The 47,094-nt window shown below is 66.3% G+C and carries 39 protein-coding genes and 2 riboswitches; of the genes, 20 read left to right on the top strand and 19 right to left on the bottom strand.

Annotated features, from left to right (window positions below):
* Window positions 1-249: 249 nt before the first annotated feature.
* The 3 genes from ribH to msrP form a co-directional block, all read right to left on the bottom strand.
* Window positions 250-735, bottom strand: a complete 486-nt coding sequence (ribH, locus tag G372_RS0102740; protein ID WP_018137920.1) for a 6,7-dimethyl-8-ribityllumazine synthase — start codon at window positions 733-735, stop codon at window positions 250-252.
* A 374-nt stretch (window positions 736-1,109) separates the two neighbouring features.
* Window positions 1,110-1,703 (bottom strand): protein-methionine-sulfoxide reductase heme-binding subunit MsrQ, encoded by a 594-nt coding sequence (locus G372_RS0102735; protein WP_019624821.1) that lies wholly within the window; start codon window positions 1,701-1,703, stop codon window positions 1,110-1,112.
* A gap of 64 nt (window positions 1,704-1,767) precedes the next feature.
* On the bottom strand, window positions 1,768-2,742 hold the full coding sequence (gene msrP / locus G372_RS0102730; RefSeq protein ID WP_019624820.1) for a protein-methionine-sulfoxide reductase catalytic subunit MsrP: 975 nt from the start codon (window positions 2,740-2,742) through the stop codon (window positions 1,768-1,770).
* 286 nt (window positions 2,743-3,028) lie between these two features.
* Between msrP and G372_RS0102725 the strand changes: the two genes are divergently transcribed.
* Entirely contained in the window at window positions 3,029-3,229 is a 201-nt protein-coding gene (locus tag G372_RS0102725; RefSeq protein ID WP_019624819.1) for a PA3496 family putative envelope integrity protein, read from the top strand.
* A gap of 98 nt (window positions 3,230-3,327) precedes the next feature.
* Here the strand turns inward: G372_RS0102725 and G372_RS0102720 are convergent, their stop codons facing one another.
* The 3 genes from G372_RS0102720 to G372_RS0102710 all read right to left on the bottom strand — a co-directional run bounded on the left by G372_RS0102720 (window position 3,328) and on the right by G372_RS0102710 (window position 7,879).
* Window positions 3,328-4,473 (bottom strand): lipocalin-like domain-containing protein, encoded by a 1,146-nt coding sequence (locus G372_RS0102720; RefSeq protein WP_019624818.1) that lies wholly within the window; start codon window positions 4,471-4,473, stop codon window positions 3,328-3,330.
* A 155-nt stretch (window positions 4,474-4,628) separates the two neighbouring features.
* Complete coding sequence (locus tag G372_RS0102715) at window positions 4,629-7,169, bottom strand: ABC transporter permease (protein WP_019624817.1); 2,541 nt, start codon at window positions 7,167-7,169, stop codon at window positions 4,629-4,631.
* Window positions 7,166-7,879 carry an ABC transporter ATP-binding protein gene (locus G372_RS0102710; RefSeq protein ID WP_019624816.1) on the bottom strand — a complete coding sequence of 238 codons (714 nt, stop codon included), beginning with the start codon at window positions 7,877-7,879 and terminating at the stop codon, window positions 7,166-7,168. The genes G372_RS0102715 and G372_RS0102710 overlap by 4 nt, the downstream gene beginning before the upstream one ends.
* A gap of 417 nt (window positions 7,880-8,296) precedes the next feature.
* Between G372_RS0102710 and mgtE (G372_RS0102705) the strand changes: the two genes are divergently transcribed.
* The 6 genes from mgtE (G372_RS0102705) to G372_RS0102685 all read left to right on the top strand — a co-directional run bounded on the left by mgtE (G372_RS0102705) (window position 8,297) and on the right by G372_RS0102685 (window position 14,481).
* Window positions 8,297-9,655, top strand: a complete 1,359-nt coding sequence (gene mgtE / locus G372_RS0102705; protein WP_018863855.1) for a magnesium transporter — start codon at window positions 8,297-8,299, stop codon at window positions 9,653-9,655.
* Between the two features lie 11 nt (window positions 9,656-9,666).
* Window positions 9,667-11,025 (top strand): magnesium transporter, encoded by a 1,359-nt coding sequence (gene mgtE, locus G372_RS0102700; RefSeq protein ID WP_018863854.1) that lies wholly within the window; start codon window positions 9,667-9,669, stop codon window positions 11,023-11,025.
* A gap of 415 nt (window positions 11,026-11,440) precedes the next feature.
* Window positions 11,441-11,893, top strand: a complete 453-nt coding sequence (locus G372_RS0102695) for a pilin (RefSeq protein WP_019624815.1) — start codon at window positions 11,441-11,443, stop codon at window positions 11,891-11,893.
* A gap of 409 nt (window positions 11,894-12,302) precedes the next feature.
* Window positions 12,303-12,581: a BrnT family toxin gene (locus G372_RS0102690; protein ID WP_019624814.1), complete on the top strand. Its 279-nt coding sequence runs from the start codon at window positions 12,303-12,305 to the stop codon at window positions 12,579-12,581.
* Entirely contained in the window at window positions 12,556-12,861 is a 306-nt protein-coding gene (locus G372_RS13755) for a BrnA antitoxin family protein (protein ID WP_081621291.1), read from the top strand. Before G372_RS0102690 ends, G372_RS13755 begins: the two co-directional genes overlap by 26 nt.
* A 543-nt stretch (window positions 12,862-13,404) precedes the next feature.
* Window positions 13,405-14,481, top strand: a complete 1,077-nt coding sequence (locus tag G372_RS0102685) for a transposase (RefSeq protein ID WP_019624813.1) — start codon at window positions 13,405-13,407, stop codon at window positions 14,479-14,481.
* Window positions 14,482-14,857: 376 nt separating this feature from the next.
* Here the strand turns inward: G372_RS0102685 and G372_RS0102680 are convergent, their stop codons facing one another.
* Window positions 14,858-15,448, bottom strand: a complete 591-nt coding sequence (locus tag G372_RS0102680; protein ID WP_019624812.1) for an SAM-dependent methyltransferase — start codon at window positions 15,446-15,448, stop codon at window positions 14,858-14,860.
* Window positions 15,449-15,991: 543 nt separating this feature from the next.
* On the opposite strand from G372_RS0102680, the gene G372_RS0102675 reads away from it, so the two are divergent.
* A complete protein-coding gene (locus G372_RS0102675; RefSeq protein ID WP_019624811.1) occupies window positions 15,992-16,834 on the top strand; it encodes an ion transporter in 843 nt (280 codons plus the stop codon).
* An 82-nt stretch (window positions 16,835-16,916) separates the two neighbouring features.
* Here the strand turns inward: G372_RS0102675 and G372_RS0102670 are convergent, their stop codons facing one another.
* On the bottom strand, window positions 16,917-18,602 hold the full coding sequence (locus tag G372_RS0102670) for a 2-isopropylmalate synthase (protein ID WP_018863849.1): 1,686 nt from the start codon (window positions 18,600-18,602) through the stop codon (window positions 16,917-16,919).
* A 162-nt stretch (window positions 18,603-18,764) separates the two neighbouring features.
* Here G372_RS0102670 and G372_RS0102665 point away from each other — a divergent pair, with 162 nt between their 5' ends.
* The gene (locus G372_RS0102665; RefSeq protein ID WP_018863848.1) at window positions 18,765-19,256 is read left to right on the top strand and encodes an Lrp/AsnC family transcriptional regulator; all 492 of its coding nucleotides are present in this window, start codon (window positions 18,765-18,767) and stop codon (window positions 19,254-19,256) included.
* Window positions 19,257-19,284: 28 nt separating this feature from the next.
* Here the strand turns inward: G372_RS0102665 and znuB are convergent, their stop codons facing one another.
* Both znuB and znuC read right to left on the bottom strand, forming a co-directional pair.
* Entirely contained in the window at window positions 19,285-20,106 is an 822-nt protein-coding gene (gene znuB, locus G372_RS0102660; protein ID WP_019624810.1) for a zinc ABC transporter permease subunit ZnuB, read from the bottom strand.
* Window positions 20,103-20,933 (bottom strand): zinc ABC transporter ATP-binding protein ZnuC, encoded by an 831-nt coding sequence (gene znuC, locus G372_RS0102655; protein WP_026278949.1) that lies wholly within the window; start codon window positions 20,931-20,933, stop codon window positions 20,103-20,105. Before znuC ends, znuB begins: the two co-directional genes overlap by 4 nt.
* A 568-nt stretch (window positions 20,934-21,501) precedes the next feature.
* On the opposite strand from znuC, the gene G372_RS0102650 reads away from it, so the two are divergent.
* Window positions 21,502-21,948 (top strand): CopD family protein, encoded by a 447-nt coding sequence (locus G372_RS0102650; protein ID WP_019624809.1) that lies wholly within the window; start codon window positions 21,502-21,504, stop codon window positions 21,946-21,948.
* Window positions 21,949-21,968: 20 nt separating this feature from the next.
* On the opposite strand, the gene G372_RS0102645 is transcribed toward G372_RS0102650, so the two are convergent.
* Complete coding sequence (locus G372_RS0102645) at window positions 21,969-22,448, bottom strand: DUF2231 domain-containing protein (RefSeq protein ID WP_038070695.1); 480 nt, start codon at window positions 22,446-22,448, stop codon at window positions 21,969-21,971.
* A gap of 51 nt (window positions 22,449-22,499) precedes the next feature.
* Between G372_RS0102645 and coxB the strand changes: the two genes are divergently transcribed.
* The 8 genes from coxB to znuA all read left to right on the top strand — a co-directional run bounded on the left by coxB (window position 22,500) and on the right by znuA (window position 31,467).
* Complete coding sequence (gene coxB, locus G372_RS0102640; RefSeq protein WP_244263181.1) at window positions 22,500-23,207, top strand: cytochrome c oxidase subunit II; 708 nt, start codon at window positions 22,500-22,502, stop codon at window positions 23,205-23,207.
* Window positions 23,200-25,710: a cytochrome c oxidase subunit I gene (gene ctaD / locus G372_RS0102635; protein ID WP_019624806.1), complete on the top strand. Its 2,511-nt coding sequence runs from the start codon at window positions 23,200-23,202 to the stop codon at window positions 25,708-25,710. The genes coxB and ctaD overlap by 8 nt, the downstream gene beginning before the upstream one ends.
* 44 nt (window positions 25,711-25,754) lie before the next feature.
* Window positions 25,755-26,063: a hypothetical protein gene (locus G372_RS0102630; protein WP_244263180.1), complete on the top strand. Its 309-nt coding sequence runs from the start codon at window positions 25,755-25,757 to the stop codon at window positions 26,061-26,063.
* Window positions 26,054-26,869, top strand: a complete 816-nt coding sequence (locus G372_RS0102625; protein WP_019624804.1) for a cytochrome c oxidase assembly protein — start codon at window positions 26,054-26,056, stop codon at window positions 26,867-26,869. Before G372_RS0102630 ends, G372_RS0102625 begins: the two co-directional genes overlap by 10 nt.
* A 501-nt stretch (window positions 26,870-27,370) precedes the next feature.
* Window positions 27,371-27,985 carry a cytochrome c oxidase subunit II transmembrane domain-containing protein gene (locus G372_RS0102620; protein ID WP_019624803.1) on the top strand — a complete coding sequence of 205 codons (615 nt, stop codon included), beginning with the start codon at window positions 27,371-27,373 and terminating at the stop codon, window positions 27,983-27,985.
* A 142-nt stretch (window positions 27,986-28,127) separates the two neighbouring features.
* Window positions 28,128-29,300, top strand: a complete 1,173-nt coding sequence (locus G372_RS0102610) for a COX15/CtaA family protein (RefSeq protein ID WP_019624801.1) — start codon at window positions 28,128-28,130, stop codon at window positions 29,298-29,300.
* Window positions 29,297-30,220, top strand: coding sequence for a heme o synthase (gene cyoE, locus G372_RS0102605; RefSeq protein WP_019624800.1), 924 nt, complete (start codon window positions 29,297-29,299; stop codon window positions 30,218-30,220). Before G372_RS0102610 ends, cyoE begins: the two co-directional genes overlap by 4 nt.
* Before the next feature lie 182 nt (window positions 30,221-30,402).
* Window positions 30,403-31,467, top strand: coding sequence for a zinc ABC transporter substrate-binding protein ZnuA (znuA, locus tag G372_RS0102600; protein ID WP_019624799.1), 1,065 nt, complete (start codon window positions 30,403-30,405; stop codon window positions 31,465-31,467).
* 73 nt (window positions 31,468-31,540) lie between these two features.
* Here znuA and G372_RS0102595 read toward each other — a convergent pair whose 3' ends face one another.
* The 8 genes from G372_RS0102595 to G372_RS0102560 form a co-directional block, all read right to left on the bottom strand.
* Window positions 31,541-35,086 carry a PAS domain S-box protein gene (locus G372_RS0102595; protein ID WP_019624798.1) on the bottom strand — a complete coding sequence of 1,182 codons (3,546 nt, stop codon included), beginning with the start codon at window positions 35,084-35,086 and terminating at the stop codon, window positions 31,541-31,543.
* 40 nt (window positions 35,087-35,126) lie between these two features.
* Window positions 35,127-37,502: a sensor domain-containing diguanylate cyclase gene (locus G372_RS0102590; RefSeq protein WP_019624797.1), complete on the bottom strand. Its 2,376-nt coding sequence runs from the start codon at window positions 37,500-37,502 to the stop codon at window positions 35,127-35,129.
* 223 nt (window positions 37,503-37,725) lie between these two features.
* A complete protein-coding gene (gene gcvPB / locus G372_RS0102585; protein WP_019624796.1) occupies window positions 37,726-39,237 on the bottom strand; it encodes an aminomethyl-transferring glycine dehydrogenase subunit GcvPB in 1,512 nt (503 codons plus the stop codon).
* 78 nt (window positions 39,238-39,315) lie between these two features.
* Window positions 39,316-39,843 carry a thiol peroxidase gene (gene tpx, locus G372_RS0102580; protein WP_018863832.1) on the bottom strand — a complete coding sequence of 176 codons (528 nt, stop codon included), beginning with the start codon at window positions 39,841-39,843 and terminating at the stop codon, window positions 39,316-39,318.
* Window positions 39,844-39,893: 50 nt separating this feature from the next.
* Window positions 39,894-41,252, bottom strand: coding sequence for an aminomethyl-transferring glycine dehydrogenase subunit GcvPA (gcvPA, locus tag G372_RS0102575; protein ID WP_019624795.1), 1,359 nt, complete (start codon window positions 41,250-41,252; stop codon window positions 39,894-39,896).
* A 118-nt stretch (window positions 41,253-41,370) separates the two neighbouring features.
* Window positions 41,371-41,763 carry a glycine cleavage system protein GcvH gene (gene gcvH, locus G372_RS0102570; protein WP_018137941.1) on the bottom strand — a complete coding sequence of 131 codons (393 nt, stop codon included), beginning with the start codon at window positions 41,761-41,763 and terminating at the stop codon, window positions 41,371-41,373.
* Between the two features lie 74 nt (window positions 41,764-41,837).
* Window positions 41,838-42,938 carry a glycine cleavage system aminomethyltransferase GcvT gene (gene gcvT, locus G372_RS0102565; RefSeq protein ID WP_019624794.1) on the bottom strand — a complete coding sequence of 367 codons (1,101 nt, stop codon included), beginning with the start codon at window positions 42,936-42,938 and terminating at the stop codon, window positions 41,838-41,840.
* Window positions 42,939-43,060: 122 nt separating this feature from the next.
* Window positions 43,061-43,170, bottom strand: a riboswitch (glycine riboswitch).
* Window positions 43,171-43,172: 2 nt separating this feature from the next.
* Window positions 43,173-43,274: riboswitch (glycine riboswitch) on the bottom strand.
* A 228-nt stretch (window positions 43,275-43,502) separates the two neighbouring features.
* A complete protein-coding gene (locus tag G372_RS0102560) occupies window positions 43,503-44,426 on the bottom strand; it encodes a ZIP family metal transporter (protein ID WP_018863829.1) in 924 nt (307 codons plus the stop codon).
* A 177-nt stretch (window positions 44,427-44,603) separates the two neighbouring features.
* Here G372_RS0102560 and G372_RS0102555 point away from each other — a divergent pair, with 177 nt between their 5' ends.
* Window positions 44,604-45,995: an alanine/glycine:cation symporter family protein gene (locus G372_RS0102555; protein ID WP_018863828.1), complete on the top strand. Its 1,392-nt coding sequence runs from the start codon at window positions 44,604-44,606 to the stop codon at window positions 45,993-45,995.
* Entirely contained in the window at window positions 45,985-46,899 is a 915-nt protein-coding gene (nadC, locus tag G372_RS0102550; protein ID WP_019624793.1) for a carboxylating nicotinate-nucleotide diphosphorylase, read from the top strand. Before G372_RS0102555 ends, nadC begins: the two co-directional genes overlap by 11 nt.
* Window positions 46,900-47,094 lie beyond the last annotated feature (195 nt).

The raw sequence follows: 47,094 nt of genomic DNA, 5'->3' as shown, positions 1-47,094 counted from the left end.
ACACGCTCGCGCTCGAGTCGCTTTTGCGTGCGAACAAGGCGCGGTGACTGCCGTGCAGTCATTCTGCACAAGGGAGCCGCAACGCCGTGCGCGCGCAAAAGCGGCCGAGCCCCTTCGGGGTTGGCACCCCAGGTTCCCCGATCTTGCGTTGCGCCGCTTGCGGGTAGAAACACTACCCGCTGCACGACGCGCCTTGTCTCGGAAAACCTGGGGTGTCAACGCGAGTGTGTCCATGGATCAGTGTTTCCCTTAGGAGTCGGCGCGCAGCTTGCGCATCAAGCTGACCATCTCGATCGCGCCCATCGCGGCATCTGCACCCTTGTTGCCGGCCTTGGTGCCGGCGCGTTCGATCGCCTGCTCGATGGAGTCGGTCGTCAGCACGCCAAAGCTGATCGGCAGGTCCTCGGCCATCTGCACCTGGGCCAGGCCCTTGGCGGCCTCACCCGCTACATAGTCGAAATGCGGCGTCGAGCCCCGGATCACACAGCCCAGCGCGATCACCGCGTCATAACGGCCGGAACGCGCCATCGCCTGGGCCGCCAGCGGCAGCTCGTAGGCGCCGGGCACGCGCGCGATGGTCAGGTTCTTCTCCGCCACGCCGTGGCGCTTCAGGGTGTCGACCGCGCCTTCCAGCAGGCGCTCGACGATCAGGCTGTTGAAGCGCGCCAGCAGCAGGCCGTAGCGATGGTTGGCAGCATCCGTGAACTCGCCTTCCAGGGTCTCGATCTCGTGCATGATGTGGTTCCGGTCGGAATGGGACGGGCCATGCGGCCCGCAAACTGCGTAGTGTAGCATCGCGGCGCGCCTAGGGAGACGCTGATCCAATTGCACGTTCGCGCTCGAGTCGCTTTTGCGTGCGAACAAGGCGCGGTGACTGCCGTGCAGTCATTCTGCACAAAGGAGCCGCAACGCCGTTCCCACGCAAAAGCGGCCGAGCCCCTTTGGGGTTGGTACCCCCTGTTCCCCGATCCTGCGTTGCGCCGCTTGCGGGTAGAACCACTACCCGCTGCACGACGCGCCTTGTCTCGGAAAACAGGGGGTACCAACGCGGATGTGCTATTGGATCAGCGTCTCCCTAATGGCCCCGCAGCAGACTTGAGGATAGCGATTCAGGAGGCAGTGGCCGCCCTGCGTGCCCGCACCCTTCGCGCCGAGATCCAGGAATAGACCACCCGCCAGCCGAGCAGGAAGGCCAGGATCGCGGCATACAGCGCGACCTCGCCGTAGTCCGCCCGCGCCAGCCAGAGGAAATGCAGGATCGCCAGCACCCCGGCCACGTATACCCCGCGGTGCAGCCAGACCCATTTCTTCCGGAGCCAGCGCTGCGCCCCGTCGGTGGAGGTCACCGCCAGGGCGAGCAGGATCACCCAGGCGGCAAAGCCGACCATCACGAACGGGCGCTCGGTCAGGTCGTAGAACACCAGTTCCCAGTCGAAGAACAGATCCAGCCCCAGCCAGGTCAGGGCATGCGCGGTCACGTAGCCAAAGGCCACCAGCCCCAGCATCCGGCGCAGCCGAGTGATCCAGGCAAGCCCCGTCATCTGCCGCAGCGGGGTCACGGCGAGTGCGATCAGCAGGGCGATCATCGCGTGCGTGCCGGAGAGCTCCAGCAGCTTCTCGATCGGGTTCGCCCCCAGCCCGCCGAACCATCCGAGCGTACGCAGACCGATCCAGACCGCGGGCACGAGCGAGAGCAGCAGCACGCCCGTCCAGACGCCTCGCGGGGGCTGCCCTCTGCGGCGTTGAGTCGTCGCCACGCCGAACCCGTCAGAAGTACTCGGTCAGGTCCATCCCCTCGTACATCGAGGCGACTTCATCCCCATACCCGTTGAACATCTCCGTACGCCGACGGCGAAACTCGCCAATGCGCCGCTCGGTGCGCTGCGACCAGCGCGGGTGATCCACGTCCGGGTTCACGTTGCTGTAGAAGCCGTATTCATCGGGCTGCGCCTGATTCCACAGGGTCGGCGGCTCGTCCTCGACGAAGCGGATGTGTTTAATGGATTTGATGCTCTTGAAGCCGTACTTCCAGGGCACGACCAGGCGAATCGGCGCCCCGTTCTGGTTCGGCAGCACCTCGTCGTACAGCCCCACGGCAAGGATCGTCAGCGGGTGCATCGCCTCGTCCATGCGCAGGCCCTCGGTATAGGGCCACTGCAGCCCGCCGGAGGTGGCCGGCCGACGCCGCTGGCCGCGCAGGTTGTCCGGGTCGTAAATGCTCTCAAAGGCCACATAGCGGGCATCGCCCCGGGGCTCGGCCTTGTCGATGATGCGGTTCAGCTCGAAGCCGATCCACGGGATCACCATCGACCAGCCCTCGACGCAGCGCATGCGGTAGATCCGCTCCTCTAGCGACCAGGGGCTGATGAAGTCCTCCACCGCGTACTCGCCCGGGTTGTCGCACAGCCCGTCCACCTTGATGGTCCACGGGTCGGTCTTCAGCTGGTCGGCGTAGGTCTTGGGATCGCTCTTGCCCGGGCCCATCTCGAAGAAGTTGTTGTAGCTGGTGATCTCCTCGTACGGCGTCTTCGACTCGTCGGTGGAGAAATCGCTGGGCTCGAAGTCGAGCTCATAGCCGCGCAAGGCGGCCGACGCCGGGACCGCCATACCCAGCCCGCCCAGGGCCAGACCGGCACCCAGTCCAACACCCGCGCGCAGGAATTCCCGCCGTCGCTGGTAGATCGCCTTTGGGGTGATTTCGCTGCGGGCGGGCTCGGAACGACGCCGCGTACGAATCAGCATGGAATACCTCGCCTCTCGTTGTGGCAACCGGGGCTACCCGTCCATCGCGTGCCAGGCAGCCCCGAACCCTTCTCTGTTGGGTGGACCCGGACGCCGCTCCCAAGTTCGATATTCCTCGCACTCTTGCCCCGCGCTCTTACCCCGCGGTCCCGCCCTTCGCCAACGATAAGGAAACCACTATCAGGCATAAGAATTTTCTGCTTGCGTACAGGCCTCGCCGCTATATAAGGCTTTCCTGATGCCGCAGTTACCGGGGTGGCCCGGCCGGCATCCCTGGAGACCCCACATGGACCTCAACCTCGATACCGGTTTTGACAACACCGAAGACCTCGCCGGCCTGTTCGAGAACCCGCTCGTCAACGACCGAAGCCCGAACAAACACGCCGCCCGCCGCACACTCGAACGCATGATGGAAGAACGCGCCCTGCGCGCCCGCCTGCAGGACGACTTCGACCTCGGCCACGCCAGCGACCCGCTGGACTGGTAGCCGAAAGAGGGGTGGCCGATATGGGCCACCCGGCGTTTGTCAACGATGCGATGAGCCCCGCGAATCGCATCAATGCACGACGCCGCCCAAGCCCCCGCCTACTCGTCGTCGTAGCCCGTCAGCTCCACGAACCCGCGCCCGACGGGCTGTCCGTCAGCATCCAGGATATCCACCGCGCCTTCCCAGTAGCGGATCACGGTGTCCATCTCCTGTTCGTCGCGGATGGCGCGCACGGTGAATTCGCGTGGCGCCGAGCCGTCCGGCGGCTCGATGCGCATGGCCCATTCCACCGGATAGCGGTTGCCGGAGGGCTGCGTGGCCCAGCGCCGGGGCTCCAGTTCGACCTGATCCGGCTCCAGCAGACGGTCGTCGGCATCCGGCGGCATCCAGCGGCCCTTGGACAGCGGGTGCGGCTCCCCGCCCTCCGTGCGCAGCTGGTAGTACATCACGTCCAGCCCGTCGTCGAACTGCAACGCGAACCAGTCCCAACCCACCTGATCCTCGGACAGCGCACTGGTGCTCCACTCGCGGTCCATCCAGGCCTGACCGGTCACCGCCAGGCGCCCGTGCTCCGCGCGCTCGACCTCACCGCTCACTTTGAGGCGGGGCATGGAGTAGTAATAGGAGGCATTGCCCGGCTCCGGACCCTTCTGGCTGAGCCCCGCCTCACCCTGGAGGACCGGGCCGCGCAGGGGCTCCAGTTCCAGCGCCAGCCGGTAGTCGTCCACGCTGAAGTCCAGCGTCCAGCGATCCTGGTCCAGATCCGCCAGCTGCCAGTCCTCGGCCCAGACCCGGCCGACCGGCTCCGTGGCGCCCGCCAGCCCCGCCCCGTCGCGCACGAAGCGCTCCTCGGAGGCATGGTGCCCGGCCTCGCGATCGATCACTGCCGTATGTGCCATCCAGATATCCGGGCTGGCCCAGGCCGAATCGTGCCAGCGCGCATCCCCCGCCAATTCCGGCGCCAGCCCGACGCGGAAGAAGGTGATGTGGAAGCCCAGCCGCTCGCCCTCCGGCCCGTCGAGATTGCCGGTCACATACCACCACTCGTTGCGAAACCCCGGGTGCGGCCCGTGGTCACGCGGAAACTCGAACACCCGCGGCGCATCCGCACGCCGGAACCCTTCCGTCTCCTCGCCGCCCAGGGCCTCGCCCACCCGCAGCCCGGACACTTCAGCGTCGCGCGCATCCGGCGGCTCCGCTCCATCACAGGCCGCCAGGAGCACCACGAGCACAACCAGCACCAACAGGCGCAGGACCTGGCATAAGAGTGCCTGTGGGAGCGGGCTTGCCCGCGAAGGGGCCTTGCCAGGGCCTGGCGCAGGCAGGGGCTTCGCGGGCAAGCCCGCTCCCACAGAGCCCGCTCCCACAAAACCCATTCCCACATGCTGCAACCTAACCATCACGGCACCTCTCGCAACGCCGGCACCAGCCGCATGCGCGCCATGCGCCAGGCCGGGATCAGCGCCGCCAGCAGCGCCGCCCCCACGCCCAGGGCGACGGTCTCGGCAATCTCGCGGCCTGCCCAACGCAGGTCCATGCCCCAGCCGAAGGCCTCGCGGTTGATCACCTCGATCAGCAGCCAGCCCATGCCCAGCCCCAGCGGGATCGCGGCCAGCGCGGCGAAGGCACCCAGTACCGCGCCCTGACACACCACCAGCCCGCGCACCCCGCCGGGCAGCAGGCCAAGGCTGCGCAGCGTGGCGAACTCGCGCGCCCGTTCCATCTGCAGGGCCATCAGCGCCCCGAGGATCGCGATGAACGCGACCAGCAGTGTGATCACCCGCAGCAGGTGCGTGATCGCAAAGGTGCGGTCGAAGATCGCCATCGACTCCTGCTCGATATCGCCGGGGCGCGTGACCATGGCCGCCGTCTCGCGCTCGGCCAGCCACGTCTCCAGGCGCTCGACCACCGCGTCGGCATCTGTGCCCTCGGGCAGACGCAGTCCAAACGACCCCACCTCCTCGGCGCCGGCCGTGCCCGTGTAGAACCGCTCGCCCAGCATCAGAACCGTGCCCTGCGGGCTGCCGTAGTCGCGATACACGCCCGCCACCTCGAACACCCGCCGGCCGTCCTCCACGCGGATCTCCAGCCGGTCGCCCACACCCACGTCGTGATGCGCCGCAAAGGGCTCGGTGACCAGTACCGCATCGGTCTCGCGCAGGCGCCGGTCGAGTGCTTCGCCCGTCGCTTCGGCCCGCAGCAGCGGCAGGTAGTCCAGCCAGACCGGATGTGGCTCGACCACGTAGAGATCGATCATCCCGACATCGCTCGGCGTGTCCTGGCTGGAGCCGGTGCTGACCGACTCCGCCTCCGCGATCCGGGCGAGCGTCTCCCCCCAGTCCGCGGGCAGGCGCGCCCCGCTGCGCGCCGCGGCCGGGGCCGCCGGCACCACGTACAGATCCGATGTCAGCGCCTGGCCCAGCCACTGCTCCACGCTGTCGCGAAAACTCCCGACCATCACCGACACGCTGATCGCGGCCGCCAGGGCCAGCGTCAGCGCCGAGGTCGCCGGCGCGCTGCGCGAAAGACTCCGTTCCAGACTGCGCACCCCGATGCGCGGGAGCGTCTGCCCGCGACCGAGCCGCGCCAGACCACGCAGCACTCCGGCCAGCACCAGCGGAAGCAGCAGCACAAAGCCAGTAATCAGCAGGAACAGCGCGACGAAGCTGCCCACCAGCCCCCCGGCCCCAAGCAGCAGCATCACGCCACCCGCCGCCAGCAGCACGATCGCCGCCAAGGCCAGACCGCGCAGGCCCCGGCGCGCCCGGCGCTCCAGCCGCCCGCGCCCAAGGCTGCCGGGGCTGGCCGCCCGCGCCGCCTCCCAGGCCGGGGCCAGCGCCGCCAGCAGCGACAGCCCCACCCCCAGCGCGATCACCGCCAGCAGCGCCAGCGGACGCGGCGTCACCTCCGTCACCGCCACCACAAAGAAATGATCCGTCACCGTCTGCGCGACCTGGCCGACCAGCACCTGCGCGAGGCCGATCCCGACCAGCACACCCAGCAACGTGCCGATCACACCGACCACAAAGGCCTCCAGCATCACCACGCCGAACAGCGCCCGCCGACCGGCCCCTACCAGGCGCAGGCTCGCCAGCACCTCGCGCCTGCGCAGTACCGCGAAGGTCTGCGTGTTGTAGATCAGGAAGGCCGCAATCAGCAGCGCCAGCAGGCTCATCGCCGTCAGGTTGATGCGAAAGGCCTGCGCCAGCTCGCGCGAGGCCTGGTCGCGCGCCGCGACCGGCACGAGTTCCAGGCCATCCGGTAACCGTTCCGCGAAGGCGTCGACTGCGGCATCATCGAGGCGTACGTCGATACGATCGAGCCGCCCCGGCCGACCGAGCAGCGTCTGTGCAGTCGCGATGTCCGTGACCCACAGTGAACCGCCCTCGTCGTCTGCCTCGACCGCCGGTTCGTCACGCTCCGCCTCGCGTTCGAGCAGCGTGACATCGAAGCGCCCGGCGGCGGTCTCGAGTTCCAGGCGGTCCTCGTGCGTCATTCCGGCATCCGCCCACCAGCCACTCGGCGGCAGGATCGTGCCCGGCTCGGTGACCAGCCGCTGAACCGGGGCATCCCCGATATCCGAGGCCGCCCCACGGAACGGGCCCTCGGCCAGCGGATCGACGCCCAGTACATAGATCGTGCGCCCGTCCGGCAACCGCGCAGGCCCCTCCACGATCGGCGCGGCATCGCGCCAGCCGGACAGCCGCAGATCGCGATAATGCGCCTCGTCGAAACCGCGGGCCGGGCCCAGGATCTGGTGGGTGGCCGTTCCCGCCACCTCGTCCATGGAACGGTCGAACGCGCGCTGCGCCGACTGGTTGGCCAGATCCACCGCCAGCACGACGGCCACGGCGATCACCACCCCCACCAGCGTCAGCAACCGCTGCAGCGGACGCCTGCGCCAGTCGCGCAGCCAGGCCTTTACCAGCAGCGAGCTCACGTCGCCGAGGCTTCCGCGGCGCGATCCTGCAAATGACCGTCCTGCATACGCAGCACTCGGTCCAGACGCCCGGCCAGGTCATCGCTATGCGTAACCAGCAACAGCGCGCAGCCGGTCGCGCGCACCTGCTCCAGCAGCAGGCCGAACACCGCCTCGCCGGTGCGCGAGTCGAGGTTGCCGGTCGGCTCGTCGGCCAGGATCAGCGCCGGCCGGTGCACCAGCGCCCGCGCGATCGCCACGCGCTGCTGCTCGCCACCGGAGAGCTGCTCCGGCTCGCGCCCGCCCTTGTCCCCCAGGCCCACAGCCACCAGTTGCGCCGCGGCCCGCTCACGACGCTGCGCGGCATCCAGATCCGTCGCCAGCTCCAGCGGCAGCATTACGTTCTCCTGCGCCGTGAGTGTCGGGATCAGATGAAACGACTGGAACACGATCCCAACCTGCGCTCGGCGCAGCCGCGTACGCGCCGCCTCGTCCAGCCCCGCCAGCGCCTGACCGGCCAATTCCACCGTGCCGGCGTCGACCGGCTCCAGCCCGGCGGCCAGATGCAGCAGCGTGGACTTGCCGGAGCCACTCTCGCCGACGATCGCCACGCGTTCACCGGGCGCCAGCGCCAGATCCACGTCATGCAGCACGCGCCCCTCGCCGGGATAGCCGAAGGCCACCCCGCGCATGCCCAGCACCGGCGCCCCGGGATTGTCTCGTTCTGTCATCGCATAGCCCCTGCCTGGCCGGTCGAACCGTGTCGGAACGGCTGCTCCATGTGCCCCTTCATATCGCTGCAACGCGAAAGCCGCATCCTGTCGAAACAGACCCCTGACGGGAGAGGAATGTTTCAAAACAGCCCCCAAGCGGTTGATTGCGGCCCGACATCCGTTAGAATAAGTCGCATATCCACACACGGGAACGCGCCTTGAAACGCCGATCACGCAGTCGATCTATCTGCGCCTCGCGGTAAGCGCCTCCTTCCCGAACCGGACGCTTCCCGCTGGGCCTCTAAGTACTAGAGCGCCGGGAGCGGCCGGGCCCCAGCCCGATCCCGACCGGACCAAGACACCGCATCCGTGCGGCGCCTTGTGAGGCTGTGTATCCAGCCCCCCTGGCCCGCGGATGACAGCCGGGAGTAGGGCATGGATTTGCATCTGGAACAATCCATCATCGAGCTGAAGGAGCTGCTGCGTCTGGATGACCGCGAAGGCATCCAGGAACTGCTCGACTACACGCGCGTGCAGGATATCGCGCATGCGCTGATGGAGCTGGGCGACGACGACCTGTGCGCGGTGTTCAACCTGCTGGAGCCCGGGCGCAAGGCGGATGTCTTCTCCTACCTCGACACCCCGCACCAGATCCGGCTGCTCGAGGCCTCGCCGAAGGACGACGCCCGTTTCATCCTCTCCGAGATGGAGGCCGACGACCTCACCGGCCTGCTCCAGACCCTGGACCCGGAGACACTGCGCGGCTACCTGCGGCTGCTGCCGTTTCGTGCCATCCGCCGCGCCCTCAAGCAGCTGAACTACCCGGAGGACTCCGCCGGTCGCGTGATGTCCCCGGATGTCGTCGCGGTGGACCCCGACTGGACGCTCAAGCGCGCGCTGGCCTTCATCCGTCGCAACGCGGACGAACACTCGAACAACGTGATCTTCGTGGTCGATCAGGACCGCGTGCTGCTCGCCGCCGTGCCGATCCGGCACTTCCTGCGCGCCTCGGCGGACAGCCCGGTGCGCGAGCTGCTGGGCGAATCCGATCCGATCACCATCCCGGTCTCCGCCACCGCCGTCGAGGCCGCGCGCAAGATCCAGCACTACGACCTGGAAACCCTGCCTGTGGTCGGCGAGACCGGCGAGCTGCTGGGGGTGATCACGGTCGACGACGTAATGGACGTGCTGGAGGCCGAATCCACCGAGGACTTCCACAAGATCGGGGCGGTCGGAACGCTCCCGCTCTCGCCACAGGATGCGAGCCCCTTTCTCCTGTATCGCAAGCGCGTGGGCTGGCTGATCGGTCTGGTCGCGTTCAACACCATCGGCGCGCTGATGATCTCGCAGTACGAGGAGGCCATCGAGGCGCTGGTGGTGCTGGTGTTCTTCCTGCCGCTGATCATCGACTCGGGCGGCAACGCTGGCGCCCAGAGCGCCACGCTGATGGTGCGCGCCCTGGCCACCGGCGAGGTCACGTCCAAGGACTGGCTGCGGCTGTGGGGCAAGGAACTCGGCGTGGCCGTCGGGATCGGCGTGACCATGGGCCTGGCCGTATCGGTCCTCGGCCTGTGGCGCGGCGGGGCCGATATCGCCCTGCTGGTGGCGATCGCGATGACGCTAATCGTCGCGTTCGCCAGCATGGTCGGCATGCTGCTGCCGTTCATCCTCAGCCGTCTGAAGCTGGACCCGGCGACCGCCAGCGTGCCGCTGATCACCGCCATCGCGGACCTCGGTGGCATCATGATCTATTTCTCCCTGGCCGTGGCGATGCTCGGCCTGGCGACTCCGTAGGGGACTGACCGATGAGCCCGACCGACGACGACATCCAGACCCTGCCGCAGACGCTCAAGACCGCGCTGGACCAGCCCACGGAAGACGCGCTCCAGGGGCTTTGCGACGCCCACGCGGGCGCCGACCTGTCGGACGCGCTGGAGGCGCTGCCGGAGGACCGGATGCTGGACTTCTTCCGGCGTCTCGACGTGTCCTGCACCGCCGATGTCTACGCGCACCTGGAGCCCGACCACCAGACGCGCGTGCTGCACGCGCTCGACGAGGACCATGCCAGCCAGCTGATGTCGGCGCTGTCCTACGACGACGCCGCCTCGGTCCTGGAAGGCCTGCACGACGACCACGCCGAATCCCTGCTCGAAACCATGCCGGACGACGACCAGGAGGCGCTGGAGACCCTGCTCGGCTACCCGGAGGAAAGCGCCGGGCGCCTGATGACGCCCGAGTACGCCACCGTGCAGCCGGACTGGTCGGTCGGCGAGGCGATGGACCACCTGCGCGAACACCACGAACTGGCGGAGACGGTAAACACCATCTTCGTGACCACACCGGAGGGCGAACTGCTGGGCTGGGTTCGCCTGAAGGAACTGCTGCTGTCGCGCCCCACCACCAGCGTGCGCGAACGCATGCATACCGATGTCGTCAGCATCGCGGCCGAGGAAGATCGCGAAGAGGCCGCACACCGCATCGGTCATTACGACCTGGACGTCCTCCCCGTGGTCGACGACAGCGGCCACCTGCTCGGCATCATCACCGTCGACGACGTGATGGACGTCCTGCGCGCGGAGACCACCGAGGACTTCCACCGCATGGCGGCGGTCGGCGACATGGTGCTCTCGCTGCGCGACGCCAGCATGAGCCTGCTGTACCGCAAGCGCATCGGCTGGCTGCTGATCCTGGTCGCGGTCAACATCTTCGCCGGCATCGCCATCGGCTACTACGAGGCCGCGATCGAGGCCGTGGTCGCGCTGGTCTTCTTCCTGCCCATGGTCATCGCCTCCGGCGGCAACGCCGGGGCCCAGGCCGCCACACTGGTCGTGCGATCACTCGCGGTGAACGACATACAGCTACGCGACTGGTGGCGCCTCGGCGGCAAGGAAGTCCTGGTCGCCACCGCACTGGGCGTCACCCTCGCCGCCGCCATCTGGGTCTCCGGCAACTGGCTGGGCACCGTCGAGGTCGCCAACGCGATCGCCCTGGGCATGTTCTTCGTGATCATCTTCGGCTCGCTGTTCGGCATGCTCCTGCCATTCGCCCTGACCCGCTTCGGCTTCGACCCGGCCGTGGCCAGCGCCCCGCTGATCACCTCCGTGATCGACATCGTCGGCATCCTGATCTACTTCGGCGTCGCCGTCGCCGTCCTCGGCCTCTGACCCCACCGCCGACCCACTGTAGAAGCAGCCCCTGTGGGAGCAAGCCTTGCGGGAGAGGCCCCTTGTGGGAGCGGGCTTGCCCGCGAAGCCCCCCGCCAAAGTGTGATCCCGACACAGCGCAGCGAAGAGCCGGGATATCCGCCCCCAGCCGAAGCCCCTGGCGCAACCCACCCCGCACAACACCACACAAGCCCCCGAAACTGACAATGTGCGTCAGCTCACATGACAAAAATGGTCACATGAACCCTGTCACAAAGTGACCAAAGCCGTCATGCACCGAGCATCAGGCGAGCTAAATCCGCCTGACTACGGGGCTTTTCACGCAATCGGACGAGTTGGCACCCGCCTTGCATCGGCTAGGACGGATGCCGCTGGGCGGCGCTCCGTCTTCCGTCACACACCAGGGAGTAACAAGATGCATAAAGTTATGCGTGCAGGAATCAACAAACCGAAGGCCCAGCAGGGCTTCACCCTTATCGAACTGATGATCGTTGTGGCGATCATTGGGATTTTGGCGGCGATTGCGCTGCCGGCTTATCAGAACTACACCGTACGCGCTCAAGTGTCCGAAATCATCCTAGCGGCTTCGGCCGGCCGGACAGATATCGCGGAGTACGTGTCCTCGAACGGCGATCTCCCAGCAGATGGATACGGCATTGAAGAACAGGAATCCGACCTCGTAGCCGACTCGGCGTGGACCAACCAGGAAATTCAAGTCACAGCCGGCACTGGTATCCATCCTGATGTGGATGGTGAAACGATCATCCTTCGGCCCGCGGGCTATTCGCCTGGTGATGGAACGGTCAACTGGGAATGCGGCGGCTCCATCCCCGAGCGTTTCCGGCCTGGTACCTGCCGCGACTTCTAACGGAAAAAGTAGGGTAAGGACACCCACTTAGTACTGAGCCCCGGCCTTGTGCCGGGGCTTTTTCTTTCAGGGTGCATCTGTGAGACACCCACTTTCCTCCCAGTTGTCATTAAGGACACCGGACCTGCAGGACACCCACTTTCCTCCCAGTTGGTGGCATCTGCCATCTGTGGGACACCCACTTTCCTCCCAGTTGTCATAAGCCCGATTCGCCGACACCAGCGACACAACTCACTGGCGGTAGGCTCCACACTCCCACTCCGCCCCCTCCCCCCAGGGCCACTAGCCTTCCGCCGGTGTGTTCGCCGTGGCGTGTTATGCCTTGCCAGACGACCGGGATGGCCCGAGGGTCCGCGGCTAATCCACCTCGCCAACTGCACTCACCAGTTAATGTACATACAATAATTGGATGGGGATCGAGTTTGACGCAGACAAGGACGCTGCGAACCTGGCGAAACGCGGGGTCTCACTCGGCGATGCCCTCGGGCTCGAATGGGATACGCTCCTGGCCATGGAAGACCGACGGAAAAGCTACGGCGAACGGCGAATGCTCGGGGACGCCTTGATGGGCGAACGCTTGTATTGCGTCGCATTCACCGATCGATCATCCGTGCGGCGGATCATCAGCCTACGCAAAGCCAACAACCGGGAGATTGTGCGTTATGTCGAAATCACTAACGCTACGTAGCGGTCGTCGGGTCGTCTTGAACGACGCCGACGAAGAGTCGTCCATTCAGGCCGGAATCGATGCGGACCCAGAGACCCGGGAACCTTCCGAAGACGAGACGAAAGCCCTGCGACGCGTGGGTCGCCCGCCTCTACCTGTGACTAAAGAGCGCATCACGATCCGTCTGTCGCCCGACGTCGTGGAGGCATTCCGCGCTACAGGAAAGGGCTGGCAAACGCGAATGGACTCGGCTTTGAAGGACTGGCTCAAGGAACATAGCCCGACGTCTAATAGTCGTTAGTGCCCGGCTGCGGCTCCGGCCGCGGTATGGTGTGCCCAACTGACATCGCGGTGGCATCTGCGGCACACCCACTTTCCTCCCCACCGCTACACGGCCCCTCGCTCAGGCCCCGGATAACCGCTGCGCGCTTTCCGGCATGGCTACTGGATGCAACGCCTTCATGAAATGATCAGAGACGATCGCTCGCGGGGCACCGAGACTACGACGACACCGCTCCCAGGGGCTCCAGGCTTGTGACCAGATATTGCCGGGGCACAGAACGCAAAAGGGCCGCCCGCGGATTCCCTTCCCGGACGACCCTTTAGGGGCTTCCTTGCCCCAGGGCACAATCTAGCACGAGCCTCGTGGATTTCCAGCTGCACACCGAAGAGGCCACTGAACGGTCGTTTTTGCTCCATAGACGGTACTTTTGGATGGAATAAACTGCGGCATCGTAGAACACCGGCGGCATCGTAGGACACCCACTTTCTGAGGGAATCCCTTGCGGTCGCGCCCAAGAGCATCTAGCTTCCGAAATGTCTGATTCCATGGAAGGAGTCCACGATGACCCAACCCCGCTCGTCCCTCGTGTCCATTGAGGACACGCCCTGGTACCACGTCGTCTCCCGCTGCGTTCGGCGCGCCTTTCTCTGCGGCGAGGATCGCGTGTCCGGACACAACTTCGAACATCGCCGCCAATGGATCGAGACGCGGATCCTGGAGCTGGCGGCGATCTTCACGATCGATGTGGCTGCCTATGCCGTGATGAGCAATCACTACCATGTGGTGGTACGGCTGGATCCTGAACGCGCAGCCTCGCTGGATACCGAGTCCGTCCTGCGCCGCTGGACGCGTCTGTTCTCCGGCCCGGAACTGGTTCGCCAATATCTGTCCACTCGGCGGAAGTTGATGTGCGCTGCACAGGTACGGCGAGTCGAGGAATATGCCCAAACCTATCGGGCGCGACTGGCCGATCTATCGTGGTTCATGCGTGTGCTGAATGAATCCATCGCCCGGCAAGCCAACGAGGAGGATGGCGTCAGAGGAAGGTTCTGGGAGGGGCGCTTCAAGAGCCAGGCCCTGCTGGATGACGCGGCCGTCCTGGCGGCGATGAGCTACGTGGACTTGAACCCGGTCCGGGCCGGCATGGTCGAGACACTGGAGCAGAGTGACCACACCTCGCTACAACGGCGCATCCGCCCGGAGGCCAAGGAGGAAAACGGGAACGCGCCGATCGAATCCGCATGCCAAAACCACTCCAGCGTAACCCCGAACGAACTTCGCCCTGAGTGTGAGCTGCGCTCGCTTCCCCGCGCGCCACTGATGCCATTCGATGCGACCGGCCAGTTCGAGCCGGCGATTCCGTTTGCGTTCGAGGATTATCTGGAGCTGACCGATGCGCTGGGGCGTTGCGTACATCCAGCGAAGCGGGGGTCGATCCCTGCGCACCGCCTCCGCCTGCTGGACCAGCTGGGTATGGATGCAGAGACCTTCATCCAGCAATCCAGCCATCTATTGCGGGCGTTCGGCTCGGCCATTGGCGCACCCGAGCATTTGGTGGACCTGGCCGCGCAGCGACAGTGCCGCTACTTGCGGGGAATATCCATGGCCCGGGCGCTGTTCACCCGGCCCGCTGCCTAAGGGGCTGCCCAGCGGGTCGAAACGCCGCCCGGCAGCGCCGGACGCCCATCTTGCTTGCGCTTTGCTTCTTCCGAGCATTGCCGGGGTAACTGGCGAGCGACGCTCGTCCTGGCGGGCGGTGCCGGGCGATCAGTCAGCAGGGTAGCTTGTTGGCGAGGATGCAAAAAGGAAGAGCCCCCCGGGCTTCCATTCCTGGGCGGCTCTAGTGAAGGCGTCCCTGCCTTCGCGCTAAAAAGTAGCACATCGTTTAAGGATTTGTGGATCTATTCCTCATTTTTCACCGAACGGTCTCATCTGCCCCACGAGCGGTATTTCCTCCAATAAACTGACGATTATTCTGCCCTTCGAGGACACCCAGGTTGTCTTGTCACCAGCCCTACCGGGGTTTGTGCGCCAGGATCTGCACGACTGCCCCGCGCCCGGTATGGAAGCGGCCCTCGATAACGTCGCGTTCGCACTCCACGGCCTCTTGAAACTCGAGCCCGTCCAGTTCCTCGATCAGCGCGCTTCGCGTCATCATCAAGTCCGCCACCGGCGGTCCACCAGTCCCCCGCTCCAGCTGCGCCGGGGTATAGGCCTCCAGAATGAACGTCCCACCGGGTCGCAGGGCCGCGACCGTCTCGGCATGCAGGCGGCGCCGAATCTCCGGAGGAACATGGCAGAAGATCGAGACGATCAGATCCCACGAGTCCGGTTCGATCGCATAGTCCGCGAGATCGACCACCAGGGTCTCGATCCGAACACCGCGGTCCTCGGCCAGGCGCTGGGCCTTTCTCAGCCCGACCGCGGAGCTGTCCACCGCCAGCACATCGAACCCCTGCTGCGCCAGAAATACCGCGTTCCGCCCCTCCCCCTCGCCCAGACACAGGGCGCGGCCGCACGGCACGCTGGCCACCGCCATACGCAAGAAATCATTCGGTTTAGTGCCGTAGACATACTCTTCCGCGGCATAGCGCTCGTCCCACATCCGTCATCTCCTTCCATTCACGGGCTTACGTCGATTCATGCCTTCTACCACGCACCTCGAAGTGATACCCGCGGCCGTAGACATCTGCCTTCCGCGTTCCTTACACAGGACACCCACTTTGTGGATGCCCCCCACTTTCCTTGTGCAGGACACCCACTTTGTGGATGCCCACCCACTGTGTAGGACACCCACTTTGCACCCACTGTGTAGGACACCCACTTTGTACGGTGCTCGATAACGTCGCACTTCCTTGTGTAGGGCATCCACTTTGTAGATGCCGGTAGATGTGAGACACCCATATTATGGACGGGTCTTCTGACAGGAACGCATGCCGGCTCGTGTTGCGTGTTGTGGGACACCCACCTTGTGGAGGCGTGGCACGCGTTGTGGGACACCCACATTGTGGAGGGGCTGGGAGCAGGTTGCCGATTGCCGGGGAGCGGAGTTTCGCCTACTCTTGCACGCCTTTCCGGACCGGTTCCGGCGCACGCTGCGCCGCCGAAGCACCGGGTTACCCGCGAACCACCAGACTCCTGAACTGCCATGAGCGCACCGACCTCGATACGCCATCGCCTCGAACACTTTATCGAGGCGCGACTGACCCAGCGCACGATCATCGCAATCATCCTGCTGAATGCCGTCACCCTGGGTCTGGAGACCTCGGAAACGGTGATGGGCTGGATGGGACCGGTGATCATCGCCGCGGACGTGACCATTCTGTCGATCTTCACCGCCGAGGTGCTGATCAAGCTGTTCGTCTATCGCTTCAGCTTCTGGCGCAACCCGTGGAACGTCTTTGATTTCTTCGTGGTGGCGATCGCCCTGATACCGGCCACCGGACCGTTCCAGGTGTTGCGCGTGCTGCGACTGCTGCGCCTGGTGTCGATGGTGCCCAAACTGCGCTTTATCGTGGAGGCACTGTTGCGGGCCATTCCCGGGATCCTGTCCATCATGGGCCTGCTGATTCTGATCTTCTACGTGTTCGCGATCATCGCGACAGGCCTGTTCAGCGACTCGTTTCCGCAAAAATTCGGGACGCTCGGGGCCTCGATGTACAGCCTGTTCCAAGTGATGACCCTGGAAGGATGGTCCGAAGACATCGCACGCCCGGTGATGGGGATCTACCCCTGGGCCTGGGCGTTCTTCGTGCCATTCATCCTGATTGCCACGTTCACCGTACTGAACCTGTTCATCGCGATCATCGTGGATGCGATGCAGCGCATGCACGACCGCGCGATGGAGATCGAGCAGCAGATGATCCACGACAGCGTGCACGAGGAGAACAAGGCGCTGCATTCGGAGATTCACGAGCTGCAGCAGGAAACGGTCAAGCTCCAGGAACGCCTCATCCGCATGCAGAACATGCTGGAGAAGCGGGTGAAGTAGCGGCCTGACGGCCGACGGGCGCACCGTTCGCGTGCGAGCACGCTCCCACAGGGGCCGGGAGGCCCCCCGGGGCTCAATGAGATCAGGCGCTGGCGGCGGCCTGCTCGGCGGCGGGTTCACCCAGGCGCCGGCCGGTGGCATTCAGCACGGCCTGCAGCGTGGCTGCGGTCGTGTCCTCGCCCAGCGCGACACCGACGGAGCGTTCACCGTCGACCTGCACATCCACCGCGGCCATGGCGCGCGCCTCGGTGCCGGATTCCATCGCGTGCTCGTCAAAGTGGCTAACCTTGACCTCCACACCCCGCTCGGCCTTCATCGCGGCGGCCAGTGCCTCGACCGCACCGTGACCCTCTCCCTGCAGGCGCGACTCGCGCCCCGGCGGGCCCATGGTCGCATCCAGCCGTACCACCGGGCCTTCCTTCTCGATCTCGTAGCGCACCAGATCCCAGCCGGCGACCGGCGTCAGGTAGTGCTGCTCGAACAGCTCGTGGATGCGCTGCGAGGAGACCTCGACCTGCGTGGCCTCGGCGTCCTTCTGCACGATGCGGGCGAACTCGATCGCCAGCCAGCGCGGCAGCTCGATGCCGTAATCGCGCTCCAGCACGTGGGACACCCCGCCCTTGCCGGACTGGCTGTTGATGCGCACGACCTCTTCGTAGCGCCGGCCCAGATCGCTCGGGTCGATCGGCAGGTAGGGCACGTTCCAGTGGCCGCCCTTCTCCTTGTAGTGCGCCAGGCCCTTGCGGATCGCATCCTGATGGCTGCCGGAGAACGCGGTGTACACCAGCTCGCCCGCCCACGGGTGACGCGGGTGGATCGGCATATCGGTGCACTCCTTGTACACGTCCATCAGCCGCTCCATGTCGGACAGGTCGATGGTCGGGTCGATCCCCTGCGAGTACAGGTTCATGCCGACGGTGACCAGGTCCATGTTGCCGGTGCGCTCGCCGTTGCCGAACAGCGTGCCCTCCAGGCGGTCGGCCCCGGCCAGTAGGCCCAGCTCGGCCGCGGCCACGCCGGTACCGCGGTCGTTGTGCGTATGCAGCGACACGCAGAAGTGCTCGCGGTACTGCACGTGGTCGCAGAACCACTCGACCTGGTCGGCGAAGACGTTCGGGGTGGCCGATTCGACCGTGGCCGGCAGATTGATCACCACCTTCTGGCCCTGGTCCGGGCGCCAGATCGCGTTCACCGCGTCCACGACCTCGACCGCGTAGTCCAGCTCGGTGGTGGAGAAGCTCTCCGGCGAGTACTGGAAGATCCAGTCCGTCTGCGGGTACTTTGCCGCGTAGTCGCGCACCCAGCGCGCGCCGTTCTCGGCGATCCCGCGGATGCCGTCGCGGTCCATGCGGAAGACCTGCTCGCGCTGCGCCGGGTTGGTGGAGTTGTACACGTGCACCACCGCGCGCGGCGCGCCCTCCAGTGCCGCGAAGGTCTTCTGGATCAGGTCCTCGCGGGCCTGCGTCAGCACCTGCACGTAGACGCCCTCGGGGATGCGGTCCTCCTCGATCAGGCGGCGGGTGAAGTCGTAGTCGATTTGCGAGGCGGAGGGGAAGCCGATCTCGATCTCGGTCAGGCCGATATCCACCAGCACCTCGAAGAAGCGCATCTTCTGCTCGACGCTCATCGGGTGCACCAGCGCCTGGTTGCCGTCGCGCAGGTCCACCGCACAAAAGCGCGGCGCAACTGTGGTGCGCCGGGCCGGCCAGCGGCGGTCCGCCTTGTCGATCGGCGGGAACGGGGCATATTTGGTGTGATCGAAGGCCATCTTGCTTCTCTCCTCGGGCCGCGGCGTTCCGTCGCGGCGATTTGTCCACTTGCACATTATCCTAACGGATCTTCGCGGACAGAACCTTGCTTTTTTCATTCAAAGCCGGCATTTCAAGATGTTTTATTGCTTTGAATAGCCAATCTAGCGCAATATTCCACCATGGAACCGCAACCGCACAAGCTCGACCGCTTTGACCGCCACATCCTGGAGATCCTGCAGGAGGACGCGAGCCTGTCGAACCAGGCACTCGCCGAGCGCGTGGGGCTGAGCCCCTCGCCCTGCCTGCGGCGGGTTCGGGCACTCGAACAGGCCGGCATCCTGATCCGGCGCGTGGCCCTGCTCGACCGGCGTGCGCTGGGGCTGGAGCTGACCGCGCTGATCCACATCGGCATGGACCGCCACACCCCGGAGCGCTTCGCCCGCTTCGAGGAGGCGATCGCCAGCTACCCCGAGGTGCAGCGCCTGTATCTGATTACCGGGCAATCCGCGGACTACATGCTGCAGGTCGTGGTCCCCGACATGGACGCCTATCAGGACTTCCTGCTACGAAGGGTCACCCGGCTGGAGGGAGTGGACTCGGTGCACTCGAGCTTCGTGCTGCGCCGGGTGGTGGACCGTACCTCGCTGCCGCTGGACTACATCCGCGACTAGGAAACACTGATCCGGAGCCCCCGGCGCTCTAGCGCCCGCCGAACTGGGGCAGCAGACGCGCCGGCAGCAGGTGGACCAGGATGAAGCCCAGCATCGCGGCGACGACGATCGTGGGTCCAGTCGGGGTGTCGTACTGGAACGAACCCCAGACGCCGGCGAGCACCGCGAGCATGCCGATTAACCCCGCCAGCAGCGCCATCTGCTCCGGCGTCGACGCGAAGCGCCGGGCGCTCGCGGCCGGGATGATCATCAACGCCGTGATCAGCAGTACGCCCACCACCTGCATCGCCGCCGCGATGACCAGCGCGATCAGCAGCATCAGCCCCAGACGCACGGCCAGCACCGGTACGCCCTCGACCCGCGCCAGCTCCTCATGCACGGTCAGCGCCAGCAGCGGCCGCCAGAGCAACACCAGCAGCAACAGCGCAATGCCACCCCCGATCGCGATCGCCAGAAGGTCACTCGTGCCGACCGCGAGGATGTCGCCAAACAGATAGGCCATCAGGTCCACCCGCAGGCCTTCAATAAAGGTGACCGCCACGATCCCCAGCGACAGCGCGCTGTGTGCGAGGATCCCCAGCAGGGTGTCGGAAGCCAGCTCCTGCCGGCGCTGGAGGATCACCAGCAGCACCGCGATGGCGACACAGACGATGGTCACCATCAGATTGAGGTTGGCCCCCAGCAGGAAGCCGAGCGCCACCCCCAGCAGCGCGGAATGCGAGATCGTGTCGCCGAAATAGGCCATGCGCCGCCAGACCACGAAGGCACCCAGCGGCCCGGCCACGGCCGCCACCATCAGCCCCGCCAGTACCGCGCGGAACAGGAAGTCGTCCAGCCAGGCTTCGATCATCGTTTCGGCGTTCCCTGTCCGTGATGGTGGGCGTGACCGCAGCCGTGCGAACCGCCCGTGCCGTTGTCGTCCAGGTCATGCACCTCGCCGTGCAGGTCGTGGACATGGTTGTGGTCATGCGTGTAGATGCCGATCCCCTGGACATCGGCGGTGGGGAACAGGCGCTGGTATTCCGGGTGGCGCGAGACCTCTTCCGGCCGGCCGGTACAGCAGACATGCTGGTTCAGGCAGATCACGGCATCCGCACCCGCCATCACCAGGTGCAGGTCATGCGAGACCATCAGCACCCCGCAGCCCGTCTCGCGCCGGATGTCATCGATCAGGCGAAACACCTCGCCCTGCCCGACGATATCCACGCCCTGCGCCGGCTCATCCAGCACCAGCAGATTGGGCCGGTTGAGCAGCGCCCGCGCCAGCAGCACCCGCTGCATCTCGCCCCCGGACAGGGACTGCACCGGCTTGTCCAGCAGGTGCGGGACACCCACCCGCTCCAGGTGCGCCAGCAGCTCGGCTCGTGGCGCGCGCTGGCGCAGCGTCAGAAACCGACGCACCGACAGCGGCAGCACCGGTTCGATCTGCATGCGTTGCGGCATGTACCCGATGCGCAGCCCCCGCCGGCGCTTCACCTGCCCCCGCGTCGGCCGCCACAGGCCCAGCAGCACACGCAGCAGGGACGTCTTGCCCGCACCATTGGGGCCGATCACCACCGCGACCTCGGCCGGCGGGATCTGCACCGAGACCCGGTCGAGGATCAGCTTTCCCCCGCGCTCCAGGGAGATGTCACGGGCATCCAGCAACGGGCCTGGATCGCCTTCAGACGCGGGCATAGCGGCGGGGGTTACCTTGTTCATATGGATATACTATAACGTTCATCCAATCGGCTCCGTCACCCCAGGGGAAACACTGATGAAGTAACTCAGTGTTTCCCCTGGGGTCCTCTCTATCGCTCGCGCCATCGCCGCCCGATGGGTTTATTTTCCAGTGAGCTTTCCGGGTCTCCCGGCTCTTGTGATCCCCACCGCTGCCGTTGGGGGCAAGCCACACACCGTCGCGACCATTCTACCGATTCACAGCATCTTCACCGCCCTGTCCAGGCACGCCTTCGCGGGTCGAACGGCTGCCCACGCACGCCGGCGGGGTCCGGGAGCCCCTGCCCCCCTCCCCGCGTTGACGCCGTCCGGTCCATTGACTATCTACAACAGTAAACACGGTTATCCGCCAACGAGGAAGCACACAGCACCCCGAGCCGCTGCAGTGCCGGAACCGTGCGCTCCAGCGGGACAGTACGGCCTGACCCGAGGGATACCAATGGTCGGACAGCTCCTGACGCAAACCTGCGCAATTGGCAGTTGCCGGGCGGCCCTTGGCATGCCCCCTGCCCACGGCCGATCCTGAATGCTTTGGCTCCTTGTGCTCCACATCATCGCCGTGCTGTTCTGGGCCGCAGGGCTGCTGTACCTGTCGCGCCTGCTGACGGGGACCGGAGCCAGGCACATGGAGTTAATTGAGCAGCCGAAGCAACACGACTCCCTGGGCCGCTTCGTTTTCACCCACATCGCAACACCGGCGGCCCTGCTGGCGATCGCCACGGGCACGGGGGTATTCCTTGTGCTCCGCGTCACGGAATTCTGGCTGGTGGCCAAGCTCAGCGTGGTCACGCCGCTGGTGCTGGCCCATGTGGCGACCGGGTTGCTGGTACTGCGCACCGAGCGCGCGGAGGCCGGACCGCTGTGGCGCGGCTACTGGTGGATAGCCGGGGTGCTTGCCCTGCTGATGGTCACCATCGTCTGGATCGTGCTGGCCAAACCCGCGGCCCCGGAGGCACTACCATGGGCTCTCTAGGCAGGCGGCGGGCGCCCGGGTCAGTGCCGGGTTTGCCGCTCGGACGCCTCCCGTGTGACCACGCCCACCGCATTCTCGTACACCAGGCGCCCACCCAGATAGCCGGCGCCCGCGAGCAGGCCTGCGGTCAGCAGCGAGACGTAGATTCCCCAGGGCAGGATGTGGGCCTCCGGTTCGCCCAGGCGCAGCAACCAGTTGAACGAGGCGAGGGACAGCAGCATCACCGCAAGGATGGCATGGCACCAGGCAATGACCATGTGGCGGATGCGCCGCACGGTGACCAGATCCACCAGACCGGCGAGTGCGGCCAGCCACCCGACGGACGCCCCCACCCCCGCGAGCCAGAGCCCCGCCCTGGCCCAGAACGCATCCCCCGTCAGGATCCAGCCTGCGTCGGCGCCCACCAGGCCGATGAGAGCCGCCACCGGAAAATGGACCAGGGCCGGGTGCAAAGGATGGCCATGGATCGCTGCCCTGCTGTGAATGGGTTCACTCGGCATACGCCTGTCTCCGCTCGGCAAGGGGGCGGGTTCGGGAATGGAGTAGCGATGATGTTTCGAAGACTAGCAGCCCCAATGCTTCTCGGCACGCTCCTGGGACTCGCCGGCTGCAGCGGTCCGCTTTCGACCCTCGATCCGGCGGGGCCTTCCGCCGCCACCGCCGCGTTGCTTTGGTGGGGCATGTTTGCCGCGTTCTCGCTGGTTTGGCTGGCCGTGGTGGGCCTGTGGCTGTATGCGATGTTCCGCCAGCCGGCGAGCGATGACCCGGCGCGGGCGCGGCGCATCGAGAAGCGATGGATCATCGGCGGGGGGGTCGCCCTGCCGGTTGTCAGCATCACGGTGCTGCTCGCCTACGGCATCCCCGCGGGCCACTCGATGCTGCCACTGCCACTCGACAAGGGCGAATCCCTGGAGATCCACGTGACCGCGCATCAATGGTACTGGGAGGTAATGTATCCGGAATCCGGCATCGCGCTGGACGATGAGCTTCACATCCCCGCCGGAAAGCCCGTGGATGTGCACCTGCGCAGTGCCGATGTGATCCATTCCTTCTGGGTACCCCGGCTGGGCGGCAAACTGGATGCCGTGCCGGGTCGGACCAACGTCCAGCGACTCCAGGCCGACGAACCCGGCAGCTACCGGGGCCAGTGTGCCGAGTACTGCGGCGTCGGTCACGCACACATGAAATTCACTGTCACCGCGCACACGCCGGAGGATTTCGAAGCGTGGAAACGGCAGGAAACCCAGGGCGATGACTGACCGGGACCCGGATTTCTCCGACCGCGTTACCCGCCTGGAACGGGTCTGGGCGAACCTGCCCGGGCTCGGCACGCTGGCCGCCGTAAACCATACCACCGTCGGTCTGCGCTTCATGGTGACCGGCGCGGCCTTCTTCCTCGTCGGCGGGTTGCTGGCGATGCTGATGCGCACCCAGCTGGCGCTGCCGGAACAGGACATCATCTCCCCGGAGATCTACGGCCAGCTCTTCACCATGCACGGCACGGTGATGATGTTCCTGTTCGCCATTCCCATCCTCGAGGGCCTGGGTCTGTACATGATCCCCAAGCTCATCGGAGCGCGGGATCTGGTGTTTCCGCGCATCAGCGCATTCGGATACTACTGCTACCTTTTCGGCGGACTGATCATCCTCTCCAGCCTGTTTCTCGGCATCGCCCCCGATGCGGGCTGGTTCATGTACACGCCGCTGAGCGGCGAGGAGTTCTCTCCGGGACCGGGATCCGACTTCTGGCTGCTGGGCATCACCTTTGTCGAGATCTCCGCGATGGCCGCGGGGATCGAGCTTACGGTGTCGATACTGCGCGAGCGGGCGAACGGCATGTCCCTGAGCCGGATGCCGCTGTTTTGCTGGTACATCCTGGCGATGGCGCTGATGATCGTGTTCGGCTTTCCGCCGCTGATCCTGGCAAGCGTGCTACTGGAGGTGGAGCGGGCCGCCGGACTGCCGTTCTTCGACGTTGCCGGCGGCGGGGACCCGGTCCTGTGGCAGCACCTGTTCTGGCTGTTCGGCCACCCCGAGGTCTACATCATCTTCCTGCCGGCCGCGGGCATCGTGTCCACGCTGATCCCGGTCTTCGCACAGCGACCCATCGTCGGCTATCGGTGGATCGTGCTCTCGATCATCCTCACCGGGTTCATCAGCTTCGGCCTCTGGGTGCATCACATGTTCACGGTGGGCATCCCCCTGCTGGCCCAGGCGTTCTTCTCGGTGGCGAGCATGCTGGTCGCGGTGCCCACCGGCATCCAGATATTCGCCTGGCTGGCGACCCTGTGGACCGGCCGGGTGATCTTCAGTCTGCCCATGCTCTGGATCTTCGGTTTCCTCGTGGTGTTCGTGGGCGGAGGCCTCACCGGCGTGATGCTGGCGCTGGTCCCCTTCAACTGGCAGGTGCACGACACCCATTTCGTGGTGGCCCATCTGCATTACGTGCTGGTGGGCGGCATGCTCTTCCCGTTGATGGCGGGCCTGTACTACTGGCTGCCGCTTCTGACCGGAAGGATGCCATCGGAGTCGCTCGGGCGGCTCGGGTTCTGGCTGTTCTTCATCGGGTTCAATGCGACCTTCCTGCTGATGCACCTGACCGGCCTGCGGGGAATGCCGCGGCGCGTCTACAGCTATGAGGCCGGGCTGGGCTGGGACTGGCTGAACCTGCTCTCGTCGGTGGGTGGCTTCATCCTCGCCGCCGGCGTGGCGGTGATCATCATCGACGTGATCCTGCACCTGCGCTACGGCCGTCGTGCCCCGCGCAACCCCTGGCGGGCGGATACCCTGGAATGGGCGCTGGACAAACCGCCGCCCACCTACAATTTCGTCAGCCTGCCGACATTCAGGACCCGTCATCCGCTCTGGGAGCATCCGGAGTTGCCCGAGTCTATCGCGTCCGGCCAGCATGCCCTCGCCGGTGCCGAACACGACCGGCGCGAGACCTATGGTTCCGATGCGGTAACGGGCAAGGTGCGGGAGGTGTTTCATCTACCCAGCAATTCCTGGCTTCCACTGCTGGCGGCGCTGTCGCTGGCGGTGGTCTGTGTGGCCCTGCTGGTGCGCACCTATGACGTGGCACTGGTCGGCGTGGTGGCCGCGGCGGTCTTCCTGCTGCGCTGGGGCTGGGTCAACGGCGCTCACCCCGGCATGGCACCGCTCTCCAACGACGAACCGACCGACCCGCCGCTGCACTCGCGCACGACGGACGGCCCCGGTCTGTGGGGCATGGTCGTCACGCTGATGGCAAACGGCACGCTGTACCTTTGCCTGATATTCGGCTGGGTATATCTCTGGACCGTCGCCCCGGAGTGGGTGTTTCCGGAGGATCCTCGCCTGCCGTTGTCGGGGATGCTGGTCAGCGGCGGTCTGCTGGTGATCGCCGCGCTCCTGCAACACCGGGCGGCGAAGCGCCTGGCGGCCGGCAACGCCGCGGGCCTGCAGGCTCGGCTGTGGCAGGCGGCAGGACTGGGCGCCGCCCATTTCGCCGTACTCCTGTGGCTGACCCTCGAGGCGCCCCTGGAACCCACCGGCAATTCCCATGACGCCGTGCTGCTGATGCTGCTCATCTACCTGCTGTTCCACGGGGCCCTGGCGGCACTCCTCACCGCCATGCAGGCGCTGCGCGTGGCGCGCGGATACATCGGCGTGCGCCTGCCCTATGAACCCGTCGTCCTGCGTCCGCTATGGATCTACACCACCGGCATATTCTGGCTGGGCGTGGTGATATTCATACTGCTGCCGGCGGGCTGGGCGCCATGAGGCACCGGGCTGTACATCCCGCACACCTGGTTCTCGGGCTGGTCGTGTGGGCGGTCTGGTTCGTGGCGATGTACGGGGGGCTGTCCGTCGCCTGCGCCGTCGCGCCGCCACCGGTGGCAGACGGCGCGCTCACCTGGGTCAACGGCCTTCTCCTGCTGCTGACGGCATTCACCGCCGCCGCGCTCCTTTACGCAGCATGGCGATGCTGGCTTGCGGCAAGGGCCGAAGACGATGTTTCCGGTGATGCCCGCTCCCGCTTCATCCCCGTTGTCTCCGCCACCGTCCATCTCTCGGCAGCGATGGCCGTGCTCGCGATTGGTGTCCCGACGATCGTCCTGCCGCCATGCCCCTGAGCCGGGCCACCATTACATTGCTCGTCGGGATCACCCTGCTGGCCATGGCCGGGCCCGCGCTGGCGCACAGCCCGCTCACGGGCGACACGCAGGAGCGGCTGGCGGCATGGCTGACGGCCGCGCTGCTCGGTGTTTTCTGGTTGCTTTACGTGGTCGGGATGCGCCGCATCCCTCCGGAACGCTGGCGGAACGTACTGTTTCATGCCGTGGCGCTGCTGAGCGCACTGACGCTGCTGGGCCCGCTGGATGACTGGGCAAAGACGGGCACCGCACCGCACATGGCCCAGCACATGCTGCTGATGGTAGTCATCGCACCGCTGTGGGTGCTCAGCCGTCCCCTGCCGCAGCTGATTGCCGCCGCGCCGGGCCTGTACCACATCCTGTGGGGCCCGTTGTTGCGCATGGTGCGCTATCCCCTGGCCTGCGCCTGGGTGCACGCCGTTGCCATCTGGTTCTGGCACACGCCGCGCTTCTACATGATCGCGGTCGACGACCCATGGTGGCATGCGCTCGAACACGCCAGCTTCCTGCTCACCGCCGGGGTGTTCTGGTGGGCGGTCCTGCGCGGCGCGCCCCGTCACGCGCCCTGGATCCTGCTGGCACTCCTGTTCACACTGATGCACACCGGGTTCCTGGGGGCGGTGCTGGCCTTCGCCCGTGCTCCGTTGTACGGCGAGGCCCGCAGTCTGGTGGATCAGCAACTGGCCGGGCTGATCATGTGGGTGCCCGGTGCCATTCCTTACCTGCTGGCCACGGCATGGGTCGCCTACCTCTGGTACCGGCGCCTGGTCCGGCGCATGGCGTAGGGAAAGGCGGATGGATCGCCATCGCACACGCAGACCGGGCAGAGTCACCGGGATCGATCGCCGCGGGTACCGCGAAAGCCAGGATAGCCTGATTCAGCGGGCTGCAACGCAACGTGAGCGCGCGCCGATCAGGGGTGCTCCCCGCTCGAACAGCAGATCCGCCCCTGATCCGACAGGCTGCTAGACTCAGAAAAACACCCGGGTATTTCCACCGGATCGAGCGAACACCGGCATCCCGCCGCAGGGGAGGCAGCGCATGAAGCCAACCCGCCACAACCGGCCACCGCAGGTGGTGGACTCCGAAACGGGCTGCGAATCGCAGGGCTGGCGCGGCGGACGTCAAGCACGCCGGCACGGGGGGGGACGTCATGACGTCCGAGCCATACCGCCCACCTGCTCGGCGCCTGTCCCGGCACTACGCTCCCAACGCTTCCCGGCATGCGGGTGGCGTGCCGCGCCACTCCCGAACCACCAGCCAGCACGGCCCGGATCCGCTTCCCGATGAACGGCATGCCCATGCTGATCTTCGTGGTCTGTGTCGCAACTGGCGTGGTGGTGTTTTCCGTGATGCTCCATTCCGTCCTTCGGCACCACCGAACGGCCGGCGCCAACGCCGCCAGGTTCCACAGCAACGCCGCCGTCGAAATCGTCTGGACGCTGATCCCGATCGCAATCGTGGTGGCCATGGCGATGCCTGCTATGCGCGTGCTGCTTGCACCGGAAGAGCGCCCCGCCACGCCGGTCGGGGTCACCGGTGATCCCTTGAACGGACATGCCGAACAGTCCGACCAGGCAGCGCGCGTCGTCGGCGATGCGGCGATTCCGCAGCAACGGCTCCGCGAGCTCGAGGACCAGGAGGAGCATTTCCCGCTCGCAGTGGATACCTCGAGGGCAACCCCCAATGGTCAGCCCAAACCCATTTGGCGGACGGCCAGCGAACCGATCCGCCGCGGGTGGCTGCCCGATCGTGCGGTCAAACGCGCCGGGGCGTCCGTGCCGGGGTTGGTCTGCGAACGCGACGCCCGGCGGGACAGTGCCGACGCAGCCGGCGTGCCAGGGCCGGTTGATTCCGCCGGGGTGGACAACATTCGCCTCGATGACAAGGGATGGTGCTGATGAGTGAGGCGCATTGCGAGGCTCTCCACCCTGTGGGATACCGGCACGAGATTGCGCGTCTGCTGGTCCCTCTCCCCCAGAAGCACAGCCACATGCTGTCGCAGGTACGCAGCCGACTCTGCAACAGGTGCATCGCGTGACCATGGACACACCAAGGCTGTTCTTCGTCGGCGTACGGTTCGCGTTCGTGCTCACGCTGGTGGTGATCGTGCTGGGTGTTTATGTTCGCCTGTCGGATGCGGGCCTGGGGTGCCCGGACTGGCCCGGCTGCTACGGCCGCTTGCTCGCCCCGACCCAGCCGGAAGTGGTCGAACAAGCGAATCTCGCCTTCCCCGAACGGCCTGTCGATGTTGCCAAGGCATGGAAGGAAATGGTGCATCGCTATGCGGCAGGGCTTCTCGGTCTCGTGGTCCTGGCCCTGGCGGTACTCGCCTGGCGGACGCGACATCGGCCCGGGCAGCCGGTGGCCGGCCCGATCCTGCTACTGGCATTGATCGTGTTCCAGTCGCTGTTGGGCATGTGGACCGTAACCCTGCAACTGAAGCCGGTCGTGGTCATGGCTCACCTCTTCGGCGGATTCGCCACCCTGCTCCTGTTATGGCACCTGATCCTGGTGACGCGGGACCTCCGTCGCCACCCGGCGGCGACACCGGAGCCCCGATGGGCCGCGCCCCAAGCGCGGACCACGCGCCGGCCACCGCGTCGCTGGCTGCCCCATGTCGCCGCCCTGGCCACCCTGGTCCTGGTGGCGCAGATCGCACTGGGGGGCTGGACCAGCGCCAATTACGCCGCGCTCGCCTGCCCGGACCTGCCGCAGTGCCAGGGACAATGGTGGCCTGAAGCGGACTTTCGCGAAGCCTTCGTGCTGTGGAGGGGGACGGACACGGATTACGAATTCGGCGTACTGGAGGCACCGGCCCGGACCGCCATTCACATGGCGCACCGGATTGGTGCCGTGACCACCGTGGCGCTGCTCGGAGGACTGACCGTGTTCCTTCTCTGGCGTGGTGACCGCCGTACCCGCGTCCTGGCCGGTGTGGCCCTGGTCTTGCTGCTGGCCCAGGCGGGACTCGGCATATCCAATGTGCTGTACCAGGTGCCATTGCCCGTTGCCGTCACCCACAACGCGATGGCGGCGCTGCTACTGCTCGCCATGTTCACCTTGTGGCGCGAGCTGAAACGGACCGAGTCCATGGCCGCCGCCAGCGTGCCGACACCGGACCTGCCGCCTTCGGGCCGGGAATCCCGCATGGAGGTGCCGGCTGCCGGCTCGGCACCTCCACTGCACAAACAAACCAGGGGGTGGACGAGATGAGCCTCAAGGCGCTCGGCGTGACCGCACAGCATGGACTGGGCGGCCACTGGCGGGACTACCTCGCTCTGTGCAAGCCAAAGGTCGTCGCCGTGATGATGTTTACGGCCTGGGTCGGCATGCTGCTCGCGGCACCGGGCTCCTTGCCCTGGCAAGCGTTGCTGTTCGGCACCCTCGGGATCAGCCTGATGGCCGGCTCGGCCGCCGCCCTGAACCACATGCTGGACCGTCATGCCGATGCCCTGATGCAGCGCACCCGACGGCGCCCGCTGCCGTCCGGAAAACTGGACATGGGGCATAGCCTGGTGTTCACGGGTGTGCTCGGCATTTCCGGCTTTGTGATCCTGCTGTTGCTGGTGAACCCGCTCACCGCCCTGCTGACCCTGCTCTCTCTGGTCGGTTATGCAGTGGTCTACACCGTCTTTCTGAAGCGTGCGACGCCCCAGAACATCGTGATCGGCGGTGCGGCCGGGGCCATGCCCCCCTTGCTCGGCTGGACTGCCGTCACCGGCCAGATCGAGCCAATGGCCCTGGTCCTGTTTCTGATCGTATTCACCTGGACACCACCGCACTTCTGGGCACTGGCGATCTACCGAAAGGACGAATACGCCCGCGTCGGCACCCCCATGCTGCCGGTCACGCACGGGGAAGACTTCACCCGACTGCAGATCCTGCTGTACACCGCCCTGCTGCTTGCGGTGACCCTGCTGCCTTTCGGCATGGGGATCAGCGGCTGGCTGTATCTTCTGGCCGCCCTCGGCCTCGGGGGTACCTTTCTGTACCACGCCGTGATGCTCCTGCGCACGCGTAGCCGCCAGCGCGCCATCCGCACCTTTCTGTACTCCATCGTCTATCTGCTGGGCCTGTTCGGGGCCCTGCTCGTGGATCGCTACCTGGGTCTCTGGTTCGCCGCCCTGGCCTGAGCAAGCCCCAGCAATCAGGGTTTCCGTGGCCGCAATCCTCCCTGCCTACCAGTCGCTCTCTCGAGCATCTGCAGCAGACCTTGACCGCCTTCAGACACGCGCATGGCGGCGGGGCTTCCCTTCTCCAGACTGATATACTATAACGTTCTCTAATTCCGATCCGACACCCTGGAGACCCTGCCATGCACTCGCGCCCGCGCCATCCGTTCGGGATTCCACTGCTGGTCAGCCTGCTGGCCATCCTGGGCCTCGCTCTCCCGGGCCTGGCCGCCGCGGACAAGCCACGCATCGTCGCGACCATTCTACCGATTCACAGCATTGTCGCCGCCCTGGGCGAGGACGCCTTCGAGGTGGAATTGCTGGTGCCCGCGAGCGCATCTCCGCACGGCTATTCCATGCGCCCGTCCGAGGCCCGCCGCCTGCAGAACGCGGACATGGTGGTCTGGGTCGGGCCGGAGCTGGAGACCTTCCTGGAACGCCCGCTCCGCCGTGCCGGCGACCGCGAAATCATCAGTCTGATGGACGACCTCGACCTGGACCTGAAGCCCACGCGCGAAGGGGGGGTCTGGGAGCATCACCATGACCACGGGAACGATGGTCACGGTCATGGCGACCATGACCACGATCACAACGGCCATGGCCATGGCCACGACGACCACGGGCATTCGGAAGACCATCATGGCCATCACGACGAGGCCCATGGACACGAGCACGATCACCATCATGGCGACTACGATGCCCACATCTGGCTCTCGCCGGCGATTGTGCGCGCGATCACCGAGCAGCTCGCCGAACGGCTGACGCAGTGGGACCCGGAACGCGCCGAGACCGTGGAGGCCAACCGCGACGCCCTGCTCGAACGCATCGACGATCTGGACGGGCGCCTGGCCCGCCAGCTGGAGCCGGTACGCGACCAGGCCTTCATCGTGTTCCACGATGCCTACCAGTATTTCGAGCAGCACTACGGCCTGAACGCCGCCGGCTCGATCAGCATCGATCCCTCGCGCAGCCCGGGCCCACGGCGCATCAGCGAGCTGCGCGAACGCGTCGCGGATGGCGACGTGGTCTGCCTGTTCACCGAGCCGCAGTTCCGGCCGGCCCTGGCCGAGACCGTGGCCGAAGGCACCGATACACGGCTGGGCGTGCTGGATCCGGTCGGTGCCGAGCTGGAGGCTGGCCCGGAGGCCTGGTTCGAGCTGATGCAGAACATGGCGGACGGGTTTGCCGACTGCCTGGGCAAGGAATAAGCCGTCGGGCGACCCCGAGCGGTGCGTTTCGCTGCGCTCAACGCACCCTACGCGGTTGGTTCAAGGCCGGGGTTCATGCAGTCGCTTCGGGCAAGGCGGCCACCGCCACGCGATTGCGGCCCTCGCCCTTGGCTCGATAAAGCGCCTCGTCGACTCGCCGCAGCAATTCGCTACGGGGCTCGCCCGGGCAAAAGGCCGCCACGCCCAGGCTGATCGTGACCCGGCCGGCCTCCGGGAAGTCATGCTCCGCCACCCGCAGCCGCATCGTCTCGGCGAGCGTTGCCGCATCCGCCGCCTCCGTCCCCGGCAGCAGGACCATGAACTCCTCTCCGCCCCAGCGGCCGAGTACGTCGGCATCACGCAGACGCCCCGCGATCACATGTGTGACCTCCTGCAGCACGACATCCCCCACCGCGTGGCCGAAGGTGTCGTTGACCCGCTTGAAGTGATCGAGATCGAACATCACCAGGGCAAAGCGCGAGCCATAACGTTCCGCGCGCGCGAGCTCCCGGTTGAGCAGCGTCTCGAAATGGTGGCGGTTGGCCACACCGGTCAGGCGATCGTAATAGGCCTGACGCTTCAGCTCGGCATTGGCGCGCTGCAGTTCCAGCTCCGCCTGCTTGAGTTCGGTGATATCCACGGCAGTCCCCGCCACACGGCTCACGCGGCCTTCCTCGTCGGGCACCTGGTAGCGATGCACATGGAGCCAGCGCTCGGTGCCGTCCGCACGACGCAGACGGAAGACATCCTCGATGTGGGCACCCTCCAGTGGGCGATCCAGGAAGCGGAGCTCCACACGTTCGCGGTCTTCAGGATGCACGGCCTCCAGTATTGAATGCGGATCACGGTAGAGGAGGTCGCGGCTCTGCCCCCAGATCCGTTCAAAGGCCGGATTCACGTACAGGATCCCGCTTTCGTCCTGGAGCCAGAACACCTCGTTCACGCTGCCCGCCAACTGGCGAAAGCGTGCCTCGCTCTCGCGCAGGGCTTCCTCCATCGCCTTGCGTTGCGACAGGTCGCGCAGGATGGTCGACACCTGCAGGATCTCGCCCCGGTCGTCGCGGCGCACGATGATCACCTGAGACACCGGGACCTCGCGTCCCTGACCGTCCAGCATGGCCGTCTCGCCCTCCCAGGCACCCTCTCGCATTGCAATCGGGGTGGCCTCGTTCAGGATGCGATCGGCCGCCCACGGGGGATGGAACCGCCGCACGGCAGTCTCGATGGACCGGGCCTCGGACGGGAACCCCCAGGTATTCCAGCCGTCTGCAGCGGTCCACGGCTCGCCCTTCATAGGAGGCAGACCCAACAGGCGGCGGCCGGCAGCGTTCAGGAACTGCATGTCACCGGCAGGCCCGTGCATGGCGACCACGTCGGGCGTATGTTCCAGGATCCCGACCAGACGGCGCTGGTTATCCTCCAGGGCGCGCCGTTCGGTCACGTCCTGCACGGTCCCCACCAGACACTGTTCCACCTTTCCCTGACCCGTCTCGCGTGCCCCCCGGACATGCACGATCCGTTCCACCCCATCCGGCCGCACGATACGAAAATGAAGATCGCAGTCACCCGTCTCCAGGGCGGATTGCAGCTTGGCCCGAACCGCAGAGCGGTCCTCAGCGTGGACCACGCTGAAAAAGCGCTCACTGGTGACCTCGCCCTGACTGAGAGCCAATCCCATTATCCGATAGAACTCGTCCGAGCCACGTGCGCGATCCGTGCGCACATCCCAGTACCAGCTCCCGACATGGGCGATCCGCTGGGCCTCTGCCAGTTCACGGCCCCGCTCGCGCAGGGCCTCTTCCATCTCCACCTGCTCGCTGATGTCGATCATCATGCCGTACCAGGCGATACCGCCATCCGGGCGTGTCTCGGGCGTCGCACGACCCTCGACCCAGATCGTCCCGCGCAGCGGGTGGCGGACTCGGAAACGAACCCGCCAGGGCTCCATGGACCGCGCCGACTCCTCGATGCTCGCCTGGATGCGAGGCAGGTCCTCCGGGTAGACCCGTGCAAAGGCCGCATCCGCGCTGTCCTGAACCAGCCCCGGGCTGAGCCCGAACACGCGCCGCACCCCATCACTGACGAACGGAAACGCGTGCCGCCCATCGGGATACAGATGGTACTGGTAGATCGCCCCGGGCAAATGGGCGGTGGCCTTGGTCAGCTGAATCTCCCTTTCCATCCGGGCGGTCTGGTCCTGGAACGACACCACCACACCATCGACCCGACCGGCCGCATCAAACGTCGGCGCTGCGAAGACGCTCACCGGAAAATGGGAGCCATCGGTCCGCACAAAATAGTCGTCCCAGGGTTCATCCGACTGACCCGTCTCCAGGACCCGGAGGATCGGGCAGGCTTCTTTGGGATAGGGCTCCCCGCCCACCAACGAGTGATGGTTGGTCGAATGCGCATCGCGCCCGAGTGCCTCGGCCTCGTTCTTGAACCCCAGCAGACGGCAGGCCGCCGGGTTAAGAAAGGTGTAGCGGCCGTAACGATCCAGGCCAAATACGCCTTCCGCCAGGCTGGCCAGCAGGCGAGTCTGAAAGGCCTCGGCCGCGCGCACCTCGGTGACGTCCTCGATCACGCCATCGAACACGGGCTCGCCGTCCTCGTCCTGAGTACGATAGGCGGTCACGCGCGCCCGAAAGGCCCGACCGCGCAGCGTCTGCAGGTCGAGTTCACGACCGACCACGCGGCCGTGCATCTCCAGATCGCGACTGAATGCCTCGCGCGCGGCCGGGTCACGATACAGTGCCTGCACCGGGGTTGCGCACAGCTGCACCTCGGACTCGGCTTCAAAGAGCGCCACCATGGCCGGATTGAGCCAGACAAAGCGGCCTTCCGGCCCGGCCGTGTTGCGGTAAACGCCCACCGGCAGACGCCGGAACACGGCCCCGTAGAATTCCAGCTCGCGCTCGTAGCGCCGGGCCTCGGAGACATCGTGAATAATCGAGTAGAGGTAGGTGGTGCCGTCCAGCACCACCGGGCCCGAGTACACCTCGACCTCGCGGATCTCGCCCCCCTTGATGCGGTGGCGGAACCGGAAGTACCGGCGCTCCTCGCTCTTGGCACGCTGCATCTCGACCCGCACGTCTTCGGCCGACAGCGTGTTGATGTCCTGGATATGCATGGCCTTGAGGGTGTCGGCCGTGTATCCGTAGAAGCTCACCGCGGCGGGGTTGGCATCGACAATCCGGCCATCCGCCGGATCGATCAGCAGCTTGGGTGCGGTATTGGCGGTAAAGGTCTGCTCGTAGACCTGCGCGGCGGAATCGCCCCCGGGCATGCGCTGAACGGTCACAACGCGCCCGTCGTCATCCGGCACCAGCGTCAACGTACAGGAGAGCGAGGCCCCTTCGGGCGCAGCCGGCGCGCGCATGTCCACGCTCAGGGGCACCTCGGCTGTGGCCGAACGCTGCAAGGCGTCCGCCAGCGATGGCCGCTGCCCGGGCGCGACGCAGTCGGTGAGGGCAATGCCCCGCAGGTCATCCGGCGAGCAGTCGAGCCATTCCGCCAGGCGGCCATTGACGGTGCGGATGGAACCCGCGGCATCCAGCTGGACCAGACCGACCGCAATGTGCTCGAGTTGGATGGGCTCGGCGTTTTCGGTGCTCGCCATTCAGCTTACCCTGCTCCGGGCCTGGGGCCCGATGGAATCCTTATGTACTCAGTCGCACGACCCGGTTGCGCCCGCCCTCCTTGGCAGCATACATGGCCTCGTCGGCGCGCTTCACCCAGTCCTTGACGGGTTCGCCGGGCCGGTACTCCGCCACCCCCAGACTGATCGTGACAAGGCCCACACAGGGGAAGGTCGTGGTAGTGACCTGCTCGCGCAGCTGTTCGGCCACATGCTGACCACGCTCCGCGTCCGTTCCGGGCAGCAGGACCACAAATTCCTCGCCGCCCCAGCGCCCCAGTATGTCCGCCTCGCGCAGACGCCCCTTCAGGGCTTGAACCAGGCAGCGCAGGACTTCATCGCCCACTTCATGGCCGAAGGTATCATTGATGCGCTTGAAATGGTCAATATCGAGCAGCAGTAGCGAACAGGGGTGCTCGTAGCGCTGCGCGCGCCGCGCCTCCTGCTCCAGCAGGCTCTCGAAATAACCGCGGTTGGCGGCATCGGTCAGCGTGTCGTAGAAGGCCTGATGCTCCAGGGCGGCCTCGAGTTCCTTCTGCCGCGTGATGTCGTGGAACATCGCGATGTAGTACTCGATCTCGCCCTGATCGTCGCGGATCGCGGTAACGATCTCGTGCAGCGGGAAGATCTCGCCATTCTTCCGGCGGTTCCAGATCTCGCCCTGCCAGTGCCCTGTCTCGCGCACCGTGCGGAACATCTGTTCGTAGAAGTCGCGATCCTGACGCCCGGAATTCAGGATGCGCGGGTTCGCCCCCACGGCCTCCTCCTCGGTGTATCCCGTGAGCTGCGTAAACGTCGCGTTCACGCGCTGGATGGTGCCTTCAACGTCCGAGATGAAGATGGCCTGGCTGGTCTCGAAGGTCGCCGCGAGCAGGCGCTGTTCCTGCTCCAGGTGGTGCTGTTCGGTAATGTCCTGCACCGTGCCCACCATGCGCTCGGGCGCGCCCGAGGAGCCGAACTCCACGGAAGCACGCTCGCGCACCACGCGCTCGGTCCCATCCGGTCGCACGATGCGGTGGATCACATCGAACTGCTCGAGCCCGGCCAGCGCGCGGTCCACGGCTGCCTGGACACGATCACGATCCTCCGGGTGGACCGCCTGCATGAACGCCCCGTGCGTGCCCTCCCAGCGGCATCGTTCCATCCCGAAGATGCGATAGACCTCGTCCGACCAGCGAATCTCCTGTTTCCGGAAATCCCTGACCCAATTGCCGACATGCGCGATGCGTTGTGCCAGGGCCAGTTCCTGCTCGCTGCGGTGCAGCGCATGCTCGGCACGCACCCGCTGCGTGATGTCCAGGATCACGCCGTGCCAGAGCACACTGCCATCGTCCAGGGCCTCCGGACTTGAGTGGCCCTCCAGCCAGATCTCGCCACGTTCGGGACTCAGCACGCGATAGCGCTGCAGCCAGGGCTCCAGCGATCGCATCGACGCCTCGATGCTTGCCCGGATACGCTCCACGTCCTCCGGATGGATCACCCGAAACACTGCCTCGGCATCGCGCATCGCCTCCTCGGGTGTGATGCCGAATATATCGCTCATCCCCTCGCTGGCGTACGGGAAGCAGCCGCGCCCGTCGGGGTGCTGGCGGTACTGGTAGATCGCGCCGGGCAGGTTGCGGGCAATCTTTTCCAGGTGGCGTTCGGTCGCGACCCGTGCGCCGACGTCCTGAAAGGCACCCACCAGTTCGGTCACCGCACCGGTGTTGTCACGGATAGCGGTGACCTGGTCCTCCAGCCACTGCCAGCGGCCGTTGGGCATCCGCTGGCGGTAATTCAGTCGGCAGGACCCATGGGCCCCGTCGGCGATCCAGCGCCGAACCTGACTGACACACCGGCGATAGTCCTCCGAGGCGATATGGGTTGCCAGCCAGTCTGGATTCGAACTGATCTGCTCCGGGGTCCAGCCGGTCACCGAGACGGCATTGCGGCTGAGCCAGGTCATCGTACCCAGATTGTCCGGATCCATGGTGTAGATGACTGCCGGGCTGGCACGCAGCAGGCTGTCCATCCGCTGCTCGGCCTGCTTGCGCGCATCGATATCGGCAACGGCCGCCAGCAGCACCTCCGGGCCGTCATTCGTCGCGGGGATACGGCTGATGCTGATCTCGACCCAGCGGGCAAGGCCCGTGGCCTCCACCAGGCGAACCTCTACCCGGCAGTTGGGGCAACTCCCGTCGAGCAGCTCGCGCCGCCGCGCCTCGCAGGGTTCGACATCCTCCGGGAGCAGGCGCTCGCGCAGCCATCCCCCGACCAGATCCCCGGGGTCGCAGGCCAGCATATCGCCCAGGCGCGGGTTCGCGCGCAGGATGCGCCCTTCCGTGTCCATTTCGGCCAGCCCCACCGGGGCGTGCTCGAACAGCGCGGCGTACCCGTGGGCCGCACAGATCTGTGTCATTCCCTAGTCCTTGCCCGAAAAAAAGGTCTGCCTGACCTCTTTTATCTCCCCTGCCGGGAGAGCCCACGGACGTAATAATGGATCCCGATAATCGGTCTAAACCCTACCACAGAAATCGGGTTTTTTCGCAACGGCTGCCCATTTCGAGAAACGCAGGGCGCAAAAAAACGCCCCCGGAAAACCGGGGGCGCTGACGGAAAAGCGGATTCCCGCGCGCGGCCAACTAACCGCTGGTACCCGTGCGCGGCGCGGGTTCGCCCTCGTCGTCCCTGGGCTCCTGGTACACCACGTCCAGGGCCTTGGCCGCGGCCACCTCGTTGAAGCGGCGGTTCGGCAGGTTGTGCGGGGAGGCCTTGATGGTGTCGATGTCGCGTCCGGCCTCTTCCAGGATCGCGGCCATCGCCTCGACGAAGCCGTCCAGCGTCTCCTTCGACTCGGTTTCGGTCGGCTCGACCAGCAGGCACTCCGGCACCAGCAGCGGGAAGTAGGTCGTCGGTGCGTGGTACCCGTGGTCCAGCAGGCGCTTGGCGACATCGCCCGCGGTCAGCCCCAGCTCCTTCGCCTGCTTCTTGAGCGTGACGATGAACTCGTGGGTCGCGCGGCGCTCGGGATAGGCCAGGTCAAAGCCGGCGCTTTCCAGCTCCCGCGCCAGGTAGTTGGCGTTCAGCGTGGCGAATTCGGACACGCGCTGCATGCCCTCGCGGCCCAGCATGCGCATGTAGACATAGGCGCGCAGCAGCACGCCGGCGTTGCCGGCAAACGCGGACAGGCGGCCGATGGTCTCCGGGTAGTCGGTCTCGGTGGCAAAGCGGTAGCCGCCCTCGCCGTTCTCGATCACATGCGGCACCGGCATGTACGGCAGCAGACGCTCGCCGACGCCAACCGCACCGGAACCCGGACCACCCCCGCCGTGCGGCGTGGAGAAGGTCTTGTGCAGGTTCATGTGGATCACGTCGAAACCCATGTCGCCCGGGCGCACCTTGCCGAGGATCGCGTTCAGGTTGGCGCCGTCGTAGTACAGCAGGCCACCGGCGTCGTGGACGATCTTCGCGATCTCGGAGATGCGGCGCTCGAACACGCCCACGGTGGACGGATTGGTCAGCATGATCCCGGCGGTCTGCGGACCCACGGCCTCCTTCAGCGCCTCGAGGTTCACGTCACCACTCTCGTCGGTGGGGATCTCGCGCACCTCGTAGCCGCACATGATCGCGGTCGCCGGATTGGTGCCATGCGCGGCGTCCGGGACGATGATCTCGCGGCGCTCGCTGTCGCCGCGCGCATCGTGATAGGCGCGGATCATCGCCACGCCGGTGAACTCGCCCTGCGCGCCGGCCATCGGCGCCAGCGACACGGCCTTCATGCCGGTCACGTCCTTCAGCATCTCCTGCAACTCGAACATGGTGTGCAGGAAACCCTGGCTGTGGCTGGCCGGGGCATGCGGGTGCCGGTTCAGGAAGCCGGGCAGCATGGCCAGGCTGTTACAGGCGCGCGGGTTGTACTTCATCGTGCACGAGCCCAGCGGGTAGAACTCGGTGTCGATGGAAAAGTTCTTCTGCGACAACCGCGTGTAGTGACGCACCACATCCAGCTCCGAGGCCGCGGGCAGCCCGGGGGCCGACTTGCGCCGCAGGTTCGCGGGGATGGCGGTCGCGGCATGCGCGCGCGGCGCCTGGGCCACGGCCGAGCGACCGGCACGCGAACGTTCGAAGATCAGATGGTTTTCCATGGTGCTCATAGCGGTTTCTCGCTTAAGGAATTCGTGGAAGGCGGCGGGGCCCGGGTCGAACAGGCCCCGCCGTCTGTAGCTCCTGACTTATTGCGTCGGGCTCAGATCGGCCCGGTCGTCGAGGGCCTTGAAGATGGCGTCGTAGTCCGGCTCGTCGCCGATCTCGGAGACCAGCTCCGCGTGCATCACCAGATTGTCGGTGTCCAGCAGCGCGACGCCGCGGGCGGTGATGCCCTCCAGCGGGCCGTCCTGGATCAGCACGCCGTAGTCCTTGGCGAAGTTGCGATCGCGCATCATCGACAGCACGGTCACGCGCTCGAGGTTCTCGGCGGCGCAGAAGCGGCCCATCGCGAACGGCAGGTCGGCGGAGACCACCAGGATCTCCAGATCCGGGCGCTGCTTGACGAGGTCCTCGAACTTCTTGGTGGACTCGGCGCAGACCGGGGTGTCCAGACTGGGCACGATGTAGATCAGCTTGCGCTTGTCGCCAAAATTGGCGAGCGAGACGTCCTCGAGGTCCTTGGTCGTCAGCTTGAAATCCGGGGCCGGCGAGCCGACATGCGGAAGATCGCCGTTGGTATGGATCGGATTGCCCTTCAGTTTGACTTCGGCCATGGCGTGCCTCCTCAGGCTTGTGGTGTATGGCGCGTCGCGTGCGACCCGCGTCAGGCAGCCTTCGCCTGCTCGCAGGTCGTCACATACTGCTCCAGGTCGGCATCCGTCTTGGTCTCGGTCGCGCAGGCCAGCACGCAGCCGTCGAGCTGGGCATAGTCGCGGCTCAGCTCGTAGCCGGCCAGCACGCCGGCGTCGGCCATCGCCTGCACGCGGCTCGCGGCGTCCCCGCCGAAGTCCAGCGCGACCTCGTGGAAGTACTCGCCGGTAAAGCGCGGCTTGATGCCCTTGGCCGCCAGCTTCTCCACCAGCGCGTGGGTATTGGCGTAGCAGGCCTCGGCGACCCGGGTCAGGCCTTCGTCACCCAGCATCGACATGTGGATCGTCGCGGCGGTGACCACCAGGCCCTGGTTGGTGCAGATGTTCGAGGTCGCCTTGGAGCGGCGGATGTGCTGCTCGCGCGCCTGCAGCGTCAGCACGTAGCCCGGCTTGCCGTCGGCGTCCTCGGCGCGGCCGACGATACGCCCCGGCATCTGCCGGATATGCTTCTTGCGCGTGGTCATGAAGCCGAAGTACGGCCCGCCGGAGGACAGCGGGGCTCCCAGCGGCTGGCCCTCGCCCACCACGATATCGACACCGTTGCTGCCCCACTCGCCCGGCGGCTTCAGCAGGGCCAGCGAGACCGGGTTGACCACGGCGATCACCGGGATTTCGCGCTGCTCGGCCCAGCCGGTGAGTGCGTCGACATCTTCCAGGATCCCGAAGAAGTTCGGCTGGCTGATGATCATCGCGGTGACGTCGTCGTCCGCGAACGGCGCCAGCGCCTCGACCGGCGTCTGGCCGGAGGTCTCGTCGAACGGGATCTCGACCAGCTCGATGCCCTGGTTGCCGATCAGGGTGTGGATCACGCGGCGGTAGTCCGGGTGCAGCGCGCCCGGGACCAGCACCTTCTTGCTCTTCGAGCGGCGGTTCACGCGTACGGCCATCAGCACGGCCTCGGCCAGCGCAGAGGCGCCGTCGTACAGCGAGGCGTTGGAGGCCTCCATGCCGGTCAGGCGGCTGATCATCGTTTGGTACTCATAGATCAGCTGCAGCGTGCCCTGGCTGGCCTCCGCCTGGTACGGCGTGTAGGCACTGTAGAACTCGCCACGCGTGGCGATCTGCCACACGGCCGCCGGGATATGGTGCTCGTAGGCCCCGGCACCGATGAAATTGGATGCCATGCCGTCCCGCGCCGCACGCTCCTGCATCAGGCGCGCGATCGCCATCTCGTTCAGTCCCTCGGGGACCTTTTCGAGCGCCGGCGCGCGCAGTTCTTTCGGGATCTCGTCGAACAGATCCTCGATGGAATCGGCGCCGATGCGGTCGAGCATCGCGCGGATGTCTTCTTCGGTATGCGGGATAAAGGGCATGTCGTACTCGCTTTCGCTACTGCGAAGTTCGGATCGGACCCCGGGCCGGATGCCCGGGGCGCCTTCTCGTTCCTGCCGGGCCGGTTCCGTCAGGAACCGCCCCGTCGGGAACGTCGGATCAGGACTCGGCCTCGACGTGCGCCGCGTAGGCGTCGGCGTCCATCAGGGCATCGAGCTGGCTCGCATCGGAGGGCTTCATCTTGAACAGCCAGCCCTCGTCAAACGGCGACTCGTTGACCTTCTCGGGACTGTCGGCCAGCTCTTCATTGGCCTCGGTCACCTCGCCGGACAGCGGGGCGTACACGTCCGAGGCGGCCTTGACCGACTCGACCGTCGCGCAGGCGGAACCGGCCTCGACCGAGGCGCCCGCCTCCGGGGCCTCCACGAACACCAGATCGCCCAGCAGTTCCTGCGCGTGATCGGTGATACCGATGGTCACGCTGCCGTCGGCCTCCTGGCGCACCCACTCGTGGCTCTTGGTGTACTTCAGGTCCTTCGGTGCTTCGCTCATGACGTCTTCCTTTTTCGTTTGGATCCCGCCTGCGCAGTTTAGTCTGTGGCAAGCGGCATGAGGCAATAAAATCGCTAGAGATTCAGTTCGATCTGCGGTTCGCCGTTGCGCACGAATACGGGCTTGACCACCCGGACCGGGAGCATGCGGCCGCGGATATCCGCCTGCAGCTCCTCGGCGTCCACCGCGGCCGGGATGCGCGCGAACGCGATCGATACACCGAGGCTCGGGGAGAAGCTGCCGGAGGTGACCACGCCGTCGCCGGCCGGGGTCTCGATCCGGGTGCCGCCACGCAGCACGCCGCGACCCTCCAGCACCAACCCGACCATGCGTTCCTTCACGCCCTCGGCCTTCCACTGCTCGATGGCCTTGCGGCCGATGAAGTCGCGTTCGGCGTCCTTCAGGGCGATGGTCCAGCCGAGATTCGCGGTCAGCGGATTGGTCCGGTCGTCCATGTCCGTGCCGTAGAGGTTCATACCCGCCTCCAGGCGCAGCGTGTCACGCGCGCCCAGGCCGATCGGATTGACGCCGGCGTCCTTCAGCTTTTCCCAGAAGCCGTCGGCCTCCGCCTGCGGCAGCATCACCTCGAAGCCGTCCTCGCCGGTGTAGCCGGTGCGGGCGACAAACCAGGCATCGTTCCAGACGGCGGAGAATGGCTTGAGATCGCCGGCCGCCGAGCGCAGGTCTTCGGGCAGCAGCGGCAGCGTCTTCTCCACCGCTTGCGGGCCCTGGATCGCGATCAGCGCGAACTCCGGGCGCGGCTCGACATTCACGTCGAAGTCCTTCGCCACCTGCTGCATGTGGGCGATGTCGCCCTCGGCGGTCGCGGCGTTGACCACGGCGCGGTAGCTGTCGCCCCCGGTCCAGTAGATGATCAGGTCGTCGATCACGCCGCCGGACTCGTTCAGCATGCAGCTGTACAGGGCGCGGCCCTCGGTCTTCAGCTTGGCGACATCGTTGGCCAGCAGGTAGCGCAGGAAGGGCTGCGCCTGCGGGCCGTGGATATCGACGACCTGCATGTGCGAGACATCGAACATGCCGGCCCCGGCGCGCACCATCTTGTGCTCCTCCATCTGGGAGCCATAGTGCAGCGGCATCTCCCAGCCGGCGAAGTCGACCAGCTTGGCCCCGGCGCGCTGGTGCGCGGCGTGAAGCGGCGTTTTCTTCAGACTCATCTTTTGTCGCCTTGCATCCGTGTTCGTGAGACGGGCCGCCTCCCGGCCCGACGCGGCCCCTGCCATACACGCGGCGCGTACGCGGGGCATAAAAAAAGGGCGGCCAGCAGGGTCTACCTGCCAGCCGCCCCTCTGTCCTGAAACCTGAGAGTTTGCGCCGTGCCAGCGATCACTCGCTGCAGGGCCGCCCCCTTCGGTGGGCCGTCGCCGGCCGCTCTCCAGAGTGTGTCTTTCTGCACCGTTCCGGTCCGGTAGCCTGAGCGATTCCGGGCGGATGTTGCGCCTTCGGCGTCTGCCAATCGACTCGCGATCGCAGAACTCTTCCAGAACGGTGTGCGGGCACTGTCGGGCACCCGCAGACGAAACTAATTGTACACCCAAATATCGCCTTCGCGAAAGCCCGGACGGGTGGCGGCGACTTTTCGTTGCAAGGCGGCCGCCCCGCCCGTGCCCCTCGATCGCACGCCTGTCGCACCCGTCTTTGCGAGGAGCCCGAGGCGGCGTGGAAGAAAGCGCTTCGTCGCTGAGCCCCTTGCAATGACGGTGCTCAATGCCAGCCCAGTACTAGAGCGCCAGATCGATTGCCAGGAGCGCGACGAAGCCGACCAGCACGCCGACGGTTGCCTGGGCCTCGTGACCCTTGCGGTGTGACTCGGGGATGATCTCGTGGCTGATCACGAACAGCATCGCCCCCGCGGCGAAGGCCAGGCCCCAGGGCAGCAGGAACTCCATCAGTGTCACCGCACCGGCTCCGACCAGCCCGCCGATCGGCTGCACCAGCCCGGTCAGCAGCGTCACGCCGAACGCGGCCCACTTGCTGTAGCCCAGCGACAGCAGCGCAATCGCCACGACCAGCCCCTCCGGCATGTTCTGCAGACCGATCGCGATCGCGAGGGTGATGCCGTCGCTCACATCGTCGCCACCGAAGCCTACGCCGACGGCCAGCCCCTCCGGCAGGTTGTGCAGGGCAATCGCAAAGATGAACAGCCAGACGCGGCGGATCTTGGCCGGATCGGCTCCACTTTGGGGGCCGATGTGAAAGTGCTCGTGCGGGACCAGCTTGTGCAGCGCCAGCAGCGCCCCGCCACCCAGGGCCATGCCCACCGACAGCACCAGGATCGCCATGCCGACCCCGCCGTACTGGGCCTCGGCATGCTCCACCGACGGCAGCACCAGTTCGAAGGCGGTGGCCGCGAGCATCACCCCGGCCCCGAAGCCCATCATCGCGTCCTCGACCGACTGGCTGATCCGGCGCAGGAAAAAGATCGGAATCGCGCCCACGGCGGTCATCAGCCCGGCAATAAAGCTCGCCAGCAGGCCGATCTGCAGGGTGCTGAGCTCGGCCGCCCGGTCCTCCAGCGTGGGCCACAGCAGGCTGACCAGCCAGATGAACGCCGCCAGCGCAATCAGCGAGCCGACCAGAAACAGCCGGGGCACCGGGCGCTGCCCGGTGTCCTGCTGCATCTCCTCCGATTCTGTCTCGTTCATCCCGCTCCCTGAGGCTTTTTCCGGCCACTTCCATTCGGAAACCGCTTTGTGCCGACGGTTCCCGCAAGCATTCCGTGACATTGATCGCTGCCGTCGGTCCGTCCGCGCTACCGTCGAGTGCCGGCAAACGGTAGAGTCGCCGCATCGGCCTTCCGCCCCGTTCTCAAGGACGAAGCAATGCTCGAGACCCTCGACCAGTTCCTCGGCGATACCGCCAGCCTCCTGTGGGGCAACCCGATCACGCTGATCCTGCTGCTGGGCACGGGGCTCTACCTGACCATCCGCCTGGGACTGGTGCAGATCGTCGCCTTCCGCCAGGGCTGGCGCGCGCTGCGCGGCACCGACGGAAAAGCCGGCGGCCAGGGCCAGATCTCGCCCTTCCAGGCGCTCTCCACGGCCCTGTCCGGGACCATCGGCACCGGGAATATCGCCGGCGTCGCCACGGCCATTGCGCTCGGTGGCCCCGGGGCCCTCTTCTGGATGTGGGTAACCGCCTTCTTCGGCATGGCGACCAAGTTCGCGGAGACCACCCTAGCCGTACGCTACCGCGAAATCGCCCCGGACGGGAGTGTGGCCGGTGGCCCGATGTTCACCCTGCTCAACGGGCTGAACATGAAGAAGATGGCCATCCTGTTCGCCGCCTTCACGCTGATCGCCTCGTTTGGCATCGGCAACATGGTGCAGGCCAATTCCGTGGTCGACGGCCTGACCTTCATGGTGCCCACGCTGCGCGCGGACGACGACATCATGGGCTGGATGGCCCTGATCATCGGCCTGACCATGGCCGTGCTCGTGGCGCTGGTCATCATCGGCGGGGTCAGGCGCATCGCGATGATCGCCTCGGCCATCGTGCCGTTCATGGCGGTGGTGTACATGATCGGCGCATTCATCGTGATCGTCGCGAATATCGAGGCCGTGCCGGCCGCCGTGGCCACCATCCTGAATCTGGCGCTGAACCCCTGGGCCGCCGGTGGCGGCGCGATTGGCCTCGCCATCCAGTACGGCGTCGCGCGCGGCATGTTCTCCAACGAGGCGGGCCTGGGCTCCTCGGCCATGGCCCATGCCGCGGCCAAGAACGCCAACCCGCCCCGCGAGGGCTCAGTCGCCATGCTTGAGCCGTTCATCGACACCATCGTCGTCTGCACCCTGACCGGCCTCGCCATCGTCGTCACCGGCGCCTACATCGACCGCGCCGACGACGTGGTCGGTGCCTCGCTGACCGCCACGGCCTTCAGCGCCACGCTGGGACCGTTCGGGGCGATGGTCGTGGGCTTCAGCCTGATGCTGTTCGCCTTCTCCACAATGATCGCCTGGTCCTATTACGGCGACCGGTCGGCGTATTTCCTGTTCGGCGAGCGCGCGGTGATGCCCTATCGCATCGTGTTCGTGATCCTGATTGTGATCGGGGCGACCATCCCGCTGGGCATGGTCTGGAACTTCTCCGACATTGCCAACATCCTGATGGCCGCACCCAACCTGATCGCGCTGATCCTGCTGGCCGGGCTGGTGAAGAAGCTGCGCGACGACTATCTCTCCGACCGACCGTACAATCCTCACCATGGCCGCTGACACTCCAGACAACACCAACCGCAGCCCGCACGACCCGTTCGCCCAGGGCCCGGCCCGGCCGGACACGGCCATGCTGGTGCGCGAGGTCGAGATGGCGCTGACCGAAGACCTCGGCCCCGATGCCCTGGCCGGCGACATTACCGCGGCGCTGGTCCCGGAGGATCGCGCCGCCCGCGCCACCCTGCTGCTGAAAGAACCCGCCGTGCTGTGCGGCCAGGCGTGGTTCGACCGCGCGTTTGCGAGCCTCGCGCCCGAGACCCGCATCGACTGGCAAGTGGCCGAGGGCGCCGTGCTTGAACCGGACGGAGCGCAGCCCGTCGCCACGCTCGAGGGCCCGGCCCGCGCCGTGCTGGCCGCCGAGCGTGCCGCGCTCAACCTGCTGCAAACGCTGTCCGGAACCGCAACCGAAACCGCGCGCTGGGTCGCCCGCCTGGGCGACACCCACAGCCGGATACTGGATACCCGCAAGACACTCCCGGGCCTGCGTCACGGGCAGAAGTACGCGGTGCGCATCGGCGGCGGCCACAACCACCGCCTCGGGCTCTGGGACGCCGTGCTGATCAAGGAGAACCACATCGCCGCCTGTGGCTCCATCGCGGCTGCCGTGGAGCGCGCCCGCACGCTCGGGGCCGGCCGCTGGGTGGAAGTGGAAACGGAGAACCTGGACGAAGTCGACCAGGCCTTGGCCGCGGGCGCCGACGTGATCATGCTGGACGAACTCTCGCGGGATGACCTCGCCACCGCTGTGCGGCGCATCCGGGGGCGGGCCATCTCCGAGGCCTCGGGCGGGGTCACGCCGGACAGCCTCGCCAAGATCGCGGCCACCGGCGTCGACTACATCTCGGTCGGTGCGCTGACCAAGCATGTCCGCGCCATCGACTTCTCCCTGCGCCTCGACTCGTAACCGCCTCGCTCCAAGCCACGCTGCGAGGCTTTATCCAGCGTTCTGCGTTCGTTCCGGCTGGGAATGGTTCATCATCTGGTGTTTACGGTGGCTGCGGCCTGCCGCCTGCCTGCGCTGTCTCGCCAGCGCGCCGCGAGGTACTTTCTTGCTTGCCCAAGAAAGTACCCAAAGAAGGGCACCCGGATTCCGCCCGGG

It is taken from the genome of Thioalkalivibrio thiocyanoxidans ARh2 (genome assembly GCF_000385215.1).
GTDB lineage: Bacteria > Pseudomonadota > Gammaproteobacteria > Ectothiorhodospirales > Ectothiorhodospiraceae > Thioalkalivibrio > Thioalkalivibrio thiocyanoxidans.
Note: the sequence above shows the minus strand (reverse complement) of the source record. Positions and strands in the feature narration are given on the sequence as shown.

Coding starts and splice junctions, on each gene's coding strand:
- ribH (WP_018137920.1), bottom strand. CDS start 735: ATGCACGAGATCGAGACCCTGGAAGGCGAGTTCACGGATGCTGCCAAC.
- msrP (WP_019624820.1), bottom strand. CDS start 2,742: ATGCTGATTCGTACGCGGCGTCGTTCCGAGCCCGCCCGCAGCGAAATC.
- G372_RS0102725 (WP_019624819.1), top strand. CDS start 3,029: ATGGACCTCAACCTCGATACCGGTTTTGACAACACCGAAGACCTCGCC.
- G372_RS0102710 (WP_019624816.1), bottom strand. CDS start 7,879: ATGACAGAACGAGACAATCCCGGGGCGCCGGTGCTGGGCATGCGCGGG.
- mgtE (WP_018863855.1), top strand. CDS start 8,297: ATGGATTTGCATCTGGAACAATCCATCATCGAGCTGAAGGAGCTGCTG.
- mgtE (WP_018863854.1), top strand. CDS start 9,667: ATGAGCCCGACCGACGACGACATCCAGACCCTGCCGCAGACGCTCAAG.
- G372_RS0102695 (WP_019624815.1), top strand. CDS start 11,441: ATGCATAAAGTTATGCGTGCAGGAATCAACAAACCGAAGGCCCAGCAG.
- G372_RS0102690 (WP_019624814.1), top strand. CDS start 12,303: ATGGGGATCGAGTTTGACGCAGACAAGGACGCTGCGAACCTGGCGAAA.
- G372_RS13755 (WP_081621291.1), top strand. CDS start 12,556: ATGTCGAAATCACTAACGCTACGTAGCGGTCGTCGGGTCGTCTTGAAC.
- G372_RS0102685 (WP_019624813.1), top strand. CDS start 13,405: ATGACCCAACCCCGCTCGTCCCTCGTGTCCATTGAGGACACGCCCTGG.
- G372_RS0102680 (WP_019624812.1), bottom strand. CDS start 15,448: ATGTGGGACGAGCGCTATGCCGCGGAAGAGTATGTCTACGGCACTAAA.
- G372_RS0102675 (WP_019624811.1), top strand. CDS start 15,992: ATGAGCGCACCGACCTCGATACGCCATCGCCTCGAACACTTTATCGAG.
- G372_RS0102670 (WP_018863849.1), bottom strand. CDS start 18,602: ATGGCCTTCGATCACACCAAATATGCCCCGTTCCCGCCGATCGACAAG.
- G372_RS0102665 (WP_018863848.1), top strand. CDS start 18,765: ATGGAACCGCAACCGCACAAGCTCGACCGCTTTGACCGCCACATCCTG.
- znuB (WP_019624810.1), bottom strand. CDS start 20,106: ATGATCGAAGCCTGGCTGGACGACTTCCTGTTCCGCGCGGTACTGGCG.
- znuC (WP_026278949.1), bottom strand. CDS start 20,933: ATGCCCGCGTCTGAAGGCGATCCAGGCCCGTTGCTGGATGCCCGTGAC.
- G372_RS0102650 (WP_019624809.1), top strand. CDS start 21,502: ATGCTTTGGCTCCTTGTGCTCCACATCATCGCCGTGCTGTTCTGGGCC.
- G372_RS0102645 (WP_038070695.1), bottom strand. CDS start 22,448: ATGCCGAGTGAACCCATTCACAGCAGGGCAGCGATCCATGGCCATCCT.
- coxB (WP_244263181.1), top strand. CDS start 22,500: ATGTTTCGAAGACTAGCAGCCCCAATGCTTCTCGGCACGCTCCTGGGA.
- ctaD (WP_019624806.1), top strand. CDS start 23,200: ATGACTGACCGGGACCCGGATTTCTCCGACCGCGTTACCCGCCTGGAA.
- G372_RS0102625 (WP_019624804.1), top strand. CDS start 26,054: ATGCCCCTGAGCCGGGCCACCATTACATTGCTCGTCGGGATCACCCTG.
- G372_RS0102620 (WP_019624803.1), top strand. CDS start 27,371: ATGAACGGCATGCCCATGCTGATCTTCGTGGTCTGTGTCGCAACTGGC.
- G372_RS0102610 (WP_019624801.1), top strand. CDS start 28,128: ATGGACACACCAAGGCTGTTCTTCGTCGGCGTACGGTTCGCGTTCGTG.
- cyoE (WP_019624800.1), top strand. CDS start 29,297: ATGAGCCTCAAGGCGCTCGGCGTGACCGCACAGCATGGACTGGGCGGC.
- znuA (WP_019624799.1), top strand. CDS start 30,403: ATGCACTCGCGCCCGCGCCATCCGTTCGGGATTCCACTGCTGGTCAGC.
- G372_RS0102595 (WP_019624798.1), bottom strand. CDS start 35,086: ATGGCGAGCACCGAAAACGCCGAGCCCATCCAACTCGAGCACATTGCG.
- G372_RS0102590 (WP_019624797.1), bottom strand. CDS start 37,502: ATGACACAGATCTGTGCGGCCCACGGGTACGCCGCGCTGTTCGAGCAC.
- gcvPB (WP_019624796.1), bottom strand. CDS start 39,237: ATGAGCACCATGGAAAACCATCTGATCTTCGAACGTTCGCGTGCCGGT.
- tpx (WP_018863832.1), bottom strand. CDS start 39,843: ATGGCCGAAGTCAAACTGAAGGGCAATCCGATCCATACCAACGGCGAT.
- gcvPA (WP_019624795.1), bottom strand. CDS start 41,252: ATGCCCTTTATCCCGCATACCGAAGAAGACATCCGCGCGATGCTCGAC.
- gcvH (WP_018137941.1), bottom strand. CDS start 41,763: ATGAGCGAAGCACCGAAGGACCTGAAGTACACCAAGAGCCACGAGTGG.
- gcvT (WP_019624794.1), bottom strand. CDS start 42,938: ATGAGTCTGAAGAAAACGCCGCTTCACGCCGCGCACCAGCGCGCCGGG.
- G372_RS0102560 (WP_018863829.1), bottom strand. CDS start 44,426: ATGAACGAGACAGAATCGGAGGAGATGCAGCAGGACACCGGGCAGCGC.
- G372_RS0102555 (WP_018863828.1), top strand. CDS start 44,604: ATGCTCGAGACCCTCGACCAGTTCCTCGGCGATACCGCCAGCCTCCTG.
- nadC (WP_019624793.1), top strand. CDS start 45,985: ATGGCCGCTGACACTCCAGACAACACCAACCGCAGCCCGCACGACCCG.